We start from the raw sequence: 57671 nt of genomic DNA, 5'->3' as shown, positions 1-57671 counted from the left end.
TGAGGATCACGCGTACCCGGTCGACGGCGCCGCCGACCTGCTCGCTGTCGCCTCGGGTGAGGCTGCTGTCCAGGTAGCAGGCCAGGTCGGTGAGGCTGTCGGAGATGTCGCGGAGGTTGTCGACGAGGAAGGTGATCTCGTCGTCGAGACGCTCCAGGACCGCGTCGGCCGGATTGGGATCGCTGTCGGGCATGTGGCTCCCCAGGTGTACGCGCCGACCGTGGTCGCGACGGGTGGTGGTGGGTCGTGGGATGGATCAGCGTCGAAGTTATCGGATCGGGTGGTCTGTCGGATAGCTGATAGGTGAGTCGACCCGAGCGGGACGGGCATCGGCATGCGACGATCAGCCGCGGTCGGTGGTCGACCGGACAAGTGCACAGAGAAGACGAGGACGAGATGGAGTTCTTAGCCAGCCCCGAGTTGTGGATCGCATTCGCGACCCTGCTCCTGCTGGAGATCGTGTTGGGCATCGACAACGTCGTGTTCATCTCGATCCTGGCCGGGCGCCTGCCCGAGCACCAGCAGGCCCGCGCCCGCACCATCGGGTTGTCCCTCGCGCTGATCACCCGACTGTTGTTGCTGGCCTCACTGTCCTGGGTGATCGGTCTGACCGATCCACTGTTCACGGTCCTCGGTCAGGAGATCTCCGGCCGGGATCTGATCCTGTTGCTCGGCGGGGCCTTCCTGCTCGGTAAGGCCACCTACGAGATCCACGAACACCTTGAGGGATCCGACCACGGCCGGTCGGGCAAGGTCTCCTCCTTCGGGGCGGTGATCGTCCAGATCCTCATCCTGGACGTGGTCTTCTCCCTCGACTCGGTCATCACCGCGGTGGGCATGGTCGACCAGCTCTACCTGATGGTGGCAGCGGTGATCATCGCGATGGTCGTCATGTTGGCCTCGGCCGGGGCGATCAGCGCCTTCGTCAACAAGCACCCGACGGTGAAGATGCTGGCCCTGTCGTTCCTGCTGCTCATCGGCGGCAGCCTGATCGCCGAGGGCCTGGACCACCACATCCCCAAGGGGTACGTCTACGGCCCGATCGCCTTCTCGGTGTTCGTGGAGGTCCTCAACCTGCGGGCCTCCGCCCGCCGCAAGCGCAAGCAGCAGGCGGCCACTCCCGTCCACCTGCGACCGACCTACGTCAAGCAGCGGACGGAGCGGACCGAGTCGGAGACGACGACCCCCACCTCCTGACCGGAACGACTCCCTGACCGGCCCCCGGCTCTCAGTCCCCGTGGTCCGGCGCTCGGCCCCGTCGACGTCTTCGCCCGTCGGCGGGGCCGCTGTCGGTGCCGCCGTAACCCGTCGGCGGGGCCGCTGTCGGCCCGCCGCGACGTCAATTCCTGTCGGATTCGCGATAGCGCCCCGATGCCCCGTCATCGGTTCGGAACAGACACCTGCTAGTCGTTTCCGAGTCCGTTGTCCCCGTTCCGATTACCGGGGCGAAACGTGGTGGCGAGAACGATTCACGACAGGTAATCTCCTTCGTCGCCGGTCGGGTCGACCCGTACCGACCTGCGCGCCCGTACCCATCTGTCATCGATCGTCGACCGAGTCGGCGGTCCGACCCTTCGCGCCCGAACCGATGTCGTCCGTCGCCTTTCGATTGTGGCCGAGCCGAGGAGCAGCCGTGCCCGAACAGAGCACCGACAAGCCGGACAGACGATTCGCCCACCGGCCGCCCGGATATCCCAGCGCCCTGGTCTGGCTGCGCGCCGGTGTCCTGCGCGACTGGCGAGGGGTCCTCGGTGCCTTCCTGGCCACCTGGTTCTACGTACCCGTCGGCCTGCTGGTGGCGCTCTGGAGCGCGATCGTCCTCGCCGCCCTCGGTCTGGTCCTCGGCGTCGTCGGGACCACCGACGCGGTGCCGGACGTCCTGCTCGACGCCCCGCTCGTCGGTACGCTGATCGAGGCCTTCCTCGACCGCTCCGGCGGGGTCCTCGGCGGCTTCGTCGGTTTCGCGTTGGGCCTGGTGGCCGGATTCCTGATCGTGATGGTGCTGCCCTGGCGGCACGCCTCCGACGAGCCGGCCAACCTGATGACCGGGCTGGCCGGGATGGTGCTGGCCGCCCTGCTGGTCGGCGTGCTCTACACCCTCTACCGGGTGATCTGGGAGCCCCGACTGCTGGCCCTCACCGGTGCACGTCGACTCAGCCGCCGGGAGGCCGACCGGCTGCTGCCCATCCTGGCCGACTGCGCCCGTTCCCTCGACCTCCCGGACACCCCCCGACTGCTCATCGAGGACGACCCGATCCTCACCAACGCCCGCGCGTACGCCCGACACGTGGTGGTCACCACGAGCCTGCTCGACGAGCCCGACGAGAACATCGCGGCGCTGCTCTGCCACGAACTGGTGCACTGGCGTACGGGCGACGAGGTGACCAGCGCCTTCGTCCGGGGGGTCGGGCTGCCCCTGGTGCTGATCCACGCCGTACCGACCTGGCTGACGCGCAGGTTCCCGCATCCCGCCACCGACCTGTTCGTCTTCCTCACCTTCTGGCCGGTCCTGCTGACCATGCGTTACCTGGTGCTGCCGCTGCACTCCCGGGACATCAGGGCCGCCGAGTACCGGGCCGACGCGGGTGCCGTCCTCGCCGGACACGCGCAGGGGATGCGCGACATGCTGGAGAAGCGCAAGTCCTTCGAGAGCGGGCGCAGCGGCTGGGACGAGGCGGTCTGCGCCACCCACCCGCCGTCGGAGCTGCGACTGGACATGTTGGACCAGGTCACCGCCGCACCGGCCGCCGCCGACCGGCCCGCCGACGCCCGGTCCGCCGACGCCCGGGGGGCGGGTCGACCGGTCACCACCGCCGACCTGTTCCGGCCGTCGCGGTCGGCCTCCCCGCGTACCGTCGTGGTGGCCGGTGTTCTCGCCCTGGCCTGCGGCTTCGGCGGCACCGTCCTCGGGGCGGCGCAGTGGGCGTTCTTCCGACCCGCCACCGTCGTCGACGACTACTTCTCCGCCCTCGAAGACCGCGACGGGCGGGCGGCGCTCGGTCTGATGAGCCCCGCAGTCTCCGTCGACGCCGACCGGATCGCCGAGTTCGTCGCGGCGGAGGGCTACCAGCCACCACAGGACGTCGAGGTGACGAAGATCGAACGGGACGGCGACGAGGCCACCGCCTTCGTCGCGTACACGGTCTTCGACGAACCGATCACCGCCGAGCTGCACCTGCGCCGGGACGAGACGGCCACCCTCGGGCTGTTCCACGGCTGGCGGATCGACGCCACCCCGGCCGTCCTCACCGTCCCCGGTGGTCAGCCCGAGGTGACTGTCAACGGCATCCCGGTACCGGTCGGGCCGGAGGGGGCCAGCCTCGCGCTGCTGCCCGGCACGTACCAGCTCACCGGTCAGCAGGGGCCACTCACCGAAACCTCACCGCAGCCGTACGTCGTCGTTCCCGGGCAGACCGACGCCGGCGCCGCCTACCTGGAGCCGACAGTCGACCCGGACGCGCAGGCCGCCGCCGAGCGGGAGGTCCGCACGTACCTCGACACCTGCGCCACCGAGAAGGTCGCAGCCCCCGAGGGGTGCCCCTTCGCCTACTACGGCGGTGGGGTGAAGCGGATCGCCTGGAAGATCGTCACGTACCCGAAGATCACCCTGGAACTGACCGACGCCACCTCGGCCCGGGTGTCCACCCCCTTCGAGGCGCAGGGCAGGATCCGGGCCACCGGCACGGCCGAGGACTACTTCGGCACCCCCACCCCGTTCACCAAGGACGACCCCTTCGACGTCCGGGGGACCCTCACCGTGGTCGACGGGACGTTCAGCTTCCAGCCGGACGACAGGTGAACCGCCACGTGAAGGAGGACGCCACCGTGTCCCAGTCTCCGCCCGGAGCGCGCCAGCCGGTACGGCTGCTGCTCACCCCGCGTACCACCCGGCCCCCGCAGGTGCCGTTGCTGACCTGGCTGCACCGCCGCCCCGAGTTCCGTACCGGCGTCCGGGACTCCGGCGGCTCCGGAGGGCGGGCCGGGTTCAGCGACGCCGTCATCATCGCGGTGGTGGCCCAGGCACTCCTGCCCGGCCTGTTCAAGCTGGTGCAGAGCTGGGTCGACCAGCAGCGCACCGAGGTCTCCATCCGGGTCCAGTCCGGCTCGACCGAGGTGGAGATCCAGGTGAACGGCCGTACCGACGCCACGAAGCTGATCGACCAGGCCCGTGCGGCGTTCCAGGAGGCAGCCGACCAGGCCGACTCCTCGCCTCCCGACTCCTCACCTCCCGCCATCGAACAGCAACGCGACGAGACGCCGTAGCGGGATCCTTCGTCGGCGGGCTTCGTCGGCCGGCTGGCTGATGGGCCGGCTGGCCGGCTGGCCTGCCTGCCTCCGGAGGGACGTCGTCGACTCGCTGTGGAGCTGCCCTCATGAACGGGGCGGAACCTGGACGTGGGCCGGTCATGGTGTGACTGAGGCGCGGGGTCCGGCTTACCTCCGGAGGGACGCCGCCGATTCGCTGTGGAGCTGCCCTCGTGAACGGGGCGGAACCTGTACGTGGACCGGCCCTGGGTGCATCTGACGCACCGGGCCGGTCCGCTACTAGGACGAAGAATCCCGGAGGTGCTTCGCCACTGCGGGGCCGTCGCACTCCGCGCTGACACCGCCTGGATGCCCCATAAACGGGGCAGCCCCACAGCGCCGGGAAACAGTGTCCGGACGTGCCCACCACCGACGGACCGAGGGGCGACGCCGCTACGCCTGCCGGGATGGTCTGACGAAGTCGACCTCAGATGAGGATCGGCGGCACTTCCGTGACGAAAGACGCCCTACCCTGTGGACCGTACGTCAGGCCTTGATAGTGCAGGAGGCCGAAGGCCGGTTCACGGTAGCTACTAGGTGCGCTCTGCGACGAAGACGCCGACGCCCTGTACGCCTTCGATCAGCCCGTCGTTGCGAAGCTTGAAGATCGCCTGACGAACGGTGATGGCCGAGACGTCGTGCTGTTCGCACAGCTCCTTGGTCGACGGCAGCTTGTCTCCTGAAGCCAGCTCACCGGACTCGATCTGCGCACGCAGATGATCGGCGAGCCGCTCCCACTTGGGTTTGGCGGGCATCTGGACTCCCTGGTCAGCACCGCCATTCGATCACGCCGAAGCTCTGTCTGGTGTCCGGCCGAGGTGGCGGTTCTGTGTCTGGCCTTCAGTCTGCCGGGACGGCCTTGACGTAGACGCCTTCGCCTTGGCGGCCCTCGACCAGCCCCTCGGCCTTGAGCACCAACATTGCGCCCCGAATCGAACCGTACGAGACGTTGTGTTGTGTCTGCAGTTGGGAGATCGAGGGCAACTTGTCCCCAAGGGACAGCTCGCCAGTGCGGATCTGGTCACGGATGGCTTCTGCCACCCGTTCGTATTTCGCGGTCATCTGTGGCTCCTCGGGTCGCACCCCGAGTAGATCACCTCCAGCAACCTACATCAACTATGTAGAGCAACGTAGACGACGTCTACTAAGTCGATTATGCTCGCTGTCGTGTTCGTCCTCGGGTCGCACCAGGAGGAGCATGCGCTCCGGTGCCTGCGCATCTGTCCACATCTGTGAACGGCGCAGGCACCGGACTGCTGCCGTCGGTGGACCGAATGGGGTTCCGTCGCGGAAGCCCGCAGTCGGCAGAACCCAGCAGAGGCAGGAGGCACATGGATGTGAGCGCAGAGCCGCCCAGCGACGCGGTGGGCGAGGGGCGTACTGGCGATGGTCGCCCTGACACGGGAGCAGGGAAGGTCTATCGGTCGGGGCGGAATCTGGTGACGCCGGGGGAGGTCCGGCGGCAGCGGTTCCCGTTGACCGGGCTGGGGCGGCGGGGGCTGTCGCCGACGGCGGTGGCGCGGTTCCTCGGTCGGGTCCAGGCCGATCTGACTGTCCTCTACGCGGAGCTCGTCGAGGCCCGGGACCAGGCCGAACGTTACAGGCAGGCGCTCAGGGACTGGCAGTCGCAGCGGTGGCGGGCCGACGAGACCACCGAACCCCGTGGCGGCGAGTATCGGCGACCGGCGATGTGGCCGCCGTACTCCCGTCGTCAACCGGGGAACCAACCGGGAGGCCGACCGAAACCCCAGCCGGGGAACCAGCGTCGGTACCGGGACGGGTAGTCGATGACGGACTATCCGCCGCTGCACGGGCCGTCACGTCCCGAGTGGACGTGCGTTGTGTGTGCCGAGCCGTGGCCCTGCCTGGTCCGTAAGCGTCAACTCCGGGAGCTGTGCCAGGGTGACGTCCGGGCGCTCGTGCGGTACCTGGGTCCGTACCTGAGTGTCGCCCGCACGGAGATCGAGGGAGCGACGGCCGACGAGGTCACGGAGCGGTTCGTGGGCTGGTGCGGCAGACCCCTCGCCGTGTGGGTGGTCACCGAGCGTCGTCGGCAGCCGCCGGGCCGCTTCGCACCTGAACCCGACTGCGGTCGTACGTCGTGAGCCGCCTGCCCTCCCCGGGGGGGGGTCCGGGTGACCGCTGCGGCGTCCGTCCAGTTTCGCAGGCCGATGACGTTCCGGGTGATCAAGGTGCTGACCGAGCGGCTCACCTACCACGGGTGGGCGTGGGTACGGGGATACCAACTCGACGACCGGGGCGACGCCGTCGCCACCCGGGAGATCTTCGTGCGACCGGCCGGTCTGCTACCCGCCCCGCGCCGGGGCGTGTCTAGGCTGCTGGACGGTGGGCGCGACCAGGTCGGCCGCCGCGAGTGATCTGGGAGACCCGTTGCGGTGAAATACCCAGCAGCTCGCCGACGTCGCGGACCGTGTATCCGTCGCGCACCAGCGCCTCAACAGCTTCCCGAGTGGTTTCCTCAGCGGACCGCTCTGCCTGGCGGAGCGTCTGCCGTGCCTCGCGGGCCTGGGTGACCTCTTGGGGTACTTCCGGCCGCACGACGACCGCGAAGCTGTGCGGGGAGACGTCGAGCATGAGCGAGATCGCCTCACGCGCCATGTGCTCAACCTGGTCGAGTCGGCGGGCCTGCGAGAACAGGCCCTTGAGCTCAGGAACCGTGATCGCCCACCAATCGCCGGTCCGCACACAGTTCGCCGTGTAACTCGCCATGCCAGATCCCCCTTACCTGATTCCCAGCGTGCGCAGGATTCCCCGGGCGGTCAGCTCGTTGATCTCTCGGTGTCGAGGGATGACCACGGTCTGGTTCCCGTAGCGGAAGACGGAGTGACTACCGCCCTCGCGTACAAGAGCAAACGATGTCCCTTCCGCCGTAGCCGCCTTGCTGATCCTGCCGAGGAGGTCCGTGCGCTTCACATTATAAGTCTAGGGTGGTGGACGGTTTTAGTTAAACACGCTAGACGGCGTGGCGTGTCTGTGGGGTCAGGGGCGGGAGCGGGGGAGGCAGCACTTCTTGTACTTGGCGGCGGATCCACACCAGCACGGGTCGTTGCGGCCGGGGGGCCAGGCGTGTCCCTCGACCGCGTCCAGGTGGTCGTCGACGTACCCGTCAAGGGTGTCCTCGTCCAGCGGGTCGAGGTCCTCGTCGGCGACGTGGGCGGCGAACGCCTCGGCCGAGCCGGGGACCAGGACGAGGCCGGTCACCCCGTCCTCGGTCAGCTCCACCAGGTTCCGTTCGACGAGTCGTCGGTGGTCGTCCCAGGTCCCGCCGAACTGCTCGGTCAGGCCGGGGAAGCGTGCCACCAGGGCGGTGAACTCGGCCTCCGGCCAGAACATCACCCCGTTGGTCGTGGCGGAGGCCCGGTCGGCGGCGCGGTCGGCGGCCACGTCGAGCCGGTCGGCGAGGTCGTCCAGGTCGTCGTGCGGGCGGTCGAGGTCGTGGCGGAGCCGGTGCCGGGTGCGGACCAGGCCGTACACCATGGCGGTGGAGTGGCCCTCGTCGTCGGCGTCGGGGCCGCGCGCCAGCAGGGCGCGGACCGCGTCGGTCAGCCACTGCTCGGCCAGTTCGGCCTGACCGACCTCCTCCAGGATCTCGATTAGGTACGTGGCCGTCGGGTCGGTCTCCAACAGCGGACGCAGCTCGGTCAGCTCCGTCAACGCCTCGTCGGCCCGGCCGACCAGGTGTAGCAGGCGGGCCCGGTCGGCGCGGGGCCCCACCTCGGACAGGCCGTGTCGACGGTCCTCGTCCACGGCCCGGTCGGCCAGGGTCAACGCCAGGTCGAGGTCCTCGATCGACTCCTCGGCGATCCCGGCGGCCAGGGACAGGGCGTACCCCCGGTCGGCCTCCTCGGCGATCCGCCCCTCGTCCACGGCTCGGACGAGCCGGTCTACCAGGCCCTTCGGGTCCTCACGGTCGGGGTGGTCCTCGTGCCCGATGGCGTCGAGGTCGTCGACGGTCAACAGGTCGGTGGGGGTCATCGACACCTCGGCAGGAGACAGGGGAGACCGAAACATGAACCCTAACCCCTCGGCACCCCGCCCATCTCGCACCTCCTGTCCGTTCCGGTCACCGCCACGGCGTCCCGGACCGCGCGGGGGAACTGCGCCGAGGTGCCGGTACGCCGACCCGACCCGTGCGAGGCTGGGCCGGGGGAATTCGGTCCGCGCCGACGGGAGGGTGGTACCCATGGCGCAGCAGCCACGGCTCGACTTCGCGCTCGACACGTACGAGTGCATCGTGCTGTATCCCGGGGCGGCCGGTCGGACGCTCCCGGCGGAGACCGTGAGCCGGTTGCAGGCCGACCACGCCGGGTACATGCGGGCGCTGCAACGACGGGCCATCGTCCTGGTCGCCGGTGCGGTCGACGGCCCGGCCCGGGAGCCGGACGCCCCCCTCGGCTTCGGCCTGGCCCGGACCGGTTCGGTCGACGAGTTGCGCACCGTGATGGAGGCGGACCCCGCAGTGCAGGCCGGTCTCTACCGGGTGGAGGTCATGACCTTCCTCTGCCCGGCCGGTTCACTGGAGTTTCCGCTGGCCAAGGCGGAGAGCTGAGTCGAGGTCGCCGGTGGTGGCGGTGGTCGGGTCGGTGCCCGGGCGGTCGTGGCGGCCTCGGGCGAGTACGCTCGTCGTCGCGGTCGCTGACGCCCGCATCGAAGGCCCCCCGCGCGAGCCGTACGACCACGTGTACGTAGGACAGGTCCAGGTACCCCGGGGTTGGACCGATGTTTCCGTTTCCGAAAGGGGTCGGCCGGCGGGTCGACCCGGGGGAGAGACTAGCCTGATGGCCGTGACACGCCGCGCGAAGATCGTCTGCACTCTTGGTCCCGCCACCTCGTCGCCGGAGCGCATCCGGGGTCTGGTCGAGGCGGGAATGAACGTGGCGAGGCTGAACTTCAGCCACGGCAGCCACGCCGACCACGAGTCGGTGTACCGCCTGGTCCGGGAGACGTCCGAGGCCGCCGGTGTGCCGGTGGCGGTCCTGGCCGACCTCCAGGGACCCAAGATCCGGCTGGGTCGCTTCGCCGACGGCCCGCACGAGTGGCGCACCGGTGACTCGGTGGTGATCACCAGCGACGAGATCGTCGGCACCCGCGACCGGGTGTCCTGCACCTACCGCAAGCTCCCGCAGGAGGTCAAGGCCGGTGACCGGCTCCTGATCGACGACGGCCGGGTGGCGGTCGAGGTCAGCGAGGTGACCGGCAACGACATCCGGTGCCTGGTCACCGAGGGCGGCCCGGTCTCCAACAACAAGGGCGTCTCGCTGCCCAACGTCGCGGTCAGCGTTCCCGCCCTGTCGGACAAGGACGCCGAGGACCTGCGCTTCGCCCTGCGCCTGGGCGCCGACATGATCGCCCTGTCGTTCGTCCGGTCGGCCGAGGACATCAAGCTGGTCCACGCGATCATGGCCGAGGAGGGCATCCACCGCCCGGTCATGGCCAAGGTCGAGAAGCCCGAGGCGGTGGACCACCTGGAGGCCATCGTGCTGGCCTTCGACGGGGTGATGGTGGCCCGGGGTGACCTGGGCGTGGAGCTTCCCCTGGACCAGGTGCCGCTGGTGCAGAAGCGCGCCGTGCAGCTGTGCCGGGAGAACGCCAAGCCGGTCATCGTGGCCACCCAGATGCTCGACTCCATGATCGAGAACTCCCGCCCGACCCGGGCCGAGGCCTCCGACGTGGCGAACGCGGTGCTCGACGGCGCGGACGCGGTCATGCTCTCCGGTGAGACCAGCGTCGGCAAGTATCCGGTGCTCACCGTCAGCACCATGGCCAAGATCGTCACCACCACCGAGGCCGGGTCGATCGGGGTCCCCCGTCTCCAGCACGACCCCCGGACCCACGGCGGCGCGCTCACCGTCGCCGCCTCCTCCATCGCCCGGGCCATCGGCGCCAAGGCGCTCGTCGCCTTCTCGCAGACCGGCGACACGGTGCGCCGGCTCAGCCGCCTCCACTGCGACCTGCCGCTGCTGGCCTTCACCCCGGTCGCGGAGGTGCGCGACCAGCTCGCCATGTCCTGGGGCGTGCAGACCTTCCTCACCCCGTTCGTCGAGCACACCGACGCCATGTTCCGCCAGGTCGACCAGGCGCTGCTCGGCATCGACGGGGCTCAGCCCGGCGACTACGTGGTGATCGTCGCCGGCAGCCCGCCCGGCACCCCCGGCTCCACCAACACCCTGCGCGTACACCAGCTCGGCTCGCTGGTCGACACCGCCGCCACGCAGGCGTCGGCGTGACCGGCGGCGGCGTCGTGGTCGGTCAGGCCGCCGTCGACCAACTGTTGGAGGTCCTCGACCTCGACGCCGCCGGGGAGATGGCCTTCCGGGGGGTCAGCCCCCCGGTCGGCCCACAACGGGTGTACGGCGGCCAGGTCGCCGGTCAGGCCCTGGTCGCCGCCGGGCGCACCGTGGACCCGGAGCGGTTCGTGCATTCCCTGCACGGCTACTTCGTCCGCCCCGGCGACCCGGCCGAGCCGATCGACTACCGGGTCGAGAACATCCGCGACGGGCGGTCGTTCTCGGTCCGCCGGTCGGTGGCCTACCAGCACGGCAAGCCGATCTTCTTCATGTCGGCCTCCTTCCAGCGGACCGAGGAGGGGCTGGACCACCAGGCCCCCACCCCGCCGGACGTCCCACCGCCGGACGAGGTCCCGACGATGACCGAGCGGCTCGCCCGCTACCCGGAACGGCTCGGCATCTGGGGACGGATCCCCCGCCCGATCGACGTCAGGTACGTCGGCGAACCGGGCTGGGTGGCCCCGGGCGACCGGCCCGCCGACCCGTACCAGCGGGTCTGGATGCGCATCGACGGCAAACTCCCCGACGATCCGTTGCTGCACGCCTGCGCCCTGACCTACGCCTCCGACCTCACCCTGCTCGACTCGGTGCTGTCGATGCACGGCGAGGTGTGGGGACCCGGTGGGGTGGTCGGCGCCAGCCTGGACCACGCCCTGTGGTTCCACCGCCCGTTCCGCGCCGACGACTGGTTCCTCTACGACTGCTGGAGCCCGTCGGCGTCCGGTGCCCGGGGCCTGGCCACCGGGCGGATGTTCACCGCCGATGGCCGACACATCGCCAGTTCCGTCCAGGAGGGGCTGCTGCGCCGCGTCGGCGGCTGACCCCGGCCCGTCCCCGTCCCGACCCTCCCGGGACACGACCGGTGGGACGCGCGCGGGAGTGCCGGTGGGACGTGCGCAGGGGCGGCGGAAGTTCCTCGTGTCCTGCCGGTTAACCTTGCCCGCATGCGCCTCTCCGCCCGGGTCGACTACGCCCTCCGTGCGGCCGTCGAACTGGCCGCCGTCACCGACGGGGGAGGAACCAGCCGATCCCGGCCGGTGACCGCCGAGCAGATCGCCCGCGCCCAGGAGATCCCGCCGAAGTTCCTGGAGAGCATCCTGCTCCAGCTGCGCCGAGGCGGGATCGTCCACGCCCAGCGGGGTCCCGAGGGCGGCTACTGGCTGGCCCGACCCGCCGCGGAGATCTCCCTCGCCGAGGTGATCCGGGTGATCGACGGTCCGCTGGCCCACGTCCGGGGCCAACGCCCCGAGCAGCTCGGCTACCAGGGGGCGGCGCGGGCGCTCCAGGAGGTGTGGATCGCCCTGCGGGCCAGCGAGCGGCAGATCCTGGAGCTGGTCTCGATCGCCGACGTGGCCGCCGGGAAGCTCCCCGGCCGGGTCAACGAACTGGTCTCCGACCCGAACGCCTGGATCTGACCCACCACCGGGAGACCCCCTCGGCGAGGCGGGGCCGTCGCCGTCACCCGGACAGGTCGGCGAGGACCTCCGTCGCCGTCGCCGCCACCAACTCCCACGCCTGCTCCACGTGTTCGCTGCGGGTCTGCGGCGAGCCGACCGCCAGCCGCAACGTGTGCCCGCCGTCGACCCGGGTGTGGGTCAGGAACACCCGCCCGGTGGCGTTGACCCGGGCCAACAGCGCCGTGTTCGCCTCGTCCCCGGCCCGCAGCCGGAAACACACCAGCGAGAACGGGTGTGCCCCGACCACCTCGAACCGGTCGTCGGCGCGGACCCGGTCGGCGAACCCGTCGGCCAGGGCCACCCCGGAACGGATGTGCGACCGCAGCCCCTCGACGCCGTACCAGCGCAGCACGAACCACAGCTTCAACGCCCGGAAACGGCGGCCCAGCGGCACCTGCCAGTCCCGGTAGTCGACCACCGCCCCGGACTCCGAGGCCGCGTTGCGCAGGTACTCCGGCAGCACCGTCAACGCCTCGATCAGCTCACCGGAGTCGGCCACCCAGAACGCGTCACAGTCGAAGCCGGTCAACAACCACTTGTGCGGGTCGAAACAGTACGAGTCGGCGTACTCCACCCCCGCATGGGTCCAGCGCAGCTCCGGGCAGACCGCCGCCGAACCCGCGTACGCCGCGTCGACGTGCAACCAGATGCCGTACTCGGCGCAGATCTCCCCGATCTCCGGCAGCGGGTCGACAGCAGTGGTGGAGGTCGTCCCGATCGTCGCCACCACCAACGCCGGTACGCACCCGGCAGCCCGGTCCGCCTCGACCGCCGCCCGCAACGCCACCGGGTCCATCGCCCGGGTCGGCCCCACCCCGACGGTCCGGACCCCGTCGCTGCCCAACCCGGCGATCCGAGCGGCCTTCTCGATCGACGAGTGCCCCTCGGTCGAGGTGTAGACCCGGTACCGTCCGTCCACCCCGACCGTCCGCCAGCGCCCCCCGCTCGCCCGGTGCAGCGCGGCGAGGGTGGCGACCAGGGTCGCCGACGAGGCCGAGTCCTGGATCACCCCACCGCCGGTGCCGGTGGACCGGAACCGCTGCGGCAGCCCCAACAGGTCGACCAACCAGTCCATCACCACCGTCTCCAGCTCGGTGGCGGCCGGACCGGTGGACCAGAGCATCCCCTGCACCCCGAGACCGGAACTGACCAGGTCACCGAGGACACTCGGACCGCTGGTGTTGGCCGGGAAGTAGCCGAAGAACCCCGGATGCTGCCAGTGGGTCAGCCCGGGGGCGATCAACCGGTCCAGGTCGGCCAGGACCGCCGCCACCGGCTCACCCCGCTCCGGTGGCCCGGCCGGTAGCCCGGCGACCACCACACCCGGCGGGTCCTGCCCGGTCACCCGACGCTCCGGCAGGGTCGCCCAGTAGTCGGCGACCCAGTCCACCACCGCGTATCCCGCCTGCCGGAACTCCTCGGCGTCCATGTGCTCAGCCACCTGAGCAGTCGATCAGCTCTCCGGCCCCCGGTTCAAGCCTTTCCGGTGGTCGCAGCGGAATCTTGTGCGGGTGGTCACCGGTGGCCTAGGCTGCGGAAGCGCGGAGCACTTCCACGGGCATCGATACATTGCAGTCACCGCCATCAGCGCGGCGTGTACCCCAGTCGGCCCTGGGCAGGCCGACGTCGTCCCCTGACGCCACGCGCTCACCCCCTCTCGCGGAGGCACCCGTGCATCCCCTCTCGTCCCCGTTCCCCGACCCGGACCGCTCCGGGCCCGCCGGTCCCGACCCGAACCGCTCCGGACGGACCGATCCCGCCCTGCGGCGGCGGGCCGCCCGGACCGGCACCACCCGCCCACCCCGGCGGCTCCCCGGGACCCGGCGCGGCACCGCCCTGGTCGCCGGGACCACCGCCGCCCTCCTCGTCGCCGGTGGGCTGACCGCCGCCACCGCCTCCGCCGACGCCCCCGGATGCCGGATCGACTACCGGGTCACCAACCAGTGGTCCGGCGGATTCGGCGCCGACGTCACCATCACCAACCTCGGCGACCCCGTCGACGGCTGGACCCTCACCTGGTCCTTCACCGCCGGACAGCAGGTCGCCCAGGCGTGGAACGCCACCGTCACCTCCACCGGCGCCCAGGTCACCGCCCGCGACGTCGGTTACAACGCCGTCATCGGCACCGGCGGCACCGCCGCCTTCGGCTTCAACGGCTCCTGGACCGGCAGCAACCCCGTACCGGCGAGCTTCGCCCTCAACGGCACCACCTGCACCGGAGCGACCACCCCGACCACCGGGCCGCCGACCACCCCGCCCCCGACGACACCACCCCCCACCACCCCGCCCCCCACCACCGGGCCGCCACCGAACCCACCCGCCGGGGCCAAGCAGATGGAACGACTCGACCGAGGGCTGGTCAGCGTCCGCTCCGGCAACGGCAACCTCGTCTCCTGGCGGCTGCTCGGCACCGAGACCACCGGGGTGTCGTTCAACCTCTACCGGGGCACCACCCGCGTCAACACCACCCCCATCACCGGTGCCACCAACCACCTCGACAACGGTGCGGCAGCCGGCACCACCTACACCGTCCGCGCCGTGGTCGGCGGCGTCGAACAACCCGCCTCACCGCCCGCGCTCCAGTTCGGCAACGGCTACCTCGACGTCCCCATCCAACCTCCCGCCGGCGGGACCACCCCCAGCGGCGAGGCGTACACCTACACCGCCAACGACGCCGGAACCGGTGACCTCGACGGGGACGGCCGATACGACCTCGTCGTCAAGTGGGACCCCACCAACGCCAAGGACAACGCCCAGTCCGGCTACACGGGCAACGTGTACGTCGACGCGTACACCCTCACCGGGAACCGCCTCTGGCGCATCGACCTGGGTCGCAACATCCGCGCGGGGGCCCACTACACCCAGTTCCAGGTCTACGACTACGACGGCGACGGGGACGCCGAGGTGGCCATGAAGACCGCCGACGGCACCCGCTCCGGCACCGGCCAGACCATCGGCAACGGCAGCGCCGACCACCGCAACTCCAGCGGGTACGTCCTCGCCGGCCCCGAGTACCTGACCATGTTCGACGGCCGGACCGGTGCCGTCGCCTCCACTGTCACCTACGACCCGCCCCGGGGCAACGTCTCCTCCTGGGGCGACAACTACGGCAACCGGGTCGACCGGTTCCTCGCCGGGACCGCCTACCTCGACGGCCAACGCCCCTCACTGATCATGGCCCGGGGCTACTACACCCGCGCCGTCGTCGCCGCCTGGGACTTCCGCAACGGCACCCTCACCAAACGGTGGACCTTCGACTCCGCCACCTCCGGCAACGGTGCCGCCCACGGCCAGGGCAACCACAGCCTCTCCGTCGCCGACGTCGACGCCGACGGCCGACAGGAGATCGTGTACGGCGCCGCCACCATCGACGACAACGGCCGCCTGCTCTGGTCCACCGGCCTCGGACACGGCGACGCCCTGCACGTCGGCGACCTCGACCCCACCCGGGCCGGACTGGAGATCTTCAAGGTCAGCGAGGACTCCAGCAAACCCGGCTCCTGGTTCGCCGACGCCCGCACCGGGCAGATCCTCTGGTCCACCCCGACGGCGGGCGACAACGGCCGGGGCGTCTCCGGCGACATCTGGGCCGGCAGCCCCGGCGCCGAATCCTGGTCGTCGGCGGTCAGCGGCCTGGCCAACACCCGAGGACAGAACGTCGGCCGCAAGCCCTCCTCCACCAACTTCCTCGTCTGGTGGGACGGCGACCCGGTCCGCGAACTGCTCGACGCCACCCGGATCGACAAGTACGGCCCCAACGGCGACACCCGGCTGCTCACCGCCTCCGGCGTCGCCGCCAACAACGGCACCAAAGCCACCCCCGCCCTCAGCGCCGACCTGCTCGGCGACTGGCGGGAGGAGGTGATCTGGCGGACCAGCGACAACCGGGCCCTGCGCATCTACAGCACCCCGAACCCGACCGGCACCCGCCTGCACACCCTCATGCACGACCCGCAGTACCGGACGGCCGTCGCCTGGCAGAACACCGCCTACAACCAGCCGCCCCACCCGGGCTTCTTCCTCGGCGACGGCATGACCACGCCACCGGCACCCGCCATCTACCTGCGCTGAGGAGACCCGGCCGGGACCACACACCGGCCGGAGGACACGTGCGGGGTGACCCGGGTCCGCCGAAACCAGCGGACCCGGGTCAGGCACCGGACCACAGACGTGAACCCGCACGCCTGGCGGTCCGGTGCCCCACACCGCAGCACCCCCGACCCGTCCCGACCGGGAATGCCGTACCACCACCGAGGACAAAACTAGGCGGGGTCGGAGACGGCAGGGTGACGCCGCTGTGAAGAGCGTGTTTCGCCGCCCCTGACGACACCTGTCAAACCCGCCCTGACCTGCCCGAACGCTGCCCCGTGGGCTCCGTCACACGGCACGCCGTAGGCCTCCCGCGACCTGCTCGGCGATCAACTCGTACGAACGCATCCGGTCCGCCACGTCGTACACCAACGCCGTCAACATCAACTCGTCGGCACCGGTCCGCTCCACCAGCCGCGTCAACTGCCGACGAACCGTCTCCGGCGACCCCAACGCCTGACCCTCCTGCCGGGCCAGCACGAACTCCCGCTCCACAGCCGTGTACGGATACTCCGCCGCCTCCTGCGGACTGACCAACGGCTCCGGCCGACCCGACCGCAACCGCAGGAAGGACAACCCACTCGGTCCGGCCAGCCACTGCGCCCGCTCGTCGGTCTCCGCGCACACCGCGTTCACCGCCACCATCACGTACGGCTCCGACAACCACCGCGACGGCCGGAAGTGGCTCCGGTACGCCGCCACCGCCGCATCGGTGTTCTGGGCGCTGAAATGGTGCGCGAACGAGAACGGCAAACCCAGCAGACCGGCCAACTGCGCGCTGAACCCACTCGACCCCAGCAGCCACACCGCCGGCATGTCACCACGCCCCGGTGTCGCCACGATCGGCCCCGGACGCTCCCCGGTGAAGTAGTTCACCAGGTCGGCCAGCTCCCGCGGAAACCCCTCCGCCGACAGGCCCTCCATCGTCCGGCGCAACGCCAGCGCCGTCACCTGGTCGGTCCCCGGCGCCCGGCCGATGCCCAGGTCGATCCGACCCGGATGCAACGCCTCCAGGGTGCCGAACTGCTCGGCCACCACCAGCGGGGCGTGGTTGGGCAGCATCACCCCACCGGAACCCAGCCGGATCGTGGAGGTCGCCGCCGCCAGATGCGCGATCAGCACCGCCGGGGCGCTGCTCGCGATGGCGGGCATGTTGTGGTGCTCGGCCACCCAGAACCGGTGGTACCCCAACTCCTCGGCGCGTCGGGCCACCTCGGTGGTGTGTCGCAGCGCCTCACCCACCGGGGCGCCGGCCGCGACCGGAGCAAGATCAAGAACAGAGAACGGTACGTCGATCACACGCCCACCCAACCCGTCCCGCGCCCGAATTGTTCCCCGGCCGCGATCCGGGACCCGGCCTCACTGCTTCGGCCCGACGTGCCGGTCCCCGGCAGGTAGGCGTAGGAGTAGGCGGAGGGTGTGGTCGGACCGTCGATGCCGGGAAGGCGCCGGAAGCATCGGCGAACGGTCCCGTGCTGTTTCGGCTCGGGGTGGTCCCGACGCCGGCGCCTGATCGTGCTGGTAGAGAAGGTCGACCTGCCGGGCCACCTGAGCGATCGTTCGGCGAGGTGGAGGCGACGGGCATCGACCCGTACGTGTGGCGGGCATATCCGCCAATGCTCGAACAGGCGTACGGCCTTTGGTGCCCCCGGTGGGACTCGAACCCACACTGTCGGAGGTTTGAGCTCCGTCTCTCTTCCGGTTGGAGTACAGGGGCTTGCGTGATTCGGCACGCACAGAATACCCACTAGGCTGGAGGCGGTGACACCCGGGCACGGCGGGTGTCGAGCACAGACTGGTGGGAGTGGCTCGTGGCCGACATGCAGACGGATGCCGAGCGCAGGCGGGTCTTGATCGCCGAGGACGAGGCGCTCATCCGGCTGGACCTGGCCGAGATGTTGGTCGAGGAGGGTTACCAGGTCGTCGGGGAGGCCGGAGACGGGGAGACGGCGGTCCGGCTGGCCGAGGAACTGAAACCCGACCTCGTCATCCTCGACATCAAGATGCCGATCATGGACGGGTTGGCGGCCGCCGAGCGGATCGCCGGTGGGCGGATCGCGCCGGTGATCATCCTGACCGCGTTCAGTCAGCGGGACCTGGTCGAGCGGGCCCGTGCTGCCGGTGCCATGGCGTACCTGGTCAAGCCCTTCCAGAAGAGCGACCTGGTGCCGGCGGTGGAGATCGCGCTCTCCCGCTACTCGGAGATCGCCGCCCTGGAGTCTGAGGTGGCCGGGCTCTCCGACCGGCTGGAGATCCGCAAGACCGTCGAACGCGCCAAGGGTGCCCTGATGACCACGTACGGGATGACCGAGCCGCAGGCGTTCAAGTGGATCCAGCGCACGGCGATGGACCACCGGATGACGATGAAGGAGGTCGCCGAGCGGATCCTCGCCGAGACCACCGGCGGTGAGGTGACCGAGCCGGCGCCCTGACCGGCCCGGTGCCGCGCGCCGTCGACGATCGGGCCTCGTCCTGGCCGACGGTGACCATGGTGTGACGCTCCGCGTCGACCAGCCCCGACCTGCGAATGCGGGTCGGGGCTGGTCGTGTCCGGGGTGCTGGTCGTTTCGTCCGACGAAACAGCAGCTCACGGGCTTGGGGGAACGGCGGTATCGGCCGTTCGGTGGATGGTGATTCGGGTGGGCCTTTTGGGGGGCGACGTGTTCATGACCACTCTGCAGTCGGAGAGCTACTCCAAGGGTCTGTCGCGACTTCTGTCCGTCAATTGACTCGGGAGGTTCCTGAGGCGGCAGTGACGGATGTTTTACCTGCTGGAGCCGGGTCCGGTGTCCAGGTTGGTAGGTGGCTGGACGGGCTTCGGTCGTTACCTCGAATGGTGGTGCAAAGGGTCGTCCGCGCGGTTGGTTCTTACACCGTTTCTGATGGAACGGGCTCAACGTGTAACGGTTCGGTCAACCCGGCTTCCGGGGGCTTACGCCACCGCTGACGCGTGGGATAACGTCCCGGCCCAGACCGCGACGACGGTCTGGTTCGTCCGCCCTCCGCAAGTGCCAAAGTGCAGCGGGTGGTTCGAGCCGTTGGGATGGAGGAGGGTTCGGGCCTTGAGGCAGAAGCTCGCACGGGTGATCGGTGGAGTGGCCATGGTGGCCCTCGTCGCCGGTGGTACCGCGTGTTCCAGTGGCGGTGACGGTACGGCGGCCGAAGGCGACGCCTGCGGCAACAAGATTGCGTTCTTCGGTGCGCTGACCGGGCCGTCCGCGGCGCTGGGCATCAACGAGAACAACGGCGTCAAGCTGGCGGTGGACCAGTACAACAAGGAGAACGCCGACTGCCAGGTCGAGCTGGTCGCGCTGGACTCCCAGGGCAGCCCGGACCAGGCGCCGGGTCTGGCGCAGAAGGCCATCGACGACGAGAAGCTCCTCGGCATCGTCGGCCCGGCCTACTCGGGTGAGTCGGAGGCCGCCGGTCCGCTGTTCAACGAGGCGGGTCTGGTCACCATCACTCCGTCGGCGACGAACCCGACTCTGGCGACCAACGGGTGGAAGACCTTCTTCCGCGCCGTCGGTAACGACCTGAGCCAGGGCCCGGCCGCTGGTAACTACATCAAGAACGTCATCAAGGCCGAGCGGGCGTACGTCATCGACGACCAGTCGGCGTACGGCGCCGGTCTGGCCGACGAGGTCAAGAAGGTTCTCGGCGCGACGGTCGCCGGCTCGGACAAGGTCCAGGGCGAGGGCAAGCAGACCGACTTCTCCGCGGTGGTCACCAAGGTCAAGGCCGCCAACGTGCAGGCGGTCTTCTACGGTGGCTACTACCAGGAGGCGGGCCTGATCCGTAAGCAGCTCACCGCTGCCGGGGTCACCGCTCCGCTGGTCGCCGGTGACGGCGTCAACGACGGCGCGTACATCACCTCCGCCGGTCAGGCCGCCGCTGAGGGCACCATCCTGACCTGCCCGTGCCAGCCGGCCACCGAGGCGCGCGGCAACTTCGCCGCCGACTACAAGGCGCTCAACGGGACCGACCCGGGTACCTACAGCGACACCGCCTACGACGCGGCGAACATCCTGCTCGCCGGGATCAAGGACGGCAAGACCACCCGTCCGGCTCTGCTGGAGTTCGTGAAGGGCTACAGCGGCGAGGGTGTCGCGGCGAGCTACAAGTTCACCGAGAACGGCGACCTGGACCCGACTCAGGTGAAGGTCTGGGCGTACAAGGTCGAGGGCGGCAAGGTCGTTGCGGACCAGGAGATCCCGCAGTCCTGACGTCGGTCGCTGCTACAGCGGTTGAGTTGTGATCGTGGGTGCGGCCGGGAGCTCGCTCCCGGCCGCACCCCTCGTTCGTTCTCCGGACCTGATGGAGCGTCCCTCCCTTGAACTTCAGCGAACTGTTCTCCAACTTCGGAGAACTCACCACGACCGGCTTGACACAGGGGTCGATCTACGCCCTGGTCGCGCTGGGTTACACGCTGGTATACGGCGTGCTGAGACTTATCAACTTCGCCCACTCCGAGGTCTTCATCGCCGGTGCGTTCGCCGCGCTGTGGACCTGGAACGGCTTCGGCCTCAACCAGGACTCGCAGGTCAGCGGCATCGGTTCGATCATGTTCTACCTTCTGGTGGCGATGATCGTGGCGGCCATCGCGTCGGCGGGTACCGCGACGGTGATCGAGCGGGTGGCGTACCGGCCGTTGCGTAAGCGCAACGCGCCGCCGCTGGCGTTCCTGATCACCGCGATCGGTGCCTCCATCGCGATCGCCGAGGCCTTCGGCATCTTCACCCGTCGTCGTCCGCAGGGCGCGCCGTCGCTGGTCAGCACCGACACCCTGTTCCACGTCTTCGGGGTGCCGATCGACGCGGTGCAGCTGCTCACCATCGGTTCGGCCCTGGTGATGATGGTCGCGCTGGACTTCTTCATCAACCGGAGTCGGGTCGGCCGGGGTATCCGCGCGGTGGCGCAGGACCCCAACACGGCTGCGTTGATGGGGGTGAACAAGGACCGGATCATCATGATCGTGTTCATCGCCGGTGGCGCGATGGCCGGTGTGGCCGGTCTCCTCTACGACGTGCGGATCGGCACCCTGACCTACAGCGTCGGCTTCCTGCTCGGTCTGAAGGCGTTCACCGCCGCCGTGCTCGGCGGTATCGGCAACCTGCGCGGCGCGCTCGTCGGCGGTCTGCTGCTGGGCGTGGTGGAGAACTACTCCTCCGCGCTGTTCGGCAGTGAGTGGAAGGACTTCGCCGCCTTCGCACTGCTGGTGGTGCTGCTGATGTTCCGCCCGACCGGTCTGCTGGGCGAATCGCTGGGAAGGGCGCGGGTATGACATCCCTCATCGACAGGGTGCACGAAGGTCGGCAGGCAATGCGACGGCGGTGGCACGAGGCGCCTCGCTGGGTGCGCTGGGCGGCGCTGGGTGCGTTGATCGCGTTCTTCTACGCGTTGCCGAACAAGGAGTTCTACCAGTACCTCGGGCCGATCCCGACCCCCGGTGCGAACTTCACCCAGGTGATGTTCACCGTCTCGATCTACGTCCTGCTGGCGGTCGGGCTGAACATCGTCGTCGGTTTCGCCGGCCTGCTCGACCTCGGCTACTTCGGGTTCTTCGCTGTCGGTGCGTACACGGTGGCGGTGTTGACCTCACCGGGCAGTGACCTGGGGACGATGTGGCCGTGGCTGCTGGCGGTGCCGTTCGCGATCGCGTTGACGATGGTCTCCGGTCTGATGCTCGGTACGCCGACGCTGCGGTTGCGCGGTGACTACCTGGCGCTGGTGACCCTCGGGTTCGCCGAGATGATCCGGATCGGGGCGGTCAGCTCGGAGTTCCTCAAGGGGCAGCGGGGCTTCAACAGCATCCCGCACCCGCCGGGTGAGTACGCCGACGGCCGTCCGGTCTTCGGTGTCCTGGACGCCCGTCCGTACTACTGGCTGGTGCTCACGCTGATCATCCTGGTGGTGATCGGGGTGCGGAACCTGACCCACAGTCGGGTCGGCCGGGCCTGGATCTCGATCCGGGAGGACGAGGACGCCGCCCAGTTGATGGGTGTGCCGACGTTCAAGTTCAAGTTGTGGGCGTTCGCGTCGGGTGCGGCGATCGCCGGTCTGGCCGGTGCGCTGTTCGCGGGTAAGAACAACTTCGTCAACTCGCAGAACTTCGAGCTGCTCAACTCGATCATCATTCTGGCGGCGGTGATCTTCGGCGGGTCGGGCAGCATCGTCGGCGCGATCGTCGGTGGCGGCCTGGTGGCGTACATGATCGAGCGGTTCCGTGGCATCGAGCTGTTCGGCATCGAGCTGTACGAGTTCCGGTTCCTCTTCTTCGGTCTGGTGCTGGTGATCATGATGATCTTCCGGCCCCAGGGCCTGATCCCGAACCGAAGACGAGAGGCGGAATTCAAGGATCGCCGCAAGGAGGTGACCGTCGGTGAGTGACACCGAACAGAGTCCGGTCGTTCCGGCCCAGGCCGAGGCGCCCGAGGTGGAGCGGGTGGCCGAGCGGGAGCCGCTGCTGGAGGTCGACCACGTCACGCTGCGCTTCGGCGGTGTGGTGGCCCTCAACGACGTCGACTTCACCCTGTACAAGGGGGAGATCCTGGGTCTGATCGGGCCCAACGGCGCCGGGAAGACCACCTGCTTCAACGCGATGACCGGCATCTACCAGCCCTCCGAGGGTGAGATCCGGTTCCGCGGTCAGAAGATCAGCGGTAAGAAGCGGCACCTCATCACCAAGATGGGGATGGCGCGGACGTTCCAGAACATCAGGCTCTTCCCGGAGATGACGGCGCTGGAGAACGTGCAGGTCGGGGCGGACGCCCACCACAAGACCAGTGTGGTCTCCGCGCTGTTCCGGTTGCCTCGGCACTGGAAGGAGGAGCGGGAGGGTCGGGAGAAGGCCGAGCGGCTGCTGAAGTTCGTCGGCATCGAGCATCGGATGAACGACTTCGCCCGCAACCTCTCCTACGGCGAGCAGCGGCGGTTGGAGATCGCCCGGGCACTGGCCACCGACCCGGCGCTGCTGTGCCTGGACGAGCCGGCGGCCGGTTTCAACCCGGCGGAGAAGGAGGAGCTGCTCCAGCTCATCCGCCAGATCCGGGACCAGGGGGTGACCGTGCTGCTGATCGAGCACGACATGCGTCTGGTCATGGGGGTCACCGACCGGATCGTGGTCCTGGAGTTCGGGAAGAAGATCGCCGACGGCCTGCCGGCCGAGGTTCGGGAGAACCCGAAGGTGATCGGGGCGTACCTGGGGGTGCCGGACGATGCTGCTTGAGATCGATGACATGAGCCTGCTCTACGGGCGGATCAAGGCGCTGCACGGCATCAGCCTCACCGTGGACCAGGGCGAGGTGGTGGCGTTGATCGGCGCGAACGGCGCCGGCAAGACCACCACCATGCGGGCGATCTCCGGGATCCGGCCGGTGGCCACCGGCAAGATCGTGTTCGACGGGGAGGACATCACCAAGCTCCGGGCCGACCTGCGGGTACGACGTGGGTTGTGTCAGGCCCCTGAGGGTCGGGGGATCTTCCCCGGCATGAACGTCCTGGACAACCTGGACATGGGCGCCTACACCCGGAAGGACAAGGGTGAGGTGGCCAAGGACCTGAACCGGGTCCTGGAGTTGTTCCCGCGCCTGGCCGAACGGCGTAAGCAGGCCGGGGGTACTCTCTCCGGCGGTGAGCAGCAGATGCTGGCGGTGGGGCGGGCGCTGATGAGCCGGCCGAAGCTGCTGCTGCTGGACGAGCCCTCGATGGGGCTCGCCCCGATGCTGATCCAGCAGATCTTCTCCATCATCACGGAGATCAACGAGCAGGGCACCACGATCCTGTTGGTGGAGCAGAACGCGCAGCAGGCACTGGCCCGGGCCCACCGGGCGTACGTGTTGGAGACCGGGCGGATCGTCAAGAGCGGCACCGGTGCCGAACTGCTGCACGACCCGGCGGTCAAAGAGGCGTACCTCGGGGTGGCCTGACCGCTTCCCATCCCCTCACCAAGGAGCCACGGATGTTCACGATCAACGGTGGTCGACGGGCGGCGCTCGGCGTCGCCGGTGCGGCCCTGCTCACCCTCTCCCTCGCCGCCTGCGGGGAGAAGGAGAGCACCGGCGACCAGCCGGGTGCCGGGCCGACCGTCACCTCGGCGGTCGACGACGCCCTGGCGGCGCGGGTGCCGGATGCGATCAAGGCCGACGGCGTGATCAAGGTGGGCACCGACCCCACCTACGCGCCGGCGGAGTTCCTGGACACCGACGGCCGTACGGTGGTCGGCTTCGACGTGGAGCTGTTCACGGCGGTGGCGCAGAAGCTGGGCCTGAAGGCGGAGTACGAGGCGGCCCCGTTCGACGCGATCCTGCCCGGTGTCACCTCGGGCAAGTACGAGATCGGGGTCTCCTCGTTCACCATCAACGACGAGCGTAAGCAGACCGTGACCATGGTCAGCTACTTCTCGGCGGGCACCCAGTGGGCGACCAAGCAGGGCAACCCGGCTCAGGTCGACCCGACCGACGCCTGCGGCAAGAAGATCGCGGTGCAGGTCGGCACGGTGCAGCTGGACGACATCACCGACCGGTCGAAGGCGTGCACCGACGCCGGGAAGCCGGCCATCACCATCGACCAGTACCAGGCGCAGAGCGACGCGACGGCTGCGGTGATCAGCGGCAAGAACGACGCGATGCTGGCCGACTCGCCGGTCGGGGCGTACGCGGTGAAGGAGAGCGGTGGGCAGTTGGAGTCGCTCGGTGACATCTACGAGTCGGCTCCGTACGGCTACACCCTGGCCAAGGACCAGACCGAGTTCGCCGAGGTGGTCCGGGACGCGGTGAAGGCGGTCATCGCCGACGGCACCTACCAGACGGTGTTGGCCAAGTGGGGTGTCGAGGGTGGGGCGATCACCGATCCTGCGGTGAACCCGTAACCATGTCGGTGGAGACGGATTCTCCCGAGCGGGCACGGCCGGAACCCATCCGCGCCGTGCCCGTGCGGCGTCCCGGGCGGTGGGTCGCCGTCGCGGTGCTCGCCGTCCTGACCGCCATGTTCGTCAACATGCTGGTCACGAACACGGCGTTCAACTGGACCTTCATGGTCGACGAGATGTTCCGTCCGCCGATCATGGCCGGGGTGCGGGGCACCCTCCTGCTGCTCGTCCTGTCGATGCTGCTCGGTATCGGGTTGGGCGTCGTGCTGGCGATCATGCGGTTGTCGGACAATCCGGTCCTGCGCGGGGTGGCCTGGGTCTACACCTGGTTCTTCCGGGCGGTGCCCCGGCTGGTCCTGGCGATCCTCTTCGGCAACCTGGGGATCCTCTGGGCCCGGCTGGAGTTCGGGCTGCCCTTCGACAGGCAGATCGGTGCCCTGTTCGGGATCACCGACTTCGAGGCGCGGCTGTTCGGGTTCAACACCCTCGACATCCTGACCGGGTTCGTGGCGGGTGTGCTGGCACTGGGTCTGTCCGAGGCGGCGTACATGGCCGAGATCGTCCGGGCCGGTATCCAGTCGGTGGACGAGGGGCAGACCGAGGCGGCGCAGGCGCTGGGCATGACCCGGGGGCAGATCCTGCGCCGGATCGTCCTGCCGCAGGCGATGCGGGTGATCATCCCGCCGACCGGCAACGAGACCATCGCGATGCTCAAGGACACCTCGCTGGTGGCCTTCGTACCGGTCTCCGCCGAGCTGTTCTTCCAGCTCAAGGCGGTCGGTACCCGGACGTACCAACTGTTTCCGATGTACGTGGCGGCCTGCCTGTGGTACCTGGCGTTGACGAGCATCCTGCTTGTCGGCCAGTACTACCTGGAGCGGCACTTCGCCAAGGGGCACGGGCGCAGCGGCCGGGCGAAGCTGAAGCTGCGGGGGATAACGGCGGAGGCCGGCGGCGGCGCCGGGACGGAGGCGGTCAAGTCATGACCGACGTGACGGAGTCACCCGACGCCACGGCCGCGGAGCCGATGGTCCGGGCCGAGCAGGTGCACAAGGCGTTCGGGTCGGTCGAGGTCCTCAGGGGCATCGACCTTGAGGTCGGCACCGGTGAGGTCTGCTGTCTGCTCGGGCCGTCGGGGTCGGGCAAGTCGACATTCCTGCGCTGCATCAACCACCTGGAGAAGATCAACGCCGGTCGGATCCGGGTGGACGGGGAGCTGATCGGCTACCGGGAACGCGGCGGGAAGCTGCACGAGCTGCGGGAGAAGGAGGTCGCCGCGCAGCGCCGTTCGATCGGGATGGTGTTCCAGCGGTTCAACCTCTTCCCGCACAAGACCGCCCTGGACAACGTCACCGAGGCGCCGTTGATGGTGCGTCGGGAGAAGAGGTCGGTGGCCCGGGACCGGGCCGCCGCGCTGCTGGAGCGGGTCGGGCTCGGTGACCGGATGGGCAACTATCCGGGTCAGCTCTCCGGCGGGCAGCAGCAGCGGGTGGCGATCGCCCGCGCCCTGGCCATGCAGCCGAAGCTGATGCTCTTCGACGAGCCCACCAGCGCCCTGGACCCGGAGCTGGTCGGTGAGGTCCTCGAGGTGATGAAGGACCTGGCCCGCGACGGGATGACCATGATCGTGGTGACCCACGAGATCGGGTTCGCCCGGGAGGTCGGGGACAGTCTGGTCTTCATGGACGAGGGAGTGGTGGTGGAGTCCGGGGCGCCCCGGGAGGTCATCGCGAACCCCCGCCACGACCGGACGAAGGCGTTCCTGGCGAAGGTGCTCTGACGGCGTCGGTTCCCGGTCGGCCCGCTGCGGGCCGACCGGGGCCGTGCCGCTGTGCCGGGCTGTCGGAGCCTCGGACTAGAGTCGCCTCGTGACTGCTACGACTCCGCGCCTGCTCCTCGTCGACGGACACTCCCTGGCATACCGGGCGTTCTTCGCCCTGCCGGTGGAGAACTTCTCCACCACGACCGGGCAGCCCACCAACGCGGTGTACGGCTTCACCTCCATGCTGATCAACGTCCTCCGCGACGAGCAGCCCACCCACATCGCCGTCGCCTTCGACGTCTCCCGCCACTCCTTCCGCACCGACCGCTACGCGGAGTACAAGGCCGGGCGCAGCGAGACCCCCACCGATTTCAAGGGCCAGGTGAGCCTGGTCAAGGAGGTCCTCGCCGCGCTGCGGGTCCCGGTGGTGGAGAAGGAGGGGTACGAAGCCGACGACGTCATCGCCACCCTCGCCTGTCAGGCCCGCGACCAGGGCATGACGGTGCTGGTCAGCAGCGGGGACCGGGACGCCTTCCAGCTCGTCGACGACCGGATCACGGTGCTCTACCCGCGTAAGGGCGTCTCCGACCTGGCCCGGATGGACGCCGCCGCGATCGAGGCGAAGTACGGTGTCGGCCCAGGCCACTACCGGGACCTGGCCGCCCTGGTCGGCGAGACCAGCGACAACCTCCCCGGGGTCCCCGGGGTGGGGCCGAAGACCGCCGCCAAGTGGATCAACGCGTACGGCGGGGTGGAGGGCGTGATCGCCCGGGCCGACGAGATCAAGGGCAAGGCCGGTGACAGTCTGCGGGAGCGGCTGGCCGACGTGATCCGCAACTACGAGCTCAACTGTCTCGTCTCCGACCTGGAGTTGCCGCTGACCCCGGAGGAGGCCCGGTGGAGCGGCTGGGACCGGGAAGCCGTCCACCAGGTCTTCGACGCCCTGGAGTTCCGGATCCTGCGGGACCGGCTCTACCAGTATCTCGACGCCGTCGAGCCGGAGGCGGAGTCCGGGTTCGACCTGGCCGGGCAGGTCCTCACCGAGCCGGGGGCGCTCGCCGGGTGGTTGGAGACGTACGGCCCGGCGGGAACCGGGGTCGGGGTGGCGGTCAAGCTCGACACCGGTCCCAACCGGCGGCACACCGCCTCGGTGCTGGGGATGGCCCTGGCCACCGGGGATGGGGCGGCGGCCTGGTTCGACCCGGCCACCCTCGACCCGGGCGACGAGAGTGCCCTGTCGGCGTGGCTGGCCGACCCGACCCGACCGAAGGTCCTGCACGACAGCAAACCGGCGGTGCTCGCCTTCGCCGCCGCCGGGTGGGAGTTGGCCGGGATCGCCCGGGACACCCAGATCGCGGCGTACCTGGCCCGCCCCGACCAGCGTTCCTACGACCTGACCGACCTGGCGCTGCGCTACCTGCACCGGGAGCTGCGGGTGGACGCGCCGGAGACCGGGCAGCTCACCCTGGAGGGGTTGGGTGACGACGGCCGCGCCGAGGAGAACCTCATGCTCCAGGCCCGGGCGACCCTCGACCTGGCCGACGCGATCGACGCCGAGCTGTCCCGGGACGGTGAGCAGTCGGCCCGGCTGATGGCCGAGGTGGAGCTGCCCCTGATGCGGGTGCTGGCGGGGATGGAGCGCATCGGCATCGCCGCCGACACCGACTACCTCACGGAGTTGGAGGCGCACTTCGCGGGGGAGGTGAAGGCCGCCGCGCAGAGCGCGTCCGGGGTGGTCGGGCGGGAGTTCAACCTGGGCTCGCCGAAGCAGTTGCAGGAGATCCTCTTCGGGGAGCTGAACCTGCCGAAGACCAAGAAGATCAAGACCGGCTACACCACCGACGCCGACGCCCTCCAGTGGCTGTACGCGCAGACCGAACACCCGCTCCTGCACCACCTGCTGCGGCACCGGGACGTGGCGAAGTTGAAGTCCACCGTCGACGGTCTGCTCAAGTCGGTCTCCGACGACGGGCGGATCCACACCACGTTCAACCAGACGGTGGCGGCCACCGGGCGGCTCTCCTCGACCGAACCCAACCTGCAGAACATCCCGATCCGCACCGAGGAGGGGCGCCGGATCCGGCGGGCCTTCGTGGTGGGCCGGGGGTACGAGACCCTCCTGACCGCCGACTACAGCCAGATCGAGATGCGGATCATGGCCCATCTCTCCGGCGACCAGGCCCTGATCGACGCGTTCAACTCCGGTGCCGACTTCCACGCCGCCACCGCGTCGTCGGTCTTCGAGGTCGCCGTCGAGGCGGTCACCGCCGACCAGCGCCGCAAGATCAAGGCGATGAACTACGGCCTGGCGTACGGGCTCAGCGCCTTCGGTCTCTCCCAGCAGCTCGGCATCAGCGCCGAGGAGGCCCGGGGGTTGATGGAGAACTACTTCGCCGGGTTCGGCGGGGTCCGCGACTACCTGCACGAGGTGGTGGCCAAGGCCCGCCACGACGGGTACACCTCCACCGTCCTGGGCCGCCGCCGTTACCTGCCGGACCTGGTCAGCGACAACCGGCAGCGACGGGAGATGGCCGAGCGGATGGCGCTCAACGCCCCGATCCAGGGGTCCGCCGCCGACATCATCAAGGTCGCCATGCTGCACGTCGACACGGCCCTGCGGGAGTCCGGGCTGCGGTCACGGATGCTGTTGCAGGTCCACGACGAGCTGGTCTTCGAGGTCGCCCCGGGGGAGCGGACCGCGTTGGAGGAGCTGGTCCGAGGGCGGATGGGTGACGCGTATCCGCTGTCGGTGCCGTTGGAGGTGTCGGTCGGCGAGGGCCGCGACTGGAACAGCGCCGACCACTAGGGGACCGGCCCCCTCACCGGAGGGGGTCGTGGCCCCAGTTCATCAGCGACCACCGCCACCGGGTGTCGCGGACGTCCCCGGCGGGGCGCTGGGCGAGGTGCCGGTGGACGTACCCGATGACCTTGCGCATGTGTCGGTAGTCGTTGTCGGTGAGGTCGGCGCGCTTACGGCGCAGCAGGTCGATGATCCGTCGACCCGAGGCGTGGCCCACCGACTCGCCGCCCTTGGTGCCCTTCTTCATCCAGCCGACGTGCTTGGACTCCTCGGTCTCCAACCACGTCGACAGCTCTCCGGGCTTCATGTTGACCGCCTCGGTGAACTCCCGGTAGGTGTCCCGGCCCTGGTCACGCTCGCTCATGGCGTTGTGCCCTCCGGTCGGTGTGCGAGGTCTCGCCCCCTGTGGGACGTCAGTGGCCCGTCGGGTGCGTGGTCCGGCGCAGGGGCGTCACCCCTGGGCGGACCCGCCGTCCGGCCACGACCTGCGGGTACCCGGCGAGCCGGATGGGAAACGAGCGGCCCGCCTGGCCCGGGGTCCGCCTCCGCAGGGGTCCGTCGCGGTGCGCTCCGACGGGCGCGGGTCTCACTCCTCGGGTCGCTCGGCGACGAAGACGGCGGTGCCCGGGAAGAGGCGACCCCGCAGCGGGCTCCACTGCCCCCAGATCCCCTCGTGCCCCGCCGGCCACTCCGGCTCCACCAGGTCCACCAGCCGGAACCCGGCCCCGACCAGTTCACGGATCCGGTCGCCGAGGGTGCGGTGCTGCTCGACGTAGGTGGGCAGACCGGTGGCGTCCTGCTCGACGTACGGGTCGCGGTCGAAGTACGAGTGGACCGCCCGCAGCCCGCCCTCGCCCGGATCGTCGAGGAAGATCCAGCGCATCGGGTGGGTGACCGAGAAGACCCACCGGCCGCCGGGGCGCAGGACCCGGTGCACCTCCCGCATCACCGCCGCCGAGTCGGACACGAACGGGATCGCCCCGAACGCGGTGCAGGCGGTGTCGAACGCGCCGTCGGCGAAGGGCAGCGCGAGGGCGTCGGCCTGCACCAGCGGTACGCGTACCCCGGTCCGGTCGGCGGCCTGCGCGGCGTGGCGCAGCATCCCGGCGGAGAGGTCGACGGCGGCGACCTGGGCGCCCTGGGTGGCCAACCACCGGGCGGCCGCCGCTGCGCCGCAGCCCACCTCCAGGATCCGGCGGCCGGCCAGCTTGCCGAGGAGTCGGGCGTCGGCCTCGCGCAGCCCCTCCGGGCACCAGACGAAGTCCAGGTCGCCGAGGAAGGCGCCGTGTTCGGCCTGGTAGTCGTCGGCGTCGGTGTCCCACCACGACCGGCTTGCCTGCCGGCTCTCCGCGTCGGTCACCGTCCGGCGCAGCACGGCCCGTTCGTCGGCTTCGGGGGAGTCGTCCCGGGGGCCGCCCGGTTCGTCGGCGTCGTCACTCACCTCGGCAGTGTAGGGGCCGGCCACCCCGGGTCGGGCGGTACGACGCGGGTGGCGGGGCGGGGGCGACGTGTGGTTCGTTCAGGGGCGTTCCACCGCGAAGTATCGTCACAGGTGCATATGGGGCGGCCGTCGGAGAAAAGCGGGCCGGATCACGTACCCCCGGGGCTTGCACGCTGTGGTAATGCACACGGTAGGGTAGAGGATGCGCTCGCGGATCGCGTGTCTCGGCAGGGAGCAGGTGCGCGGCCACGGAGCCACTAATGATCATCTCAGGGCGATCGTTCGGTGTGCCCGACGGCGGATCCGTTGGCGCGAACAGGTCACCGCAACACCAAGCCTGCTGTGACACACCATCCGACCGGAGCAACCGCCCACATGACGAGCAGCATCGAGGCCCCCTCGAGCGCCAACAGGGTCACCATCGACGACCTCGGTTCAGAGGAAGCCTTCCTCGCCGCGATCGACGAGACCATCAAGTACTTCAATGACGGCGACATTGTCGAAGGCACCGTCGTCAAGGTCGATCGGGACGAGGTCCTGCTCGACATCGGCTACAAGACCGAGGGTGTCATCCCCTCTCGGGAGTTGTCGATCAAGCACGACGTGGACCCGGCCGAAGTCGTTTCGGTGGGTGACCACATCGAGGCCCTTGTCCTCCAGAAGGAGGACAAGGAGGGGCGTCTGATCCTCTCGAAGAAGCGCGCGCAGTACGAGCGGGCGTGGGGCACCATCGAGAAGATCAAGGACGAGGACGGCGTCGTCCGCGGTTCGGTCATCGAGGTGGTCAAGGGTGGCCTCATCCTCGACATCGGGCTGCGCGGCTTCCTTCCCGCCTCGCTGGTCGAGATGCGCCGGGTGCGCGACCTGCAGCCGTACGTCGGCCGGGAGCTCGAAGCCAAGATCATCGAGCTGGACAAGAACCGCAACAACGTGGTCCTGTCCCGCCGGGCCTGGCTCGAGCAGACCCAGTCCGAGGTGCGGACCGAGTTCCTCAACAAGCTCCAGAAGGGGCAGGTCCGCAAGGGCGTCGTCTCCTCGATCGTCAACTTCGGTGCGTTCGTCGACCTCGGCGGCGTGGACGGTCTGGTGCACGTCTCCGAGCTGTCCTGGAAGCACATCGACCACCCGTCCGAGGTCGTCGAGGTGGGCCAGGAGGTCGAGGTCGAGGTCCTGGACGTCGACCTGGACCGCGAGCGGGTCTCGCTGTCGCTGAAGGCGACCCAGGAGGACCCGTGGCGGCAGTTCGCCCGGACCCACGCGATCCAGCAGATCGTCCCGGGTAAGGTCACCAAGCTGGTGCCGTTCGGTGCCTTCGTCCGGGTGGACGACGGGATCGAGGGCCTGGTCCACATCTCCGAGCTGGCCGAGCGCCACGTGGAGATCCCGGAGCAGGTCGTCCAGGTCGGCTCCGAGGTCATGGTCAAGGTCATCGACATCGACCTGGAGCGCCGCCGGATCTCGCTGTCGCTCAAGCAGGCCAACGAGGGCTTCGTCGAGGGCGAGGAGCACTTCGACCCGACCCTCTACGGCATGGCCGCCGAGTACGACGACCAGGGGAACTACAAGTACCCCGAGGGCTTCGACCCGGAGACCGGCGAGTGGCTCGAGGGCTACGAGAAGCAGCGCGAGGAGTGGGAGCAGCAGTACGCCGAGGCGCGTCAGCGCTGGGAGGCCCACACCAAGCAGGTGCAGAACTCCCGGGCCGCCGACGCCGAGGCCGCCGCGAACCCGGCTCCGGCCGTGTCCACCGGTGGCACCACCACCTCGACCTCGTCGGCTCCGGCCCGACAGAACGAGGAGCCGGCCGGCACCCTCGCCACCGACGAGGCGCTCGCCGCGCTGCGGGAGAAGCTCGCCGGCGGCAAGTGACCCGCTGACGGCGCTCACCGAGCACCAGGAGCCCCGTCGCGACATCCGGTTCGTCCGGTCGTCGCGGCGGGGCTCCGCCGTGTCCACGGCACGACCCGCCGCCGCACGATCACCCGAAGGCGAGTTGGTGTGACGCCCGTGATGCGGTTGACTGGTGGGGTGTTGCGGGTGGGATTGACCGGTGGGATCGGATCGGGAAAGAGCGCCGTCGCCCGACGGCTGCGCGAATCGGGCGCGGTGGTGATCGACGCCGACCAGGTCGCCCGGGAGGTGGTGGCCCCCGGCACCCCGGGGCTGGCCGAGGTGGTGGCCGCCTTCTCCGACCGGGTCCTCACCCCGCAGGGGGCACTCGACCGGGCCGCCCTCGGTGCCCTGGTCTTCGCCGACGAGCAGGGGCGTCGGCGGCTCGAGGCGATCACCCACCCCCGGGTGCGCTCCCGGACGGTCGAGCTGATGGCGGCGACGCCCCCGGACGCGGTGGTGGTCAACGACGTACCGCTGCTGGTGGAGGTGGGGCTCGCCCCGACGTACCACCTGGTGGTGGTGGTGCAGACCGCCGTGCCGATCCGGTTGGCCCGGCTGTCGCAGGACCGGGGGATGGACCGGTCGGAGGCCGAACGGCGGATCGCGGCGCAGACCGACGACGACCGCCGGCGGGCCGCGGCCGACGTCCTGGTCACCAACGACGGCACCCTCGACGAGCTGCACGCCCAGGTGGACGCGGTGTGGCGGGAGCGGCTGCTGCCGTACGAGGAGAACCTGCGGCACCGGCGACCGGTACGGACCCGACGGGTGGTGTTGAGCGACCCCGACCCCACCTGGCCGCAGCAGTACGCCCGACTGGCGGCCCGGCTCCGGCACGCGCTCGCCCCGGCCGACCCGCGCATCGACCACATCGGCTCGACGGCGGTGCCGGGGCTGGCCGCCAAGGACGTCATCGACATCCAGTTGACGGTGTCGTCGCTGACCGAGGCGGACGAGGTCGCCGACCGGCTCGCCGACGCCGGATTCCCCCGGGTGCCCGGCGAGTGGTGGGACAACCCCCGCCCGGCCGGGAGCGGACGCTGGGAGAAGCGGTTGCACGGCAGCGCCGATCCGGGGCGTCCGGTGCACCTGCACGTCCGGCCGGCGGGCTCCCCCGGATGGCGGTACGCCCTGCTGATGCGCGACCATCTGCGGGCCGACCCCGACCAGCGGGCCGCGTACCTGATGCTCAAGCGGGAGTTGGCGGCGACGGCCCCGGACAGCGGCGCGTACGCCACAGCGAAGGACCCGTGGTTCGACGAGGAGTATCTGCGGGCCGAGCAGTGGGCGAACCAGACCGGGTGGCGGCCCTGAGGACACCGACGGCGTCAGCGGGGCGGCGGGGGCGGTAGTCGCGGCACCGGACCGGTGTGGACGTCCAGTTGCAGCCAGGTGCCGCCCGATCCGCGCAGTTCGAGTCGGTGTGGCCGACCGGTGCGGTCGATCCACAGCCGGGACGGGGCCGGTGCGGTGCGTACCTCGATGACGTCGACGGTCCGACCGGCCAGTCGTTCCTCGCGTAGCCGCAGGGCCGGGGCGGTCAGGTCGATCCCTTCGGGACGCAGCGTCATCCCCACCAGTCGGTCGAGGTCGTCGGCGCGCCCCCGCTGCCAGCCGACGGTGGGGGCGGCCACCGGTGGTCGGGCGGGTGCCTCGGCGGTGCCGTCGGCCGGGGTGGTCGGACGCCGGGTCCGCAGTGTCCCGGCGGCACCGTGGCGTACCAGGGTCCGGCGTTCGGGGGCGTCCAGGTCGGCCACCGACAGGTACGCGACCGCCCCGGTCCAGCTCAGCCAACCGGCGGCGCGCAGGTTGCGGGAGGTCGTGACGGGGGCGGTGACAGTCACCGGTCCCGCCCCCCGTGCCCGCAGTGCGGTCGGGACCTTGGCGAGTCTGCGCTGCTCGGCGGCGGTGAGCTGACGCGGTAGACCCGGTCGGCCGCCGAGCGCGGCGACCGGACGCAGCACGGGCCGGTCCGTCCGGTTCAGCTCGACGGCGACGGGGACGTCACCGGGCAGCCGCGCCTCCAGCCGACGCAGGCGGGCGTCCCGGTCCAGCCAGTAGCGGGGGTGCCCCTCCACGACCCTGCCGGTGGGGCGGTCGTCGGCGCGGTCCGGGGTGCCCGACCGGGGGGCGTCGGAGGGCGGACCGGTGGTGCCCGCGCCCTGCCGACCTTCCCGCCCGGAGTCGGGCAGGGGGGTCGCCGGGCCGAAGCTGCGCACCGCGGCGGTCCGGCCGGAGCCGGGCAGTGCGCCCTGGACGAGGTCGACGGCCGCGCCGCCGGCGGTGGCGGTGCCCAGCCATCGGACGCCGTTCCCGGCTCCCAGGTCCGGGTTGTCCGCCGCGAGACCGAACAGCAGGTCGAGCAGGGGGCCCAGGCCGAGGGGGCGCTCCTGCAACCGCCACCGGTCGGTCGGCGGCAGCAGCGGCGGTGGGGCGGCGGTCGGGACGGCGGTGGGGTCGGGCCGGGTCAACAGGTGGGTCGGGGTGGCCTGGACGAGTCCCCGGTCCGCCCCGGCACCGGGGCCGCCGACGTCGAGGTAGACCAGCGGAAGTGCCCAGTCGACCCACCCGACGAGGTCGAGGCGGCCGGCTCCGGAGCCGACGGTGATCCGCAGGCCGGACCGGACGTCGCGGTGGTTGGTGACCCGCAGGGCGGCGAACCTGTCGGCTTCGGCCCGGGTGAGGTCACGGGCCGGTGTCGTGGGTTCGGGTTCCCAGGTCACCAGGACCGCCACCAGTGCCGCCGCGGCCACGACGGCCGTCGTGACGAGCACCCCCAGCAGGGTGCGGCGGGGTACCGGACCGGCGGGGGTGTCGGTCACGTCGGGCTCGTCGTCGAGGCCGGGCAGGAGCGCGTCCTGCCGGTTCACCGCGTCGGCGTCGGGCAGCGGACCGCGGCCCGGCACGGGGGCCGTGGCGGGTCCGTGGCGGTCGACCCGGGCGGAGCCGGTGGTACGGGCATTCCGGGCGGAACTGGTCACGCCAGGTGAACTACCGGGGTGGTCGGTGGGTGACGTGTGAAGTGTGGTCGGGTGGCCGCCCGACGTGCAGGGCGCTCGCGGCGGCCGGTCTGCGCCTCCCGCGCGACCACGTCGGTGCGCACGCCGGTGTGAGCCGGGTGCTGCGACCCTGTGCCGGGCGACGGGCGGCCGATGACGGCTCGGCCCGTCGGGCCGGTCGGCCGCCGCGAGCGGCCTACGGCAGTACCTTAGCCCGGTGAGATGTGCCACACAATGGGAATATTGAAGCCGATCATCAACTCACCGTAGTCGTCGTAGCGTGTCGGACCCCCGGCGTACGGTGGTGACATGGCGCTCGACATTCCTCGGCTCGACGGCCGTTTCCAGGTCGTCAGCGACTACCAGCCCGCCGGTGACCAGCCGGCGGCGATCGACGACCTGGAGCGGCGGGTCCGTCGCGGTGATCGCAACACCGTGCTGCTCGGTGCGACGGGCACCGGCAAGAGCGCCACCACGGCGTGGCTGGTCGAGCGCCTGCAACGGCCGACCCTGGTGCTGGCGCCGAACAAGACGCTCTGCGCCCAGCTGGCCAAGGAGTTCGGCGAGCTGCTCCCGAACAACGCGGTGGAGTACTTCGTCTCGTACTACGACTACTACCAGCCCGAGGCGTACATCCCGCAGACCGACACCTACATCGAGAAGGACTCCTCGATCAACGAGGAGGTGGAGCGGCTGCGGCACTCGGCGACCATGTCGCTGCTCACCCGCCGCGACGTGATCGTGGTGGCCACGGTCTCGGCCATCTACGGTCTGGGCACCCCGGAGGAGTACCTCGACCGGGCGGTCCGGGTCACCGTCGGGCAGGAACTCGACCGCGACCAGCTGTTGCGGCGGCTGGTCGACATCCAGTACACCCGCAACGACATGGCCTTCCAGCGGGGGACCTTCCGGGTCCGCGGCGACACCCTGGAGATCATCCCGGCGTACGAGGAGATGGCGGTCCGGATCGAGCTCTTCGGTGACGAGGTGGAGAAGCTCTACTACCTCAATCCGCTGACCGGGGACGTGATCCGTGAGGTCGACAACCTGTTGATCTTCCCGGCAACGCACTACGCGGCCGGTCCGCAGCGGATGGAGCGGGCGATCCGCGACATCGAGGCGGAGCTGGCCGAGCGGCTGGCCGAGCTGGATCGGCAGGGCAAGCTGCTGGAGGCGCAGCGGTTGCGGATGCGGACCACCTACGACATCGAGATGATGCGGCAGGTCGGCTTCTGCTCCGGCATCGAGAACTACTCCATGCACATCGACGGCCGGCTCCCCGGCAGCCCTCCGCACTGTCTGCTCGACTACTTCCCCGACGACTTCCTCACCGTGGTCGACGAGTCCCACGTGAGCATCCCCCAGATCGGGGGCATGTTCGAGGGGGACGCCTCCCGCAAGCGGATGCTCATCGACCACGGGTTCCGGCTGCCCAGCGCCGCCGACAACCGGCCCCTGCGCTTCGACGAGTTCCTGGAGCGGGTCGGTCAGATGGTCTTCCTGTCGGCCACCCCGGGCAACTGGGAGATGGAGCAGGCCCAGGGGGAGTTCGTCGAGCAGGTGATCCGGCCGACCGGCCTGGTCGACCCGGAGGTCGTGGTCAAGCCCACCAAGGGGCAGATCGACGACCTGATGCACGAGATCAAGTTGCGGACCGAGCGGGACGAGCGGGTCCTGGTCACCACGTTGACCAAGAAGATGGCCGAGGACCTGTCGGACTACCTCCTGGAGAACGGCATCCGGGTGCGCTACCTGCACTCGGAGGTCGACACGCTGCGCCGGGTGGAGCTGCTCAGCGAGCTGCGCAAGGGCGACTACGACGTACTGGTCGGGATCAACCTGCTCCGGGAGGGGCTGGACCTGCCCGAGGTGTCGCTGGTGGCGATCCTGGACGCCGACAAGGAGGGCTTCCTGCGCAGCGGCCGGTCCCTGATCCAGACGATCGGCCGGGCCGCCCGTAACGTCTCCGGCCAGGTCCACATGTACGCCGACAAGGTCACCCCGTCGATGGCCGAGGCGATCGAGGAGACCAGCCGGCGGCGGGCCAAGCAGATCGCGCACAACGAGGCGCACGGGATCAGCCCGGAGCCGCTGCGTAAGAAGATCCACGACATCCTCGACGACATCTACCGGGAGGCGGAGGACACCGAGAACACCCGGGTCGGGGGTGCGGCCCGGCAGTTGTCGCGGGGTAAGGCCCCGGTCAAGGAGACGCGCAGCCGGTCCGCCCGGACCGCCGCCACCCCGTCCCGGGAGGGGATGGCCCGGGCCGACCTGGCGCAGCTCATCCAGGAGCTCAACGACCAGATGCTCGCCGCCGCCCGGGAACTCCAGTTCGAGCTGGCGGCCCGGATCCGGGACGAGGTGGCGGAGCTGAAGAAGGAGCTGCGCGGCATGGACACCGCCGGGGTGTCCTGACCCGGGCACCCCATCGTCGCTAACCGCAAGCGATCTATTGCCGTGAGTGACCAGAGTGGCTAGTCTCCCTCCTGGGGAGGCCGGATGCCGTTACCAACGAGTCCAGTGATTCGTCGTGCCCGCCTGGGGGCGGAGCTGCGCCAGCTGCGTCGACAGGGGGCGCTCACGCTGGAGCAGGTGTGCGGCCGGCTCGGCTGGGCGTCGACCTCGAAGCTGTCCCGGATCGAGTTGGGGCAGAGCCGGCCGGATCTGGCCGACGTGCTCGACCTCCTCGACGTCTACCAGGTCCCCGACGCGCAGCGCGACGCCCTGATCGTCATCGCCAGGGACGCGGCGACCGGCCGGGGATGGTGGAAGTCGCTCAGTGAGATGGGGGAGCGCCAGCGCGTCTACGCCGAACTGGAGGCGGGGGCGGCGACCATCCTGGAATACCAGCCGGCCCTGGTCCCCGGGCTGCTCCAGACCCCGGCGTACGCCCGTGCCCGGATCGAGGCGGGCCGGTGGACCGACCCGGGGCTGGACGTGGACGCCGACGTACGCGCCCGGATGGCGCGGCAGGAGGTGCTCCGCCGGGCGCACCCGCCCCGGTACACGGCGGTGCTCACCGAGACGGCTGCCGACCTGGTGGGGGTCCCGCCCGAGGTGCGCACCGAGCAGCTCCGGCACCTGGTCGACCTCGGTGCCCTGTCGAACGTGTCGATCCGCGTGCTGCCGCACGGCGCGGCCCTACCGGCCGACCCGTTGACCCCCTTCTCCAGCTACTCCTTCCCGGATCCTGCCGACCCTCGGACGGTGATGCTGGAGACGCTCACCTCCGACGTCCGGCTGGTCGCCGAGCCGAACCTGGACCGGTACGCCCAACTGGTGGACTGGCTGGTCGGGGTGGCCCTGGACGAGGAGCGGTCGGCGGAGTTGCTGACCGCGCGGGCCGAGTCCGAGCCGTCGGGCGAATCCACGAGGGCGATGGCTCCGGGTCCCCGGAGCCCGGTCTCCGGGAGAGGCTGAGGCCACCGGACCCGACGCCCCCGAGTCCGCCGGGGCCGGTGGCCTCCGCCGGACGATAACCCGTGAGTGCGACAGATTTCCGGGGATGTCGGCAAACTCCGGCAGATCCGCCACCTCGTCCCATCCTGCCGTCGCCCCGCCCGCTCGGCGGACCGTGACCGGACCGGGACGTCGCAGCTCAGACCGGTGGCATCGCAGATCCTGCCGGGTGCGGGAGCGCTCAGGCGGGGACGTCGACGAAGTGCTCGACCTGCGGCGGGCCGGCGAAGTGGGGGCCGATCAGGGCTCGCCACTGCGCGAACCGCTCGCTCTGGCGGAAGTTCTCCTCGTGGGCCTCCACCGAGTCCCACTCCACCAGGAGCACGAACCGGGTGGGGGACTCGACACCCTGGGTCATCCGTACCGACCGGCATCCGGGGGTGCCGGCGACCAGGGGCTGACCCTGGGCGTACGCGGCGGCGAAGTCCGCCTCGTGTCCGGGCAGTACGTCGATGAGCGCGACCTCAAGAACCATGCCCGAGAGCCTGCCACGTGCGCCGGTACCGCCTTCTCCGACCCCCGACACCGTCCCGTCCGGGCACCGCCCCGAGGACGACACCTAGCCTCCTAGGAAGCCAAACGCGGAGTGCCGCGGCCCACCCCGGCACGACCACACCATCGTCCGAAAAGGCGTGTGGTGGGGGTCGCTGCCATCGGGGATGCGCCGAGGGCGAGTGATGGTGAACAATGACCGACGAGGAGGGGAGTATTCCCCCCACGACGGGCTCGTCAGCACGGTCGACCGCCAGCCGGGCGGGTGACCCGGGCCCGCCGGCCACCGACTCGCCGAGCCGGTGGCGGAAGAGACCTCCGACAGTCGCCAGCGCCAGGGCGACGGGTGTGACGCCCCACGGGTGTCGGCATCCGGCCTGGCCTGTCCGCCGGAGGGTGTTCGTGAACGTGTCCACGTGGGTGTGGCTGGTGTCCCTGGCCGTGCTGGTGGTGGTGCTGACGATCGACCTGTTGATCATCGGACGCCGCCCGCACGAGCCGAGTATCCGCGAGGCGAGCATCTGGACCGCCGTCTACGTCGGGCTGGCCGTGATCTTCGGGGTGGGGCTCTGGTTCGTCTCGGGCTCCGGTCCGGCGGGGGAGTTCTTCACCGGGTATCTCACCGAGAAGAGCCTCTCGGTGGACAACCTCTTCGTCTTCGTGATCATCATGTCCCGGTTCGCGGTGCCCCGGGTGTACCAGCAGAAGGTACTGATGATCGGCATCATCCTGGCGTTGGTGATGCGGGGCGGCTTCATCGCCGCCGGCACCGCTCTGATCGAACGGTTCTCCTTCGTCTTCTACATCTTCGGCGCGTTCCTGATCTACACGGCGATCAACCTGGCCAGGCAGGGCGAGCCGGACGCCGAGGAGTTCAAGGAGAACGCGCTGATCCGGGTCAGCCGTCGGGTGCTGCCCATCTCACGGGACTACCACGACGGCAAGATGACCGACCGGCGTCACGGTCGGCTGGTGTTCACCCCGATGCTGATCGTCATGATCGCCATCGGTACCACCGATCTGATCTTCGCCCTCGACTCGATCCCGGCGATCTTCGGTATCACCCAGGAGCCGTACCTGGTCTTCACCGCGAACGTGTTCGCCCTGATGGGCTTGCGGCAGCTCTACTTCCTCCTCGGTGGCCTGCTGAACCGGCTGGTCTACCTCAGCTACGGCCTGGCAGTGGTCCTCGGCTTCATCGGCGTCAAACTGGTGCTGGAGGCGCTCGCCGACAACCGGCTGTCCTTCGTCAACGAGGGCCAGCCGGTCGGCTGGGCGCCGCACATCCCGATCTGGCTCTCCCTGTCGGTCATCGTCGGCACGCTCGCCGTGGCCACGGTGGCGAGCCTTGCCAAGTCGTCCCGGGACCGTCGCCGCGAGTTGACCAAGCTGCCCTGATCCCGCGCGGCCCGGCCGTCACCCGAGGTGGTGCCGGGCCGCCCAGGCGGTGGCCGAGATCCCCGCGACCAGCTCGCAGGTGTCCAGGTCGGCGGCGTGCTCCGGGTCGAGGGTGGTGCAGACGACGATCAGGTACGGCGGAGCGTCGGCGGGATAGACGATGCCGGCGCCGTGGCGTATCCCCCGTACCCAGCCGCTCTTGTGCGCGATCCGGGTGCCCGGGGGGAGACCCGCGGCGAGGTCCTCCCGGTGTTCCTGCGCGACGAGCACGTCGAGCATCGCCGTGCAGCCCGCCGGGGTGGCCAGCGGACCGGGGCGGGTGGCGCCGGTGGCGATCGCGCCGAGGAGGGCCGCCAGGTCGGCGGCGGTGACCAGGTTGGTGATGCCGACCTCACGGGCGGCGAGGTCCTCGATCCCCCGGGCGGTGACGCTGTGCCGGGCACCGACCAGTTCCCAGACCCGGGCCACCGCCGGTGACCCGACATGGGCCAGGCAGAGGTTGGTGGCCAGGTTCCCGGAGCGGACGATCATCCGTTCGGCGAGCCACCGCAGTGGTGCCCGGTCGCCGAGTCGCTGCCAGACCGTGTCGTCGTTGTCGAAGTGCCGGGCGCAGGAGAACCGGGGTGCACCCGGGCGGGCCGAGGCGAAGTCGTTGGTGACGGGCACCGGGGCGTCCGGGTCGAGGAGGCCCGCTTCGGCGGCCCGGTGCAGGGCGGCGAGCACCGCCACCTTCATGGTGCTGGCCGCGTAGTGGGTGGTGTCGGGGTGCCGGGTCCAGGTGGGTGGGGTGTCCAACCGACCCAGGTACGCCGACACGGTGCCGGGCACCCCGTCCAGCCGCCGGTCGAGGGCGGCCCAGTCGTGGTCGGTGGGGTGCGCCGGGGCCCCGCCGGTGGGTGGGGCCCCGGTCATCGCGTACCTCAGTTGGTGTGCTTGCGGCGGGCGGTGGCGCGGGCCCGCTGGGTCTGGTCGAGCACCACCTTGCGGATCCGGACCGCAGCCGGGGTGACCTCGACGCACTCGTCCTCGCGGCAGAACTCCAGCGCCTGCTCCAGGGAGAGCTTGCGCGGCGGGATCAGCTTCTCGGTCTCGTCGGCGGTGGAGGAGCGCATGTTGGTGAGCTTCTTCTCCTTGGTGATGTTGACGTCCATGTCGTCGGAGCGGGAGTTCTCCCCGACGATCATGCCCTCGTACACCTCGGTGCCGGGTTCGATGAAGAGCTGACCGCGCTCCTGGAGGTTGGTCATGGCGAAGGCGGTGACCGCACCGGCCCGGTCGGCGACGAGCGAGCCGTTGTTGCGGGTACGCAGCTCGCCGAACCACGGCTCGTAGGACTCGAAGACGTGGTGCAGGATGCCGGTGCCCCGGGTCTCGGTGAGGAACTCGGTGCGGAAGCCGATCAGACCGCGCGCCGGCACCAGCCACTCCATCCGGATCCAGCCGGTGCCGTGGTTGACCAGCTGCTCCATCCGGCCCTTGCGGGTGGCGAGGAGTTGGGTGATGGCGCCCAGGTAGTCGTCGGGGGCGTCGATGGTGAGTCGCTCGACGGGCTCGCAGGTCTTGCCGTCGATCTCGCGGGTGACGACCTGCGGCTTGCCGACGGTCAGTTCGAAGGACTCGCGGCGCATCTGCTCGACCAGGATGGCCAGGGCGAGTTCACCACGCCCCTGCACCTCCCAGGCGTCGGGGCGCTCGGTGGGCAGGACCCGCAGGGAGACGTTGCCGATGAGTTCCTTGTCGAGGCGGTCCTTGACCATCCGGGCGGTGACCTTGGCCCCCTTGACCCGGCCGACGAGCGGCGAGGTGTTGGTGCCGATGGTCATCGAGATCGCCGGCTCGTCGACGGTGATCAGGGGCAGCGGCACGGGGTTCTCGGCGTCGGCGAGGGTCTCCCCGATCATGATCTCGGGGATTCCGGCGACGGCGATGATGTCGCCGGGGCCGGCCGACTCGGCGGGCTTGCGCTCCAGGCCCTCGGTCATCAGCAGTTCGGAGATGCGGACCCGCTGGGTGCTGCCGTCGGTGCGGCACCAGGCGACGGTCTGACCCTTGCGGATGTTGCCCTGCCGGACCCGACACAGGGCGAGCCGGCCGAGGAACGGGGAGGCGTCGAGGTTGGTCACGTGCGCCTGGAGGGGGGCCTCCTCCTCGTAGGCGGGGGCGGGGATGGTGCCCAGGAGGGTCCGGAACAGCGGCTCCAGGGAGTTGCTGTCGTCGGGTACGGACCCGTCGGCGGGCTGGGTCAGCGAGGCGATGCCGTCGCGGGCGCAGGCGTAGACGATCGGGAAGTCGATCTGCTCCTCGTCGGCGTCGAGGTCGAGGAAGAGCTCGTAGGTGTCGTCGACGACCTCCTTGATCCGGGCGTCGGGGCGGTCCACCTTGTTGATCACGAGGATGATCGGCATCCGGGCGCGCAGCGCCTTGCGGAGCACGAAGCGGGTCTGCGGGAGGGGGCCCTCGCTGGCGTCGACCAGGAGCACCACCCCGTCGACCATGGTCAGGCCGCGCTCGACCTCGCCGCCGAAGTCGGCGTGGCCGGGGGTGTCGATGATGTTGATGGTGACCGGCTCCGAGCCATCCGCCGGCACGTAGCGCACGCCGGTGTTCTTGGCCAGGATGGTGATGCCCTTCTCCCGTTCGAGGTCCATCGAGTCCATCACCCGCTCGGTCACCTCGCCCCGGGCGCCGTAGGCGCCGGCCTGCCGCAACATGGCGTCGACCAGGGTGGTCTTGCCGTGGTCGACGTGAGCGATGATGGCGACGTTACGGAGGTCGGTGCGAAGCTGCATGAGGCCATCCTCCCGCCTGCTCGGATCCGTGAATGCGCCGGGGGTCGCCCAGGGTCACCCCCGGTACGTCCCCGATCTCGCCGCAACCGCTGTCGGCGGGTCGTCACCTGCTGTCATGCTGAGGCGCGTGATGCGGGAATCGTCGTGCACGATCTGGTGAACCTCCTGCTGGACCTGCCCGCCCCGCTGATCTGGCTGTTGGCCGCGGCGCTGGTGACGGCGGAGACCGCGGTGATCTTCGGACTGGTGTTGCCGGCCGAGGCGACGCTGCTGCTGGTGGGTTTCCTCACCTACACCGGCACCCTGCGGTTGGGGCCGACGCTGGTGGTGATGATTCTCGCAGCGGTGGTGGGGGACTCGTTGGCGTTCCGCTCGGGTCACCGGTACGGGCCACGGCTGCGGGCCGGCGGGTTCGGGGCGCGGGTGGGGGCGGCCCGGTGGGAGCGGGCCGACTCGCTGTTGGGGCGCCTCGGTGGGCGGGGGGTGATGGCGGCCCGGTGGTTGGCGTTCGCCCGTACGCTCGCGCCCCGGTTGGCCGGGGCGGCCGGGATGCCGTACCGGCGGTTCCTGCCGTGGAACGTCGTCGGGGCGGTGACCTGGGTCTCCGCCTCGGTGTTGGTCGGGTACCTGGCCGGGGAGTCGTACGCGACGGTGTCCCGGTTGTTGGGTCAGGCGACCGGGGCGTTGTTGGTCCTGCTGGGCTGCCTGGTGGCGATCGTGCTGGTCGGCCGGTGGTTGGGTCGTAACCCGGACCCGGTCCGCGCCCTGCTGGCCCGGGCGGCGGGGTTGCCGCCCGTACGGTGGCTTCGTAACCGGTACGGGGTGTTGTTCTTCCTGGTGTCGATGCGGGTGGGGCCGGCCTGGACGGTGGTGGTGAACCTGGTGGCCGGGTCGGCCCTGCTGTTCGCTGCCGGGTTCGTGGTGACGTGGTTGTTCGACACGGTGGTCCGGTACAGCGGGCTGGGTGGGGTGGACGGGGCGATCGCCGGGTGGTTCGCCGATCGGCGTACTCCGCACGCGGTGGAGGTCGCCTCGACTGTGGTGTCGGTGGCACGGGGTTCGGTGCTGATCGTGGTGGTGGCTGTGGTGGCAGCGGTGTCGACGTGGCGGAGCCGGTCGTGGCGGGGTGACCTGCTCGGCGTGCTCGGTACGGCCGGGGCGTTCGTACCGTTGGTGATGTTGGCGGTGGTGGCCCGGCTGACCGGTCCGGACCAGGACGGTCCGGTGTTCGCGTCCGAGCAGGCGGTGGTCACGGCCGGGCTGTGCACGCTGGCCTGGTTGGCGGTGCGGGAGGTCCGGTGGCCGGTGGCGGTGGCGGTGTGGACCGGGGCGGTGGTCGGTGTGGTGGGGATCGGGGTGGCCCGGCTGTACCTGGGGTCGGGGTCGGTCAGCGCGATGGTGACGGCGATCCTGCTCGGGGCGGCGTGGCCGGCGATGTTCATGGTGGCGTGGGCGACCCGGGCCCGGGTGGTCCCCGGGGTCCCGCCGGACGCCACAGTGCCGGGTGGGGCCGTCTCCGGCGGTCCGGACGAGGGCCCCCCGGGCCGGGTCGCCGGAGTCGACGGTCGGGTCGCGGGGGTGGACGGGGTCGAGGGGGTGCGGTGACGTGGGGTGGGGCCGGCGTCGGTGACGACCGGTCCCCGGGTGGGGTCGTCGGTGGCACCGGAGTCCGGGGTGGCGGTGGTGTCGGCCGGGTCCACCTCCTTGCGGCGGATCCGTCCCGGCCACCAGAACCGGTCGCCGAGCAGGAAGGTCAACGCCGGCACCAGGACCGTACGGACCAGCAGGGTGTCGAGCAGGACGCCGATGCAGACGATGATCCCGACCTGGGTCAGGGTGAGCAGTGGCAGCACACCGAGCAGGGCGAAGACCGCCGCGAGCAGGATGCCGGCGCTGGTGATGACACCTCCGGTGACCCGGAGGGCGGAGAGCATCCCCTCCCGGGTGCCGAGGGTCCGGGCGTCCTCCCGGGCGCGGGTGACGAGGAAGATGTTGTAGTCCACCCCGAGTGCGACCAGGAAGACGAAGGCCAGCAGGAGCACCCCGGTGTCGAGGGCGGGGAAGTCGAGCACGTGGTCGAAGACGAGCCATCCGGCGCCGACGCTGGCGAAGAAGGACGCGATGACGGTGAGGACCAGCAGCAGCGGGGCGATCAGGCCGCGCAGGAGCAGCACCAGCACCGTGGCGACCAGGATCAGGATGATCGGCAGGATCAGCTTGAGGTCCTGGGCGTTGGCCTGGTCGGAGTCGTAGTCGGCGGCCACGGAACCGCCGACGACGGCACCGTCGAACGGGTCGACGTCGTCGAGGGTGGGCGGTGCGGAGTCGGGTACGGCGGCGACGGCGTCGCGTAGCCTCTCGACGGCCCGGTCGGAGGCGGCGGTGCCGGGTTCGCTTTCCAGGACCACGTCCACCTGTGCGATCCCGTCGGCGGACGGGCCGGGGCGGGCGGAGGCGACCCCGTCGACAGCGGTGGCGGCCTCGGTCACGGATCCGACGGCGCCGGGGGTGGTGAGGACGGAGACGGGCTGGGTGGTGCCGGCGGGGAAGGAGCGGGCGAGGGTCTGTGCCCCGGCGACCGCTTCGGGTTCGACCCGGAACTGTTCGGTCTCGGAGAGTCCGCTGCGGATGCCGAGTCCACCGAGGCTGAGGGCGGCGAGCAGCAGGGTGGCCAGCAGGGCGACCGGTACGGGGCGACGGACGACTGCCGCGCCGAGGCGGCCCCAGATCTTGCCCTCCCGGGCGGCGCTGCCGACCCGGGGTACGAACGGCCAGAACAGGCCGCGCCCGAAGATGACCAGGGCGGCGGGGAGGACCAGCAGGGCGGCGGCCATCGCCAGGATGACGCCGACGGCGCAGGCCACGGCGAGGGCCCGGTTGGTCTCCTGTTCGCTGAGCAGGAGGGTGAGGACGCCGAGGACGACTGTGGTGCCGCTGGCGATGATCGGCTCGGCGGTGCGGCGGCGGGCGGCGCGCATGGCGGCGAACCGGTCGGGTTCGCGGCGGAGTTCCTCCCGGTAGCGGGCGATGAGCAGCAGCGCGTAGTTGGTGGTGGCACCGAAGACGAGGACGCTGGCGATGCCGGTGACGGCGCCGCCGGCGAGGTGGATGCCGACTGCCGGGACGAGGGTGTCGATGGCGCGCAGGGTGAGTTGTTCGGTGGCGGCGACGACGGCCAGCGGCACGATCCACAGGAACGGGCTGCGGTAGGTGACCAGCAGGAGTACGGCGACCACGGCGGCGGTGAAGGCGAGCAGGGTGGTGTCCGCGCCGGCGAAGACGTTGGCGAGGTCGGTGGTGAACGCCGGTGGTCCGGTGACCTCGACGGTGAGGGCGTCGGGCAGTCCGGTCAGCTCGGCCCGGAGGTCCTTGACGGCGGTGGAGATCTCGTCCTGGCTGCCGGCGGTGGACATCGGTACGGCGACCAGGGCGACGGTGCCGTCGGGGGAGATCTGCGCCGGGCTGACCTGTCCGCCGACGGCGAACCGGCCCAGTGCGGAGGTCCCTTCGGTGACGGCCGCCTGGTCGGCTTCGGTGAGGGCGCTCTGGTCCTCGCGGCTGACCACGACGATGGCGGGCTGGACCTCGCTGGCGGGTAGCTGTTCCTGGAGCCGTTCGACCTGGGTCGACTGCCACTGCGGGGACAGGCCTGTCGACGACACGGGTGCCGGGTTGTCGGGTTGGGGCAGCCCGAAGACGAGGGCACCGAAGACGAGGGCCGCGGCCACGGTGAGCCAGGCGGCGAGTTGGCCGCGACCGACGCGGCTGAACACAGACATCCGATGCCTCACGGTCTGTCGTAGGGAAGGAACGGCCGGGAGATGTCCCGGTCTCCGAATATCTTGATAAGCGAGATTATCGCCAGCTGAGTTATGCTGCAACTTCGGGGTCGAGAGGGAGGCGACAGCACGTGGCAGCGAAGGGCATGTACCGCCCACGGGACACCCGACGAGGACACCTGGTCGCCGAGATCGCGGCTGACCTGCGCCGATACAGCGTCGACGCGCAGCACATCGGGCACGCCTTCGCCAACCTGCACGGGCTCAACGCCACCGACCTGCAGGCCCTCATCGCGGTGATGGACGCCGAACTGGCCGGCGACCCGATCACCCCGGGTCGGCTGGGCGAGCACCTCAACCTCTCCTCCGGGTCGGTGACCGCGTTGGTCGACCGCCTGGAGCGCGGCGGTCACGTCCACCGCGACCGCGACACCGTCGACCGGCGCAAGATCCTCCTGCGGTACGCCGACCGGGGGGCCGCCCTGGCGATGGAGTTCTTCCGGCCCCTCGGGCAGCGCACCGACAAGGTGATGGACGCCTTCACCGACGCCGAGCTGGAGGTGGTGCACCGGTTCCTGACGGCGATGGTCGGGTCGATGCGGGAGCACCACGATGCCATCCGGGCCACCCCGTCGGAGTCGGCCCGGCGGGCACCGGGCTGACCCGCCCGGGATCCCGACCCGAGCGGCCGGTCCACGCGGCTGTCCGGCGGGGACCGTTCGGCGGGGGCTGCCCGACGGGCGGCTACGGTGAGTGAATCACGGCCGAGTCAGTGGGGTGTGCCGCGCCCTGGTCGTCGGTCGGTCGACCCCTCCTGATCATCCGTACGGAACGGGATCTTCCCTGGTCAGGATGGATGGCCAAGGTGACGTGAGTAGTCCTCGCACGGGGCGTCCACCACGAATTCGGACATATCGCTTCGTCGCTTGTCGGTGACCATGAGTAGTTTCGGGGTATCGCCGGCGTCGATGTCCCTGGTTCGGTCGGGTGGTTCGTGGTGGGGGTGTCCGGCGTTCGCAAAGGGTCGCCGTCCGGCCGGCGGTGTCGCCAGAGGGGGTGTGGGATGACACGGGCACCGGCGCAGTTGTTGGCTGTGCGCAGCCTGCTGCTGCGGTATCTGAACACGGATCCGGATGTGGTGCGGGACGACGATCTGGAACCGGCGGAGGTCGGGATCGTGGGGGACGCGTCGCATCGGGGTGGTTATCACTGTGGTGCGGATCGGGTGGTGACCAACGACTACTCGGTGGTGGAGTCGCCGCGGGATCGTAACGGGTTGACCCTGGACGCGTCGGCGTTGGACGTGGGGTGGTTCTCGGTGCGCTCGGGTGGGGCGACGCACAGTCTGCGGTCGTTCTCGGTGTGGTGTGTGGCGCAGTGTGTGGCCGGGACGGCGGACAGTCGCGACATTCGGGAGATCATCTATTCGCCGGACGGGCGGGTGGTGCGGCGGTGGGATCGTCTCGGTCGTCGGTCCAGCGGGGACAACTCACACCTGTGGCACACCCACTTCAGTTTCTTTCGTGACTCGACCAAGGCGGGCCGGGACCAGCGTCCGCTGTTCCGCCGTTACCTGACCACCATCGGACTCATCCAGGAGGAGGACACCATGAGCGAACAGGCCGAGACCGAGATCCACAACGTGTACCTGGGGATGTTCTACGGCGGGACGAGCATGGGCCGCAAGGTCGACCCCGACGGCACCGGCCCGGCCGAGGCCGGCAACAGCCTGGTGGCGAAGCTCGACTACACCATGCAGCGACTGGACGCGCTGACCACCCAGGTCAACCAACTGCCTCGGCAGATCGCCGAGGAGATCACCCGCCAGCAGGGATAGCGGCGGGGAGGAAATCCGTGAGCCGTTGCAACTGAGCGGCCGTGGCGGCGGCCGGATCCCGGACCGCCGCCACCGGCACGCGGGTTACAGCGGGCGTACGTTGTCGGCCTGCGGGCCCTTCTGCCCCTGGGTCACGTCGAACTCGACCTTCTGCGCCTCGTGCAGCTCACGGTAACCGCTGCTCGCGATCGCCGAGTAGTGCACGAAGACGTCCGGGCCCCCGCCGTCCTGCTCGATGAAGCCGAAGCCCTTTTCCGAGTTGAACCACTTGACCGTGCCGGTTGCCATGCATCTCTCCCTGTTTCCTGCGGCTGACCACCGGCCATCGGTCGATGATCGCCCTGTTTCACCCCCGACAGTAACGGGCCGGACCCCGTTTCGCCGCCCGAAGTGCCGCAGGCCGCGCCGAGGAAACCGCCGAATCCGTCGCCGCACCCGCCGAGGCGCCTCGCCGGTGAGGCCTACGGGGCGGAAATCAGGGTGATGAGGGGAACATGCCCGATGACCTTGGTTGCTCGGCACCATAGCCTACGGGTCATGACGGACTGGTCGGCCCAGCTGGGTGAACTGCCCACCGCACTGGTGATGGTGGCGCTCGGGCTGGTGATGGTCCTGGACGCCGTCCCGCTGCTCGGGGTGCTGGTGCCCGGAGACGTGGCGGTCCTGGCCGCCATCGGACTGGGACGACCGGGCATCGCGCCGGCGACCGTCGGCTCGGTGGTGATCGGTTGCGTGTGCGGATGGTCGCTGACCTTCGCCGCCGGCCGCCGGTACGGCAAGCGGCTGCGCCACGGCCGGTTCGGCGGCTGGATCGGCGAGAACCGCTGGGCCGCTGCCGAGATGTTCGTCCGCCGTGGTGGCGGACGGATGGTGCTGGTCACGCCGTTCCTGCCGGTGTTCAACACGTTGGTCCCGCTGGCCGCCGGAGGACTCCGGATGTCGTACTGGCGGTTTGTCGGATGCTCGGCCCTCGGGGCGGGCCTCTGGGCCGGTCTCTACGTGCTGCTCGGCAGCGCGGCCCGGTGGGTGACCGGTCTGTTCCCCGGGGGACCCGCCCCCACGCTCGTCACCATGGCCGTCGGGATGCTGCTGGCGGGCACGCTCCTGGCCGCGACCCGACGCCGGCTGTTGTCGGCGGTCTCCGCCCCGACCGCCGTGACCTCGTCGACCGTCGCCCCGAGCGTGTGCGGCGTCGCCCCGAGCGTGTGCGGCGTCGCCCCGAGCGTGTCCGGCGTCGCCCCGGTCACGGCCACCGAATCGGCGACCGAATCGGCCACCGGGAGTCCGGCGGTTCGGGAGGCGGCCGACTGCTCACCGGCGGACTCCGCCGCGGCGGAGGGGCGTTGCGCTGCGCCCGGGGACCCGCGGCGCGTGGCCACCCCGGCGACCGGCCGCCGTGGGGCGACCGGCTCCGGGATCGTCGCCAGGTCAGGACGGGGCCGTCCCTGCGGTCACCAACCCCGGGCCCGCCACTGCGGAAGCGCCGGACGTTCGTGGCCGAGGGTGCTGTCGTGGCCGTGGCCCGGGTGGAAGCAGGTCTCGTCCGGGAGGCTGTCGAAGAGCTTGCGCTCCACGTCGTCGATGAGCGAACCGAACCGCTCCGGGTCCCGGTCCGTGTTGCCCACACCGCCCGGGAAGAGGCTGTCCCCGGTGAAGAGGCGGGGTACGCCCCCGGGGTCGCGGTAGAGCAGCGCGACCGACCCGGGGGTGTGACCCACCAGGTGGATGACCTCCAGCTCGCACTCGCCGACCCGGACGGTGTCCCCCTCGGCCAGCGGTTCGGCCGGGATCGGCAGCCCGTCGGCGTCGGCGGCGTGCACCAGCGGCCGGGCCCCGGTCTTGGCCACCACCTCCTCCAGGGCGACCCAGTGGTCCATGTGCCGGTGGGTGGTGACCACGGTGGCCAGGCCGGCGTCGCCGATCAGGGCCAGGAGCCGGGATGCCTCGTTGGCCGCGTCGATCAGCAACTGCTCGCCGGTGGCCCGGCACCGCAGCAGGTACGCGTTGTTGTCCATCGGCCCCACCGACACCTTCGTGACGGTGAGGTGGTCGAGGTCGATGACGACCGGCTCGCCGCCGGTCGGGGCGTCTTCGTTGTCGGTCATGTGCGGGTCAGATCCATTCCGGAGGGGTGGGAAGCGGGCCGTCGGGAACGACGGTGAGCAGGTCGCCTCGGCTGCGCCCGATCAGCCAGGCGGCGAGTTCGTGGGCCGGACCCTGCACGTGCGGGGCGTCGGCGCGGTCACCGACGGTCGTCTCGTGCGCGCCGCCGTCGAAGCGCAGGACCATGGCCGGCGCGTCGGTACGGGTGGTCAGCCCGGTGGCCACCTCGTGCAGGAGCCGCCGGGCGAAGGCCACCGACCAGGCGTCCGGGTGGTACCCGGCGGTCAGGTCGACGTGGTGGACCTCGATCTCCCGCAGCCGCCCCCAGACCAGCAGTGCGGCGGGCCAGGGACCCCGGCGGGTCTGCACGTCGGCCGCCCAGGCCTGCGGCGGCATCGCGGCCACCGCCTCGGCGAACCGCTCGGAGCACCGTCGCAGGTCGGTCAGGTGCTCGGCGGGCGGGCGGGCGGCCCCCGACTCGATGTCGTGGGTGCGGGCGGCGGTGCCGGCGTACATCGGGATCGTCTCGCCGGTGCGGGCGGCGGTGAGGAGGTTGACGAAGCCGTCGGCGTTGCGGGCCAGGTGGGCCAGGACGTGGCCGCGGGTCCATCCGGGCAGCAGCGACGGGGCCGCGACGTCGTCGGCGTCGAAGGCGGCCGCGGTGTCGAGCAGCCGCGCGGTCGCCTCGTCCACGTCCCTGGTCAACCGGAGCGGGTCCGTGGTCACGGTCCGACAGTAACGGTCCCCGGCGTCCCCGTCGCTGTGAAACCCCGGCTCGCCGGAAATCGCTTTTCGGTGCGTCGGTGCACCCCTTACCGTCGCCACCGACGGGCACCGCAGAGCACGGTGTCCCGGTGGCGACGAGGTGACCATGACCATCGACCTGACCATGCTCGGCTGGGACGCCGAGCGCGCGGCGGCGCTGGGCCGTCGGGCCGACCACCGTCCGGCCCGGGTGGCCCGGGTGGACCGGGGCGTGTGCACCGTGCTGGCCGCCGACGGGCCGGTCCGGGCCACTCTCGGGGGCGGGCTGCTCGCCGCCGCCGCCCGGGACCTGACCCGGTTGCCCTGCGCGGGGGACTGGGTGCTGCTGGGCACCTGGCCGGACCGACGCGTCACCGTCGAGGCGGTGTTGCCGCGCCGGACCGCCCTGGTCCGCCGGACCGCCGGTCGGCAGGCCACCGGTCAGGTGCTGGCGGCCAACCTCGACGCCGTCGCCGTGGTCGAGCCGGTGCACCCGTCGCCGGATCTGGGGCGCATCGAGCGGCTGTTGGCGGTGGCGTACGAGTCCGGGGCCCGACCGCTGGTGGTGCTCACCAAGTCCGACCTGGCCGCCGACCCGGTGGCGGTGGCCCGGCAACTGGAGGCCGTCGCCGCCGGGGCGCCGGTGCTGCCGGTCAGCGTCCAGGGCGGAACCGGCCTCGACGCGCTGCGCGCCGAGGTGACCCCCGGGCGGACCCTGGGGCTGCTCGGTCCCTCCGGGGCGGGCAAGTCGAGCCTGGTCAACGCCCTGGCGGGGGCGCCGGTGCTGCGGACCCAGGAGATCCGCCGGGTGGACGGCAAGGGGCGGCACACCACCACCTGGCGGTCGCTGGTCGTGGTGCCCGGCGGTGGGGCGGTGGTGGACACCCCGGGGGTCCGGGCGGTCGGCCTGCTCGACGGGGCGGCCGGGCTGGACCGGGCGTTCGCCGACATCGCCGAGATCGCCGAGGGGTGCCGGTACGCCGACTGCGCGCACACCGTCGAGCCCGGGTGCGCGGTCCGGTCGGCCCTGGACACCGGGGACCTGCCGGTACGGCGGTGGGAGAGCTGGCGGGCGTTGCAGCGGGAGGTGGCGTACGAGTCACGACGCCGCCAGAGCCGGTTGGCGGGTGAGCGTCGGGGCGGGTGGCGTACGGGACGGCGTCGCCCGGCGCGACCCGAGCCCCCGTCTCCGGGTGGCCTGTAGGCGCCCTCACCCGACCGTTCTGAGCTGGGGGAACGTCTGGGTACGGGGAAGTGTCGTACCCCGGGGCTAGAGTTGCGGGGGCGCTTTTCGCGCCCCCACACAACCGCTCGAAATGCCCTCCTGATCCGCAGGAGCGGTCGAAGCGGACAGATCCCTTTTATCCTCATGCACCCGGGAGTACACGAAACGTGGTCGACCGACTGATCATCCGTGGCGCACGCGAGCACAACCTGCGTGACGTCAGTCTCGACCTGCCCCGCGACGCCCTGATCGTGTTCACCGGGCTCTCCGGCTCCGGCAAGTCGAGCCTGGCGTTCGACACGATCTTCGCCGAGGGCCAGCGGCGCTACGTGGAGTCGCTGTCGTCGTACGCCCGGCAGTTCCTCGGTCAGATGGACAAGCCCGACGTCGACTTCATCGAGGGGCTCAGCCCGGCGGTGTCGATCGACCAGAAGTCGACCTCGCGTAACCCGCGTTCGACGGTCGGCACCATCACCGAGGTCTACGACTACCTGCGGTTGCTCTTCGCCCGGGTCGGGGTGCCGCACTGCCCGGTCTGCGGTGAGCTGATCTCCCGGCAGAGCCCGCAGCAGATCGTCGACCGGGTCCTGGCGATGACCGAGGGCACCCGGTTCATGGTCCTCGCACCGGTGGTGCGGGGCCGCAAGGGCGAGTACGTCGACCTGTTCGCCGAACTCCAGGGCAAGGGGTACGCCCGGGCCCGGGTCGACGGGGTGGTCCACCAGCTGACCGAGCCGCCGAAGCTCAAGAAGCAGGAGAAACACACCATCGAGGTGGTGATCGACCGGCTCACCGTCAAACCCGGTGCCAAGCAGCGGCTCACCGACTCGGTCGAGGCCGCCCTCGGGCTTTCCGACGGGTTGGTCCTGCTGGACTTCGTCGACCTCGACGAGGACGACCCGGGGCGGGAGCGGCGCTACTCCGAGCACCTGGCCTGCCCCAACGACCACCCGCTGGCGATCGAGGACCTGGAACCCCGGGTCTTCTCCTTCAACGCCCCGTACGGGGCCTGCCCGGAGTGCACCGGTCTGGGCACCAAGAAGGAGGTCGACCCGGAGCTGATCATCCCGGACCCGGAGCGGACCCTGCGCGGGGGCGCGATCCAGCCCTGGTCCAGCGGGCACAGCCTGGAGTACTTCCTGCGGTTGTTGGAGGCGCTCGGCGAGAGCGAGCACTTCGACCTCGACACCCCCTGGCGGGCGTTGCCGTCCCGGGCGCAGAAGACGATCCTGCACGGTTCCGGCGACCAGGTGCACGTGCGCTACCGCAACAAGTACGGCCGGGAGCGCTCGTACTACACCGGGTTCGAGGGCGTGGTGCAGTGGATCGAGCGTCGGCACTCCGACACCGAGTCGGACTGGTCCCGTGACAAGTACGAGGGCTACATGCGCGACGTGCCGTGTGCGGCCTGTGGGGGTGCCCGCCTCAAGCCGGAGGTGCTCGCCGTCACCCTGGCCGGGCGGAGCATCGCCGAGGTCTGCAACCTGTCGGTGGGGGAGTGCGCCGACCTGCTCGCCGGCATCGAGCTGACCGACAGGCAGAAGCTGATCGCCGAGCGGGTCCTCAAGGAGATCAACGCCCGGCTGCGGTTCCTGCTCGACGTGGGGCTGGACTACCTCTCCCTGGACCGTCCCGCCGGCACCCTGTCCGGTGGTGAGGCGCAGCGGATCCGGTTGGCCACCCAGATCGGATCCGGCCTGGTCGGCGTCCTCTACGTGCTCGACGAGCCGTCGATCGGGCTGCACCAGCGGGACAACCACCGGCTGATCGAGACCCTGGTCCGGCTGCGGGGGCTGGGCAACACCCTGATCGTCGTGGAACACGACGAGGACACCATCCGTACCGCCGACTGGATCGTCGACATCGGCCCCGGCGCGGGTGAGCACGGGGGGCGGATCGTGCACTCCGGGTCGGTGGCGGAGCTGCTGGAGAACCCGGAGTCGGCCACCGGGGCGTACCTGTCGGGGCGCAGGTCCATCCCGACTCCGGCGGTCCGGCGTCCGCAGACCCCGGGCCGGGAGCTGGTGGTGCACGCGGCCCGGGAGCACAACCTGCGCAACCTGACGGTGCCGTTCCCGCTCGGGCAGCTCATCGCCGTCACCGGGGTCAGCGGGTCGGGCAAGTCGACGCTGGTCAACGACATCCTGTACGCGGTCCTCGCCAACCAGATCAACGGTGCCCGGCTGGTGCCGGGGCGGCACACCCGGATCACCGGCCTGGAACACGTGGACAAGGTCGTCGGGGTCGACCAGTCGCCGATCGGGCGTACCCCGCGCTCGAACCCGGCGACGTACACCGGGGTGTGGGACCACGTCCGCAAGCTCTTCGCCGAGACGGTCGAGGCGAAGGTCCGGGGGTACGGCCCCGGCCGGTTCTCGTTCAACGTCAAGGGCGGACGGTGCGAGGCGTGCTCCGGTGACGGCACCCTGAAGATCGAGATGAACTTCCTGCCCGACGTGTACGTGCCCTGCGAGGTGTGCAAGGGCGCCCGGTACAACCGGGAGACCCTGGAGGTCCACTACAAGGGCAAGACCGTCGCGGACGTGTTGGACCTGCCGATCGAGGAGGCGGCCGAGTTCTTCTCCGCCATCCCGGCGATCCACAGGCACCTGAAGACCCTCGTCGACGTGGGTCTGGGGTACGTCCGGCTCGGGCAGCCCGCCCCCACCCTCTCCGGGGGTGAGGCGCAGCGGGTCAAGCTCGCCTCCGAGTTGCAGAAGCGCTCCACCGGCCGGACCGTCTACGTGCTCGACGAGCCGACCACGGGCCTGCACTTCGAGGACATCCGCAAGCTGCTGATGGTCCTGGAGGGCCTTGTCGACAAGGGCAACACGGTGATCACCATCGAGCACAACCTCGACGTGATCAAGACCGCCGACTGGTTGATCGACATGGGTCCGGAGGGCGGTCACCGGGGCGGTACGGTCCTGGCCACCGGCACCCCGGAGGAGGTCGCCGAGGTGGCCGAGAGCCACACCGGTCTGTTCCTGCGGCAGGTCCTCGGCCTCGACGGCGAGCCTGCCGGCGCGAAGGCGGCCACCACCCGGGCCGCCAAGGCCAACCACACCCCCACCCAGACCCGCCCCCGAACCCGCAAACCCAAAACCCCCACCCCCTGACCCACCCCCACCCCACCCTGCCCCCTCCCCCCCGCCCCGGATCGACCGGTGATCAAGGGGTTTGCGTCAGGTTCGATCTCCGGCATGACGCAAACCCCTTGATCACCGGAGGGAAGCCGGGTGGGAAGCCGGGAGGAGGGCCGGGGGAGACGTGGGGAGGGTGGGGTGGGGTGGGGTGGTCGGGGGTGGGGTGGGATACAGGTAGTTCACAGGGGATTGGGGTGAACTGGTCGGGAGTGGTGCTGCGTGTACGGGGGTAGGGACCGCAGGCGACGGTGACCAGAGAGGGGCAGTACATGAACGACGACCAGGTGATCGCCGGTCCGGCGGGGCAGAGCCGACGGGCGCTTCTCGCCGGGGCCGGGGCGGTCGGGGCGACCGTGGTGTTGACCGCGTGCGGCAGTGACCGCCCCATCGCCAACTCGCCCGAGGGCGACGGCGAGAACGGCGGGGGCACCGAGGGTGGTGCGCCGTCCATCGCCAAGACCGGGGACATCCCGGTCGGCGGAGGCCGGATCCTCGCCCAGCAGGGTGTGGTGATCACCCAGCCCACCGAGGGGGAGTTCAAGGGCTTCGACCCGATCTGCACCCACCAGGGTTGCCCGGTGTCGAACGTCGACGGCGGCAGCATCAACTGCACCTGCCACAACAGCAGGTTCTCCATCACCGACGGCTCGGTGGAGTCCGGCCCGGCGACCGCCGGGTTGGCCGAGAAGGAGCTGCGGGTCTCCGGCGAGGACATCTCCCTGGCCTGACGTGGGCACTGCGCCCGCCCGGCCCGCGGCCGGCCCGGGACGGCGGAG

At 70.5% G+C, this 57671-nt stretch carries 46 protein-coding genes, 1 tRNA gene and 4 pseudogenes (1 of these 51 only partly in view); 32 read left to right on the top strand and 19 right to left on the bottom strand.

Features of this window, described 5'->3' with window-relative positions:
• Nucleotides 1–193, bottom strand: the 5' end (the start) of a protein-coding gene (locus tag WHN02_RS24140; RefSeq protein WP_434740960.1) for a hypothetical protein. Its footprint begins 341 nt before the window's first position; the window shows 193 of its 534 coding nt (coding positions 1–193); the start codon lies at nt 191–193; its stop codon lies off the left edge, out of view.
• 203 nt (nt 194–396) lie between these two features.
• Here WHN02_RS24140 and WHN02_RS24135 point away from each other — a divergent pair, with 203 nt between their 5' ends.
• The 3 genes from WHN02_RS24135 (at nt 397) to WHN02_RS24125 (ending at nt 4263) form a co-directional block, all read left to right on the top strand.
• Nucleotides 397–1197, top strand: coding sequence for a TerC family protein (locus WHN02_RS24135; protein ID WP_434740959.1), 801 nt, complete (start codon nt 397–399; stop codon nt 1195–1197).
• A gap of 436 nt (nt 1198–1633) precedes the next feature.
• On the top strand, nt 1634–3799 hold the full coding sequence (locus WHN02_RS24130; protein WP_434740958.1) for a M48 family metalloprotease: 2166 nt from the start codon (nt 1634–1636) through the stop codon (nt 3797–3799).
• A complete protein-coding gene (locus tag WHN02_RS24125) occupies nt 3796–4263 on the top strand; it encodes an effector-associated constant component EACC1 (RefSeq protein WP_434740957.1) in 468 nt (155 codons plus the stop codon). The genes WHN02_RS24130 and WHN02_RS24125 overlap by 4 nt, the downstream gene beginning before the upstream one ends.
• 575 nt (nt 4264–4838) lie before the next feature.
• Here the strand turns inward: WHN02_RS24125 and WHN02_RS24120 are convergent.
• Together WHN02_RS24120 and WHN02_RS24115 are read right to left on the bottom strand one after the other, a co-directional pair.
• Nucleotides 4839–5086 (bottom strand): annotated as a pseudogene (locus WHN02_RS24120) (GntR family transcriptional regulator).
• Nucleotides 5087–5145: 59 nt separating this feature from the next.
• Nucleotides 5146–5367, bottom strand: a complete 222-nt coding sequence (locus WHN02_RS24115) for a winged helix-turn-helix domain-containing protein (protein ID WP_350897133.1) — start codon at nt 5365–5367, stop codon at nt 5146–5148.
• A 377-nt stretch (nt 5368–5744) separates the two neighbouring features.
• On the opposite strand from WHN02_RS24115, the gene WHN02_RS24110 reads away from it, so the two are divergent.
• Both WHN02_RS24110 and WHN02_RS24105 read left to right on the top strand, forming a co-directional pair.
• Entirely contained in the window at nt 5745–6089 is a 345-nt protein-coding gene (locus WHN02_RS24110; RefSeq protein ID WP_434740956.1) for a DivIVA domain-containing protein, read from the top strand.
• A 387-nt stretch (nt 6090–6476) separates the two neighbouring features.
• Nucleotides 6477–6683: a hypothetical protein gene (locus tag WHN02_RS24105; protein WP_434740955.1), complete on the top strand. Its 207-nt coding sequence runs from the start codon at nt 6477–6479 to the stop codon at nt 6681–6683.
• On the opposite strand, the gene WHN02_RS24100 is transcribed toward WHN02_RS24105, so the two are convergent.
• From WHN02_RS24100 to WHN02_RS24090, 3 genes are all read right to left on the bottom strand, one after another.
• Complete coding sequence (locus WHN02_RS24100; RefSeq protein ID WP_434740954.1) at nt 6637–7035, bottom strand: hypothetical protein; 399 nt, start codon at nt 7033–7035, stop codon at nt 6637–6639. The genes WHN02_RS24105 and WHN02_RS24100 overlap by 47 nt on opposite strands.
• 12 nt (nt 7036–7047) lie before the next feature.
• Nucleotides 7048–7122 (bottom strand): hypothetical protein, encoded by a 75-nt coding sequence (locus WHN02_RS24095; RefSeq protein WP_434744049.1) that lies wholly within the window; start codon nt 7120–7122, stop codon nt 7048–7050.
• 183 nt (nt 7123–7305) lie between these two features.
• Entirely contained in the window at nt 7306–8301 is a 996-nt protein-coding gene (locus WHN02_RS24090; RefSeq protein ID WP_434740953.1) for an SEC-C metal-binding domain-containing protein, read from the bottom strand.
• 208 nt (nt 8302–8509) lie between these two features.
• Between WHN02_RS24090 and WHN02_RS24085 the strand changes: the two genes are divergently transcribed.
• The 4 genes from WHN02_RS24085 to WHN02_RS24070 all read left to right on the top strand — a co-directional run bounded on the left by WHN02_RS24085 (nt 8510) and on the right by WHN02_RS24070 (nt 12028).
• A complete protein-coding gene (locus WHN02_RS24085) occupies nt 8510–8875 on the top strand; it encodes a YciI family protein (RefSeq protein WP_350897138.1) in 366 nt (121 codons plus the stop codon).
• Between the two features lie 229 nt (nt 8876–9104).
• Nucleotides 9105–10553, top strand: a complete 1449-nt coding sequence (gene pyk, locus WHN02_RS24080; RefSeq protein WP_434740952.1) for a pyruvate kinase — start codon at nt 9105–9107, stop codon at nt 10551–10553.
• On the top strand, nt 10550–11434 hold the full coding sequence (locus WHN02_RS24075; RefSeq protein ID WP_434740951.1) for an acyl-CoA thioesterase: 885 nt from the start codon (nt 10550–10552) through the stop codon (nt 11432–11434). Before pyk ends, WHN02_RS24075 begins: the two co-directional genes overlap by 4 nt.
• Nucleotides 11435–11557: 123 nt before the next feature.
• Nucleotides 11558–12028 (top strand): RrF2 family transcriptional regulator, encoded by a 471-nt coding sequence (locus WHN02_RS24070; RefSeq protein WP_434740950.1) that lies wholly within the window; start codon nt 11558–11560, stop codon nt 12026–12028.
• A 43-nt stretch (nt 12029–12071) separates the two neighbouring features.
• Here the strand turns inward: WHN02_RS24070 and WHN02_RS24065 are convergent, their stop codons facing one another.
• On the bottom strand, nt 12072–13511 hold the full coding sequence (locus WHN02_RS24065; protein WP_434740949.1) for a pyridoxal-dependent decarboxylase: 1440 nt from the start codon (nt 13509–13511) through the stop codon (nt 12072–12074).
• A 395-nt stretch (nt 13512–13906) separates the two neighbouring features.
• Here WHN02_RS24065 and WHN02_RS24060 point away from each other — a divergent pair, with 395 nt between their 5' ends.
• The gene (locus WHN02_RS24060; protein WP_434744048.1) at nt 13907–16141 is read left to right on the top strand and encodes a cellulose binding domain-containing protein; all 2235 of its coding nucleotides are present in this window, start codon (nt 13907–13909) and stop codon (nt 16139–16141) included.
• A 306-nt stretch (nt 16142–16447) separates the two neighbouring features.
• Here the strand turns inward: WHN02_RS24060 and WHN02_RS24055 are convergent, their stop codons facing one another.
• Entirely contained in the window at nt 16448–17458 is a 1011-nt protein-coding gene (locus tag WHN02_RS24055; protein WP_434740948.1) for an LLM class flavin-dependent oxidoreductase, read from the bottom strand.
• Nucleotides 17459–17799: 341 nt separating this feature from the next.
• Nucleotides 17800–17876: transfer RNA gene (locus WHN02_RS24050), tRNA-Leu, on the bottom strand.
• 94 nt (nt 17877–17970) lie between these two features.
• Between WHN02_RS24050 and WHN02_RS24045 the strand changes: the two genes are divergently transcribed.
• The 10 genes from WHN02_RS24045 (at nt 17971) to polA (ending at nt 29593) form a co-directional block, all read left to right on the top strand.
• Nucleotides 17971–18591: an ANTAR domain-containing response regulator gene (locus WHN02_RS24045; protein WP_350897146.1), complete on the top strand. Its 621-nt coding sequence runs from the start codon at nt 17971–17973 to the stop codon at nt 18589–18591.
• Nucleotides 18592–19221: 630 nt separating this feature from the next.
• Complete coding sequence (locus tag WHN02_RS24040; protein ID WP_434740947.1) at nt 19222–20382, top strand: branched-chain amino acid ABC transporter substrate-binding protein; 1161 nt, start codon at nt 19222–19224, stop codon at nt 20380–20382.
• Nucleotides 20383–20489: 107 nt separating this feature from the next.
• Nucleotides 20490–21440, top strand: a complete 951-nt coding sequence (locus tag WHN02_RS24035) for a branched-chain amino acid ABC transporter permease (RefSeq protein ID WP_350897148.1) — start codon at nt 20490–20492, stop codon at nt 21438–21440.
• Nucleotides 21437–22546, top strand: coding sequence for a branched-chain amino acid ABC transporter permease (locus tag WHN02_RS24030; RefSeq protein WP_350897149.1), 1110 nt, complete (start codon nt 21437–21439; stop codon nt 22544–22546). Before WHN02_RS24035 ends, WHN02_RS24030 begins: the two co-directional genes overlap by 4 nt.
• Nucleotides 22539–23384 (top strand): ABC transporter ATP-binding protein, encoded by an 846-nt coding sequence (locus WHN02_RS24025; protein ID WP_434740946.1) that lies wholly within the window; start codon nt 22539–22541, stop codon nt 23382–23384. Before WHN02_RS24030 ends, WHN02_RS24025 begins: the two co-directional genes overlap by 8 nt.
• Nucleotides 23374–24084: an ABC transporter ATP-binding protein gene (locus WHN02_RS24020; RefSeq protein WP_434740945.1), complete on the top strand. Its 711-nt coding sequence runs from the start codon at nt 23374–23376 to the stop codon at nt 24082–24084. The genes WHN02_RS24025 and WHN02_RS24020 overlap by 11 nt, the downstream gene beginning before the upstream one ends.
• 32 nt (nt 24085–24116) lie before the next feature.
• A complete protein-coding gene (locus WHN02_RS24015; RefSeq protein WP_434740944.1) occupies nt 24117–25025 on the top strand; it encodes an ABC transporter substrate-binding protein in 909 nt (302 codons plus the stop codon).
• A 2-nt stretch (nt 25026–25027) separates the two neighbouring features.
• A complete protein-coding gene (locus WHN02_RS24010; RefSeq protein ID WP_434740943.1) occupies nt 25028–26011 on the top strand; it encodes an amino acid ABC transporter permease in 984 nt (327 codons plus the stop codon).
• Nucleotides 26008–26805: an amino acid ABC transporter ATP-binding protein gene (locus WHN02_RS24005; protein ID WP_350897155.1), complete on the top strand. Its 798-nt coding sequence runs from the start codon at nt 26008–26010 to the stop codon at nt 26803–26805. Before WHN02_RS24010 ends, WHN02_RS24005 begins: the two co-directional genes overlap by 4 nt.
• Before the next feature lie 88 nt (nt 26806–26893).
• Entirely contained in the window at nt 26894–29593 is a 2700-nt protein-coding gene (gene polA / locus WHN02_RS24000) for a DNA polymerase I (protein WP_434740942.1), read from the top strand.
• Between the two features lie 16 nt (nt 29594–29609).
• Here the strand turns inward: polA and WHN02_RS23995 are convergent.
• Together WHN02_RS23995 and WHN02_RS23990 are read right to left on the bottom strand one after the other, a co-directional pair.
• Nucleotides 29610–29951, bottom strand: a pseudogene (locus tag WHN02_RS23995) (DUF3140 domain-containing protein); the annotation flags it as partial.
• Nucleotides 29952–30173: 222 nt separating this feature from the next.
• Entirely contained in the window at nt 30174–31028 is an 855-nt protein-coding gene (locus WHN02_RS23990) for a class I SAM-dependent methyltransferase (protein WP_434740941.1), read from the bottom strand.
• A 375-nt stretch (nt 31029–31403) separates the two neighbouring features.
• Here WHN02_RS23990 and rpsA point away from each other — a divergent pair, with 375 nt between their 5' ends.
• Together rpsA and coaE are read left to right on the top strand one after the other, a co-directional pair.
• Nucleotides 31404–32897 (top strand): 30S ribosomal protein S1, encoded by a 1494-nt coding sequence (gene rpsA, locus WHN02_RS23985; protein ID WP_350897159.1) that lies wholly within the window; start codon nt 31404–31406, stop codon nt 32895–32897.
• A 159-nt stretch (nt 32898–33056) separates the two neighbouring features.
• Complete coding sequence (gene coaE / locus WHN02_RS23980; protein WP_434744047.1) at nt 33057–34235, top strand: dephospho-CoA kinase; 1179 nt, start codon at nt 33057–33059, stop codon at nt 34233–34235.
• 14 nt (nt 34236–34249) lie between these two features.
• Here the strand turns inward: coaE and WHN02_RS23975 are convergent, their stop codons facing one another.
• On the bottom strand, nt 34250–35902 hold the full coding sequence (locus WHN02_RS23975) for a hypothetical protein (protein ID WP_434740940.1): 1653 nt from the start codon (nt 35900–35902) through the stop codon (nt 34250–34252).
• 327 nt (nt 35903–36229) lie between these two features.
• Here WHN02_RS23975 and uvrB point away from each other — a divergent pair, with 327 nt between their 5' ends.
• Together uvrB and WHN02_RS23965 are read left to right on the top strand one after the other, a co-directional pair.
• Nucleotides 36230–38338: an excinuclease ABC subunit UvrB gene (uvrB, locus tag WHN02_RS23970; RefSeq protein WP_434740939.1), complete on the top strand. Its 2109-nt coding sequence runs from the start codon at nt 36230–36232 to the stop codon at nt 38336–38338.
• Nucleotides 38339–38422: 84 nt separating this feature from the next.
• Nucleotides 38423–39343: a helix-turn-helix domain-containing protein gene (locus tag WHN02_RS23965; RefSeq protein WP_434740938.1), complete on the top strand. Its 921-nt coding sequence runs from the start codon at nt 38423–38425 to the stop codon at nt 39341–39343.
• A gap of 220 nt (nt 39344–39563) precedes the next feature.
• Here the strand turns inward: WHN02_RS23965 and WHN02_RS23960 are convergent, their stop codons facing one another.
• Nucleotides 39564–39857 carry an antibiotic biosynthesis monooxygenase family protein gene (locus tag WHN02_RS23960; RefSeq protein ID WP_434740937.1) on the bottom strand — a complete coding sequence of 98 codons (294 nt, stop codon included), beginning with the start codon at nt 39855–39857 and terminating at the stop codon, nt 39564–39566.
• 419 nt (nt 39858–40276) lie between these two features.
• On the opposite strand from WHN02_RS23960, the gene WHN02_RS23955 reads away from it, so the two are divergent.
• Nucleotides 40277–41272 carry a TerC family protein gene (locus WHN02_RS23955; RefSeq protein WP_434740936.1) on the top strand — a complete coding sequence of 332 codons (996 nt, stop codon included), beginning with the start codon at nt 40277–40279 and terminating at the stop codon, nt 41270–41272.
• 18 nt (nt 41273–41290) lie between these two features.
• On the opposite strand, the gene WHN02_RS23950 is transcribed toward WHN02_RS23955, so the two are convergent.
• Both WHN02_RS23950 and typA read right to left on the bottom strand, forming a co-directional pair.
• Nucleotides 41291–42184: a serine hydrolase gene (locus WHN02_RS23950; RefSeq protein WP_434740935.1), complete on the bottom strand. Its 894-nt coding sequence runs from the start codon at nt 42182–42184 to the stop codon at nt 41291–41293.
• Between the two features lie 8 nt (nt 42185–42192).
• A complete protein-coding gene (gene typA / locus WHN02_RS23945) occupies nt 42193–44061 on the bottom strand; it encodes a translational GTPase TypA (RefSeq protein ID WP_434740934.1) in 1869 nt (622 codons plus the stop codon).
• Nucleotides 44062–44205: 144 nt separating this feature from the next.
• Between typA and WHN02_RS23940 the strand changes: the two genes are divergently transcribed.
• Nucleotides 44206–45666, top strand: coding sequence for a DedA family protein (locus WHN02_RS23940; RefSeq protein WP_434744046.1), 1461 nt, complete (start codon nt 44206–44208; stop codon nt 45664–45666).
• 65 nt (nt 45667–45731) lie between these two features.
• Here the strand turns inward: WHN02_RS23940 and WHN02_RS23935 are convergent.
• Nucleotides 45732–47840 (bottom strand): annotated as a pseudogene (locus WHN02_RS23935) (MMPL family transporter); the annotation flags it as partial.
• Nucleotides 47841–47986: 146 nt separating this feature from the next.
• Here WHN02_RS23935 and WHN02_RS23930 point away from each other — a divergent pair.
• The gene (locus WHN02_RS23930) at nt 47987–48502 is read left to right on the top strand and encodes a MarR family winged helix-turn-helix transcriptional regulator (protein ID WP_434744045.1); all 516 of its coding nucleotides are present in this window, start codon (nt 47987–47989) and stop codon (nt 48500–48502) included.
• Between the two features lie 401 nt (nt 48503–48903).
• Complete coding sequence (locus WHN02_RS23925) at nt 48904–49677, top strand: hypothetical protein (RefSeq protein WP_434740933.1); 774 nt, start codon at nt 48904–48906, stop codon at nt 49675–49677.
• An 84-nt stretch (nt 49678–49761) separates the two neighbouring features.
• Here WHN02_RS23925 and WHN02_RS23920 read toward each other — a convergent pair whose 3' ends face one another.
• Entirely contained in the window at nt 49762–49965 is a 204-nt protein-coding gene (locus WHN02_RS23920) for a cold-shock protein (protein ID WP_132270859.1), read from the bottom strand.
• A gap of 249 nt (nt 49966–50214) precedes the next feature.
• Between WHN02_RS23920 and WHN02_RS23915 the strand changes: the two are divergent.
• A pseudogene (locus tag WHN02_RS23915) lies at nt 50215–50808 on the top strand (DedA family protein); the annotation flags it as partial.
• 320 nt (nt 50809–51128) lie between these two features.
• Here WHN02_RS23915 and WHN02_RS23910 read toward each other — a convergent pair.
• On the bottom strand, nt 51129–51782 hold the full coding sequence (locus tag WHN02_RS23910) for an MBL fold metallo-hydrolase (protein WP_434740932.1): 654 nt from the start codon (nt 51780–51782) through the stop codon (nt 51129–51131).
• 7 nt (nt 51783–51789) lie between these two features.
• Complete coding sequence (locus WHN02_RS23905) at nt 51790–52506, bottom strand: maleylpyruvate isomerase family mycothiol-dependent enzyme (protein ID WP_434740931.1); 717 nt, start codon at nt 52504–52506, stop codon at nt 51790–51792.
• A gap of 145 nt (nt 52507–52651) precedes the next feature.
• Here WHN02_RS23905 and rsgA point away from each other — a divergent pair, with 145 nt between their 5' ends.
• From rsgA to WHN02_RS23890, 3 genes are all read left to right on the top strand, one after another.
• The gene (gene rsgA / locus WHN02_RS23900; protein WP_434740930.1) at nt 52652–53728 is read left to right on the top strand and encodes a ribosome small subunit-dependent GTPase A; all 1077 of its coding nucleotides are present in this window, start codon (nt 52652–52654) and stop codon (nt 53726–53728) included.
• A 188-nt stretch (nt 53729–53916) separates the two neighbouring features.
• Complete coding sequence (gene uvrA / locus WHN02_RS23895) at nt 53917–56868, top strand: excinuclease ABC subunit UvrA (RefSeq protein ID WP_434740929.1); 2952 nt, start codon at nt 53917–53919, stop codon at nt 56866–56868.
• 296 nt (nt 56869–57164) lie between these two features.
• Complete coding sequence (locus WHN02_RS23890; RefSeq protein ID WP_434740928.1) at nt 57165–57623, top strand: Rieske (2Fe-2S) protein; 459 nt, start codon at nt 57165–57167, stop codon at nt 57621–57623.
• The last annotated feature ends 48 nt before the right edge of the window (nt 57624–57671 follow it).

The sequence above is a fragment of the Micromonospora sp. SH-82 genome (genome assembly GCF_051132485.1).
In the GTDB taxonomy this organism is placed as follows: domain Bacteria; phylum Actinomycetota; class Actinomycetes; order Mycobacteriales; family Micromonosporaceae; genus Micromonospora.
This window is presented reverse-complemented; position numbering and strand designations above follow the sequence as displayed.

Bases quoted from the DNA above. Each gene is read 5' to 3' on its own strand.
- WHN02_RS24135 (WP_434740959.1), top strand. From the start codon at position 397: ATGGAGTTCTTAGCCAGCCCCGAGTTGTGGATCGCATTCGCGACCCTG.
- WHN02_RS24115 (WP_350897133.1), bottom strand. From the start codon at position 5,367: ATGACCGCGAAATACGAACGGGTGGCAGAAGCCATCCGTGACCAGATC.
- WHN02_RS24105 (WP_434740955.1), top strand. From the start codon at position 6,477: ATGACGTTCCGGGTGATCAAGGTGCTGACCGAGCGGCTCACCTACCAC.
- WHN02_RS24100 (WP_434740954.1), bottom strand. From the start codon at position 7,035: ATGGCGAGTTACACGGCGAACTGTGTGCGGACCGGCGATTGGTGGGCG.
- WHN02_RS24090 (WP_434740953.1), bottom strand. From the start codon at position 8,301: ATGACCCCCACCGACCTGTTGACCGTCGACGACCTCGACGCCATCGGG.
- WHN02_RS24085 (WP_350897138.1), top strand. From the start codon at position 8,510: ATGGCGCAGCAGCCACGGCTCGACTTCGCGCTCGACACGTACGAGTGC.
- pyk (WP_434740952.1), top strand. From the start codon at position 9,105: ATGGCCGTGACACGCCGCGCGAAGATCGTCTGCACTCTTGGTCCCGCC.
- WHN02_RS24070 (WP_434740950.1), top strand. From the start codon at position 11,558: ATGCGCCTCTCCGCCCGGGTCGACTACGCCCTCCGTGCGGCCGTCGAA.
- WHN02_RS24030 (WP_350897149.1), top strand. From the start codon at position 21,437: ATGACATCCCTCATCGACAGGGTGCACGAAGGTCGGCAGGCAATGCGA.
- WHN02_RS24020 (WP_434740945.1), top strand. From the start codon at position 23,374: ATGCTGCTTGAGATCGATGACATGAGCCTGCTCTACGGGCGGATCAAG.
- WHN02_RS24015 (WP_434740944.1), top strand. From the start codon at position 24,117: ATGTTCACGATCAACGGTGGTCGACGGGCGGCGCTCGGCGTCGCCGGT.
- WHN02_RS24010 (WP_434740943.1), top strand. From the start codon at position 25,028: ATGTCGGTGGAGACGGATTCTCCCGAGCGGGCACGGCCGGAACCCATC.
- WHN02_RS24005 (WP_350897155.1), top strand. From the start codon at position 26,008: ATGACCGACGTGACGGAGTCACCCGACGCCACGGCCGCGGAGCCGATG.
- rpsA (WP_350897159.1), top strand. From the start codon at position 31,404: ATGACGAGCAGCATCGAGGCCCCCTCGAGCGCCAACAGGGTCACCATC.
- uvrB (WP_434740939.1), top strand. From the start codon at position 36,230: ATGGCGCTCGACATTCCTCGGCTCGACGGCCGTTTCCAGGTCGTCAGC.
- WHN02_RS23965 (WP_434740938.1), top strand. From the start codon at position 38,423: ATGCCGTTACCAACGAGTCCAGTGATTCGTCGTGCCCGCCTGGGGGCG.
- WHN02_RS23960 (WP_434740937.1), bottom strand. From the start codon at position 39,857: ATGGTTCTTGAGGTCGCGCTCATCGACGTACTGCCCGGACACGAGGCG.
- WHN02_RS23950 (WP_434740935.1), bottom strand. From the start codon at position 42,184: ATGACCGGGGCCCCACCCACCGGCGGGGCCCCGGCGCACCCCACCGAC.
- typA (WP_434740934.1), bottom strand. From the start codon at position 44,061: ATGCAGCTTCGCACCGACCTCCGTAACGTCGCCATCATCGCTCACGTC.
- WHN02_RS23930 (WP_434744045.1), top strand. From the start codon at position 47,987: ATGTACCGCCCACGGGACACCCGACGAGGACACCTGGTCGCCGAGATC.
- WHN02_RS23925 (WP_434740933.1), top strand. From the start codon at position 48,904: ATGACACGGGCACCGGCGCAGTTGTTGGCTGTGCGCAGCCTGCTGCTG.
- WHN02_RS23920 (WP_132270859.1), bottom strand. From the start codon at position 49,965: ATGGCAACCGGCACGGTCAAGTGGTTCAACTCGGAAAAGGGCTTCGGC.
- WHN02_RS23910 (WP_434740932.1), bottom strand. From the start codon at position 51,782: ATGACCGACAACGAAGACGCCCCGACCGGCGGCGAGCCGGTCGTCATC.
- rsgA (WP_434740930.1), top strand. From the start codon at position 52,652: ATGACCATCGACCTGACCATGCTCGGCTGGGACGCCGAGCGCGCGGCG.
- WHN02_RS23890 (WP_434740928.1), top strand. From the start codon at position 57,165: ATGAACGACGACCAGGTGATCGCCGGTCCGGCGGGGCAGAGCCGACGG.